Consider the following 55,642-nt stretch of genomic DNA (forward strand, 5'->3'; position numbering starts at 1 on the left):
TTCAACCCGTCGGCGACCAGCCGCGGCCTGTCGGAGTACCTGTGGCGGCTGGAGCAGCCCGCGGCGGCGGTGGCCAACGAGTACTTCGTCGGCACGATCAACCGGGTCGGCGTGGAACCGCTGGGCGACAACGACTTCTACGGACAGTCCTACTTCGCCGACCCGCGCGGCCAGCTCGTCGGCGACGCGGCGTCGGACACCGATGAGGAGGTCGTCGTGCGCGACCTGGACATGGGCCTGCTCGCCGAGGTGCGCGACCTGTGGGCGTTCTACCGCGACCGCAGGCCCGACACCTACGAATCCCTGACGAGGCCGTGACATGCGCACGCTCATCCGCGACGGGACCGTCGTCAACGCCACCGGCCGCGCGGTCGCCGACGTGCTGGTCGACGGCGAGACCATCGCCGCGGTCACCGCGCCGGGACTGTTCACCGAGGCCGAGAAAGTCATCGACGCGTCGGGAAAGTACGTGATCCCGGGCGGCATCGACGCGCACACGCACATGGAGATGCCCTTCGGCGGCACATCGTCCAGCGACACGTTCGCCACCGGCACCACGGCGGCGGCGTGGGGCGGCACGACGACGATCATCGACTTCGCCGTCCAGGCCAAGGGAACCTCGCTGCTGACCACTTTGGACAAGTGGCACGAGAAGGCGGACGGCCGCTGCGCGGTCGACTACGGCTTCCACATGATCATTTCCGAGGTGGACGACAACTCCCTCAAGGAGATGCGGCCGTGCATCGACGCGGGGGTCAACAGCTTCAAGATGTTCATGGCCTACCCCGGCGTCTTCTACTCCACCGACGGGGAAATCCTGCGCGCCATGCAGCGGGCCGCCGAGACCGGCTCGATGATCATGATGCACGCCGAGAACGGCATCGCGATCGACCAGCTTGTCGCGCAGGCGCTCGCGGCGGGCCGCACCGATCCCGTGCACCACGGTCTGACCCGCCCGCCCGAACTGGAGGGCGAGGCGACCGCGCGCGCCATCGCGCTGGCCAAGGTCACCGGCGCGCCGCTCTACATCGTGCACCTGTCCGCCCGGCACGCGCTGGCCGCGGTCGCGGAAGCGCGGAACACCGGGCAGAACGTGTTCGCCGAGACCTGCCCGCAATACCTCTATCTGTCCATTGAGGACATGGCCAAGCCGGGGTTCGAGGGCGCCAAGTACGTCGCGTCGCCCCCGTTGCGCTCAAAGGACCACCAGGCCGACCTGTGGCGCGGCCTGCGCACCAACGACCTGTCGGTGGTGTCCACCGACCACTGCCCGTTCTGCTTCAAGGACCAGAAAGAGCTGGGCCGCGACGATTTCAGCAAGATCCCCAACGGGATGCCCGGCGTGGAGCACCGGATGGACCTGCTGCACCAGGGCGTCGTCGCGGGCGAGATCAGCCTGGAACGCTGGGTGGAGATCAGCTCGACCACGCCCGCGCGGATGTTCGGCCTGCACGGTCGCAAGGGCGCCGTCACGGCGGGCGCCGACGCCGACATCGTGGTCTACGACCCGGCCGCCAAGCAGACGATCTCCGCGCTGACCCACCACATGAACGTCGACTATTCCGCTTACGAGGGAATGGAAATCACCGGCAAGGTCGACACCGTGCTCTCCCGCGGGACCGTCGTGATCGCCGACGGCGCCTTCCACGGCCGCGAGGGCCACGGGAAGTTCCTCAAGCGCGACCTGTCCAGTTACCTGATCTGAGGAGTGCACATGGACTTCGGGGTGGTGTTGCAGACCGACCCGCCCGCGAGCGAGGTCGTGCGGCTGATGGCGGACGCCGAGGAACGCGGGTTCGGCTACGGCTGGACGTTCGACTCGGTGGTGCTCTGGCAGGAGCCGTTCGTCATCTACTCGCAGATCCTGGCGAACACCCGGTCGCTGGTCGTCGGGCCGATGGTGACCAACCCGAGCACCCGGGACTGGTCGGTCACCGCGTCGCTGTTCGCCACCCTCAACGACATGTTCGGCAACCGCACCGTGTGCGGCATCGGCCGCGGCGACTCCGCGCGCCGGGTCATCGGCCAGCGACCGGCGACCCTGGCGCTGGTGCGCGAGGCCATGCACGTGATTCGCGAACTCGCCGAGGGCCGCGAGGTCGAGCACCACGGCGCGCCCGTGCGCATCCCGTGGGTGCGCGACGGGCGGCTGGAGGTGTGGATGGCCGCCTACGGCCCGAAAGCGCTGCGGATGGTCGGCGAGCACGCCGACGGGTTCATCTTGCAGACCGCCGACCCGGCCATCGCGAAGTGGACGATCGACGCGGTGCGCGCCGCCGCGAGCGCCGCGGGCCGCGACCCGGGCGGGATCACCGTGTGCGTGGCCGCGCCCGCCTACGTCGGCGACGACTTGGCCCACCAGCGCGACCGGCTCCGCTGGTTCGGCGGCATGGTCGGCAACCACGTCGCCGACCTCGTCGCCCGCTACGGCGAGTCCGGCCCGGTGCCGCGCGAGCTGACCGACTACATCAAGGGCCGCGCCGACTACGACTACGCCCACCACGGGAAGGCGGGCAACCCGTCGACGGACTTCGTGCCCGACGACATCATCGACCGCTTCTGCCTGCTCGGCCCCGCCGCCGCGCACATCGACCGGCTCACCGAACTCGCGGACCTCGGCGTCGACCAGTTCGCCCTCTACCTCATGCACGACCAGCGCGAGAAGACCCTCGCCGCGTACGGGGACGAGGTCATCCCGCGCTTCCGCTGATCAGCCCGAGGAAACGACTAGCCCAGCGGATCGGCGGTGGTGATCCGGCACAGCTCGGCCGCGACGTCGTAGTCCGGCTCGGGCCGCCGGGGGTCGAGGTCGGTCAGGGTCTCCAGGAGCAGTTGGGCGACAACCCAGTTGCGGTACCACTTGTGGTCGGCTGGCACCACGTGCCAGGGCACGGCCGCGCAGCGGTCCAGGGCGTCGGCGTAGGCGCGCTGGTAGTCGCTCCACTTGGCCCGCGCCCGCAGGTCCTCCGGGTGGTACTTCCATTGCTTCGCCGGGTTCTCCAGGCGCGCGACCAGCCGCTCGCGCTGCTTCTCGGCGGAGATGTGCAGGAAGCACTTCACGATCGCGGTGCCCTGCTCGGTCAGCTCAGCCTCGAACCGGTTGATCGCGTCGTAGCGCGCCTCCCAGGTCTCCCGGGGAACCAGCTCGTCCACCCGGGCGATCAGCACGTCCTCGTAGTGGGAGCGGTCGAACACGCCGATGTAGCCGGGACCGGGCGCCTGCTTGCGCACCCGCCACAGGAAGTCGTGGCGCGACTCGGCCCGGGTCGGCTTGCGAAACGTGGCGATCCGCAGGCCTTGCGGGTTGACCAGGCCGCAGACGTGCTTGATCGTGCCGCCCTTGCCTGAGGTGTCCATGCCCTGCAACACCAGCAGGACACTGCGCGAGCCGCCGCCGAAGACGCCTTCCCCCCACAGCGCCTCCTGGCAGGCGGCGAGCCGCTTGCCGGTCGCGGCGAGACCGGCGGCGGCGTCGGACTTCGCGGTCGGACCGACCGGGAAGTCCCCCGGGTCGAGGTGGACGCCCTGGCCGGGGGTGGCCCGCAGGGCGTCGCGCACCGACGGATTCTTCTTGCCCATTCACGGAGCGTAAGGCCATGGCTCGGATCACGCCCTTCACAACGAACCGCTGGGCAACAGGCCATCAGCGCAACGAACCGGCGCTGGAAGCAACGCTCTCCGGATGAATCGGACGCGAACGACCCCTTAGCCTGAGGCCATGACCGCGACCGTCCCACCCGCCGCCGTCCCCCACTCGGCCGCCGACTACTCAGCCGCCGATTACATCGCCCTGGACAACCGGTGGAGCACCCACAACTACCACCCGCTCCCGGTAGTGATCAGCGAGGCGGACGGCGCGTGGGTGACCGACGTGCACGGCCGCCGCTACCTGGACTTCCTCGCCGGGTACTCCGCGCTCAACTTCGGCCACCGCCACCCGGCACTGGTCGCCGCCGCCGTCGAGCAGCTGCACAAGGTGACCCTGACCAGCCGCGCCTTCCACCACGACCAGCTGGGCCTGTTCTGCCGAGAACTGGCCGAGCTGACCGGCGCCGACCTGGTGCTGCCCATGAACTCCGGCGCCGAGGCGGTCGAGTCCGCGATCAAGGTCGCCCGAAAGTGGGCCTACCAGGTCAAGGGCGTCCCGGAGAACACCGCGGAGATCATCGTCGCCGGTGACAACTTCCACGGCCGCACCACCACGATCGTGTCCTTCTCCACCGACCCGGTCGCCCGCCGCGACTTCGGCCCCTACACCCCCGGCTTCACCGTGGTCGACTACGGCGACGCCGAGGCCCTGGCCACCGCCATCACCGACCGAACCGCCGCGGTGCTGGTCGAGCCCATCCAGGGCGAGGCAGGCGTCCTGACCCCACCCCCCGGCTACCTGCGCGAAGTCCGCCGCCTCTGCGACGACCACAACGTCCTGCTCATCGCCGACGAGATCCAATCCGGCCTGGCCCGCACCGGCACCCTGTTCGCCCTGGACCACGAGGGCGTCCGCGCCGACCTCTACACCCTCGGCAAAGCCCTGGGCGGCGGCATCCTCCCAGTCTCAGCGGTAGTAGGCCGCGCGGACGTCCTAGGCGTCCTCAAACCAGGCGAACACGGCTCCACCTTCGGCGGCAACCCCCTGGCCTGCGCGGTCGGCCGAGCCGTGATCCGCCTACTGTCCACCGGCGAGTTCCAAGAACGCGCCACCACCCTAGGCGCCCACCTACACAGGAGACTGGCCGAACTAGTAGGCCACGGCGCCACCGAAATCCGCGGCCGCGGCCTCTGGGCAGGCGTGGAAATCACCCCAGGAACCCTCACCGGCCGAGCAGCCTCCGAGGCCCTCATGTCCCAAGGCGTCCTGTGCAAGGAAACTCACGACAACACCCTCCGCGTAGCCCCACCCCTGGTGATCACCGAGGAAGAAATCGACCGCGGAGTAGCCGCGATCGCCACGATCCTCGCCACCTAGCACCCACCACCGCGAGTTATCCACAGGCAAAGATCGTTCCCCGACCCTGCCAGGCGCTCGATGGGCTCAAGCAGCAAACCCCAGCACCTGCCAGGCAGAACCAGCGCCCGCCCAGTGCTCGACGGGTGCGGTGCAGCAAACCCGAGCATCTGCCAGGCAGAACCTGCGCCCGCCAAGTGCTCGATGGGGTGGAGTGGTTTCTTTGGGGGTGAAGGAAGATCCCTAAACTTGCGGTGGTCGTGGGGCCGAAGGCTCCCCACCCGTCTTTCCCACGACGGGATCTTCCTTCGTAGGGGCCCCGAAGAAACCACTCCACCCCATCGAGCAACCCCACGAGACCCAGCCCCCGCAGAAGCCCGCGAGAACCAGCCACCGCCTAAGTTGGACAGGTGCCGCCCGAACGCCGCCTGATTCCCATCCACCTGACCCGACCAGCGGCTGTCACCGCCGTGGTGTGCTTCGCCATACTCGCGGCGATGGGCGCGGCGGTCGCGGGAGACACCACAGCAGGCCCAGTGGACGAGGCCGGGTTCGCCGCCGTAGACGCGGTCTTCACCGCCCTGCCCGGGGTCGCGGACCCGCTGACGCTGGCGTCGCGCCCAGTCCCGGTGCTGTGCGTGCTGGCCGCCATCGCGGCCGTGGCGCTGCGCGCCAAGAGGCCGAGGATCGCCCTGCTGGCCGCGCTCGGCCCGGTGGTGACCGTCGCCCTCAACACCTGGGCCCTCAAGCCCCTGATCGACCGCACCCACGACGGCAAACTGGCCTTCCCCAGCGGCCACACCGCCACCCTCGTCTCGGTCCTGGCCGTGCTCACCCTGGCGATCGCCGCCCACGCCCCACCAGGCAAACGCCGCGCCCACACAGCCGTGGCAGCGGCAACCGCCCTCGCGCTAACCGCCATTGCGGTAAGCGCGATCATCCGGCTGAGATACCACTACCTGACCGACACGATCGGCGCTGTCTTCTGGGCGGTAGGCGCGGTGCTCGCGGTGGCCGCGCTCATTGACTGGTTCGCCCGACGCAGGCAGCCTGTGGGCGACGCGCGGTCAGTGGCCAAGACACCGGTAAACGCCGTAGAGTAGCCAGTTCACCCGGCTGGTTCACCTGAAGTAGCGACTAGACCACCGTGTGGCACTACTGAACCGCAGGCGTACCGTGCGAGACCTGGCAGAGCCCTCGCGAACGGAAAGGATGGCGGTGACCGACACACCCATCTACGACCAGATACGCAAGGAACTGCGCGACAAACCGGACATCGGGGACCCCAAGCCCCGAACCCGGCAGCGGAGCCAGCCGGAGTCGCGTGAGGCGTCCGCGGGCGCGGGCGTCTCGGTCTGGGCGCTGATCGATGAGCACCGCTCCCAGCGGCCGGGCGACGCGCCGAGCCGCCGCCGTCCGTGACCCTTCACCCCACCCCGGGCGTCCGCAACGGCGCGGCGTCGCGGGAGAGGGCGACGAGCCTGCTGACCGCGCGGAGGTACTTCTTGCGGTAGCCGCCGCGCAGCATCTCGTCGGTGAACAGCGCGGAAACGGGCTCGCCGGACACCACGACGGGGATCGCGCGGTCGTAGAGGCGGTCGGCGAAGGCGACCACGCGCAGGGCGACGTCCTGGCCGGAGAGGGCGTGCACGCCGCGCAGGTGCACTGCCGTCACGCCGTCGACCAGCCTGCCGTATCGCGAGGGATGCAGGGTGGCCAGGTGGCGGCACAGCGGGTCGAAGTCGTCGACGGTCGACCCGGGGATGGCCGCCGCGCTGCCCGCGATCTCGGCGTCGGCCAGGGGCGCCGGGGCGTCGGGCAGGCCGCGGTGGCGGTAGTCCGGCCCGTCTACCCGCACCACGGAGAACCGCGCGGACAGCGCCTGGATCTCGCGTAGGAAGTCGTCCGCGGCGAACCGGCCCTCGCCGAGCTTGTCCGGCAGGGTGTTCGAGGTCGCGGCGACGTGCACGCCCGCGTCGGTCAGCTCCGAGAGCAGCCGGGTGACCAGCATCGTGTCGCCCGGGTCGTCCAGCTCGAACTCGTCGATGGCCAGCAGCCGGTGGCCGCTGAGCCGCGTGACGGCCTCGCGGAACCCGAGAGCGCCGACCAGGTTCGTCAGCTCCACGAACGTGCCGTAGGCGGCGGGCCCGGGCACCGCGTGCCATATCGAGGCGAGCAGGTGCGTCTTGCCGACACCGAACCCGCCGTCGAGGTAGAGCCCCGGCTTGTCCTCGCCCCCTGCCCGCTTGCCGCCGAAGACCCGCTTGAAGAGCGACTTCTCCCCGCCGGTCGCCACCCGCTCGGCGAACCGGGAGCACGCCGCGACCGCGGCGGCCTGGCTGGGCTCGTCCGGGTTGGGCACGTAGGTGCCGAACCGGACGTCGCCGAACCGGGGCGGCGGGGCCATCGCGGCGACGAGTTCCTCGGCGCCGATCACCGGGTCGCGGTCGACCAGTCGGGCTGCGGACATGCCGGGAGCGTAACGGCGTGCTGGGATGGGACCGTGCACAGGCTGTGGCCCCTTTCCCCCCTTTCCCCAGGTCAGACTCAACCCGGTGTGGTGGACGACACCGAACTGGAACTCCTCTACGGCTATCCGGCCGATCTTGACCGGCCGTGGGTGCAGGTCAACTTCGTCAGCAGCGCCGACGGCGCGGCCGCGGTGGACGGCCGCTCGGCAGGCTTGTCCAGCCCGGCCGACAAGCGGATCTTCGCCCTCGGCCGCGATCTCGCCGACGTGGTGCTGGTCGGCAGGCGCACCGCGACCGCGGAGAAGTATCGCGGCGTCAAGCCCACCGAGGTCCGCGCGGAGCGGCGCTCCCGGCTCGGGCTGAGCCCGGTGCCGCCGATCGCCGTGGTCACCGCGCGGGGCTCGCTGGAGCCGGACTCGCTGCTGCTGACCGACACCCTGGTTCCCCCGATCGTGTTGACCACGGCGGCGGCCCCCACCGCCCGCCTGGCTGCCCTGTCCGACGCGGGCGCGGACGTGGTCGTCGCCGGTGACGGCGAGGTCGACCCGCACCTGGCGCTGGCCGCGCTGGCCGAGCGGAAACTGCTGCGGGTGTGCTGCGAGGGCGGCCCGACGCTGTTCGGCAGCATGATCGCCGCGGACGCCGTCGACCAGCTCTGCCTGACCGTCGCGCCGCTGCTGGCGGGCGCGGGCCCGGACCGGATCGCCCCAGCGGGCCTGCCCACCGGCGGCGCCGCCGGGCTCCCCGCGGTCGATCCCGCCGGGACGCCGACAATCCCGCGCGCGCTTACCCTGGCCTCAGTCCTCACCGAGGACGGATTCCTCATGCTGCGCTACCGGCGCGCCTCGTGATCAACCCGATCGAATTACCACCCGATCGGGTGGTTTTTGAAGAGTTTTCCGCGTAATTGGGCATCTGGCTGACACAGCCTCCGTACTTCAGCAGCTCTGGAAGGAGGTGCCAGCGATGGCACCCACCGGCTCGACCACCCCCGACAAGGCGAGCACCGCCCCCGCGCCCCGCAGCGGCGCGACCCCGGCCCGGCTGGCCGACGAGCAGTCGCAGGGCAAGACCACCATCGCCTCGAACGTGGTGCAGAAGATCGCGGGCATGGCCGCCCGCGAGGTCTCCGGCGTGTACGCCATGGGCGGCGGCGTGTCCCGGGCGTTCGGCGCGATCCGCGAGCGCATCCCGGGCGCGGGCACCGTGTCCACCTCCGGGGTGTCGGTCGAGGTCGGCGAGAAGCAGGCCGCGGTCGACCTCGACGTGGTGGTCGAGTACGGCGCCGGGATCGTGGAACTCGCCCGCGCCGTCCGCCGGAACGTGATCACCGCGGTCGAGCGGATGACCGGCCTGGAGGTCATCGAGGTCAACATCGCGGTCAACGACATCCACCTGCCCGACGAAAGCGAAGACACCGAGACGCCCCCCACCTCGCGGGTGGAGTGACCGTGGCGCCGCCCGCCCGCCCGACCGACCACCCGCCCGACCGCCTGTCCGCCACGGCCGATGCCGTCGGCGCGGCGGTGCTCGGCCACCCGGCCGTGGTCCGCCTCGACGGCGGCGCCTTCGGCACGGTCGCCACGCACCTGCCTGGGCGGCGGGTAGTCGGGGTCCAGCTCGGCGGCCCGGGCGACACGGTGACGGTCAGCGTGGTGCTCGCGCTCGGCGCGGCCATCCCGGAGGTGGGCGACCAGCTCCGCGAGCGCGTCCGCGCCGTGGCGGGGCCGGTCCCGGTGGACGTCCACGTCAACGACGTGGAGCCCCTGCCGGTGGAGTCACCGCCCACGGAGCCGGTGCCCGTGCGGGCGCCGCCCCGGGAGCCGCCATGACCTCGCCGGAGGAGCGGGCCGAGTTCCGGGATTTCGTCCGGCGGGCGCACCCCGACCGCGGCGGGGACCCCGCCGCCTTCGTCGCCGGACTGGCCGAGTTGCGCAACCGGCAGGCCAGATCGCGGGAGCGCCGACCCGACCCACGGTTCGACGCGCCGGTGGTCGGCGGTGATCCGCCGCGCGGGCTGCGCGCCCGCCTGGACCGCCTGCGGTACCGGAAAGAGCGCAAACGCCGCATCCAGTGATCCCGCCTCCAGTGCCCCAGCCAGCGACCACTTCAGACCGTCCACTTCAGGAGCCACCAAGATGAACGCAACCCAGACCGGCATCATCGCCGGTCTCGTGCTCGGTTTGGCCGCCACCCAGGGTTTCCTCGCCTTCGTCATCACCCTCGCCATCGGCTTCGTCGGCCTGGTCGTCGGCCGGGTGATCGACGGTGAGCTCGACCTCTCCGACGTGTTCAGCGGCGGCCGGGGCAAGGACCGGTGACCGACACCGCCGTGTCCGAAACCGCCGTGTCCGAAACCGCCGAGGCTGCCGAGGCTCCGGCGCGGGTGCTTCCCGATCCCGAGGACCGGGGGACCCTGCGCATCGACGCCGCGGTCGTGCGCAAGCTCGCCGAGCACGCAGCGGACTCCGCCGCCGGGACCGTCGTGACGCGCCGGTCGCTCGCGGGCGTCGACCTCGGCGCCCGGGGCGCGAGCGCGACCGTGACCGGCGACGGCGACCAGGTGGACCTGCGCCTCGACCTGGCGCTGCGCTACCCGGCCCCGGTTCGCGACGTCGTGGCGAGGCTGCGGACCCGGGTCGCCGAGGAGGTCGAGCGGATCACCTCCTACCGGGTCCGCGGCGTCGACGTCGTCGTCTCCGCGCTGCTGCCGGAGAGCCGCCCCCGAGTGCAGTGACCCCAAGTGCAGTGACCCCGAGTGCAGTGACCGAGTGGAGTGACCATGCGTGTGCTGGTTCGGATCCTGACCCTGCTGCTCGGCCTCGCCCTGGCCGGGGTGGGGGCGCTGCTCGCCGTCGAGGTGGCCTGGACGTGGGCGCGCCCGGTGCAGGGCCCGTTGCTGGTTCCCTGGCCGCAGTGGCGTGATCGGCTCGCCGAGCTGACCTGGCAGAGCGGGTCGGTGCGGCTGGTGGCCGCCGCCGTGGCCGTCGCCGGGCTGCTCCTGCTGCTGTTCGCCGCGACCGCGCGCCGCAAGGACGTCGCGCTGCTCGACCCCGGGCCGGGGATCACCGTGCGCACCTCGCCGCGGTCGCTGGCCCGGATCGTCGGGGCGCGGGTGCGGGCGGAGGAGAACGTGGCCGCCGCGTCGGTCACCGCCACCCCGAAACGGGTGCGGGTGCGGGCGGTCAGCGGGCTCGAAACCGAGGCGCACCTGCGCCCACGGCTGCTCGATGTCGTCGCCGCCACCCTCGCCGACCTGCCGCTGACCAGAAAGCCCAAGGTCAGCGTGGTCGTGGACTCCCCCAAGGACCGCTCATGAAGCCCCCGTCGCGCGCCGCCCTCGCCCGGTCCTACCGCGTCGAGCGGGTGTTCACCGTCCTGGTCGGCCTCGCCGCGCTGCTGCTGGGCGCCGCGGCGCTGGTGGTCGGCGCGGGCTGGCTGGGCACGTTCCGCGCGGCCCGCCCGGTGCTCGACCCGATCGCGGTGGACACGCTGCGCGCCTGGGAGCTTCCGGCCCGGATCGCCGCGGTGGTCCTGGGCCTGCTGGCGCTGGTGGCGGGCGTCCTGCTGGCCGTGCGCACGCTGCGCCGGGAACGGCACCCCGACCTCGCGCTCGACCGGACCGCTGGCAAGCGGCTGCTGGTGACCAGCGGCGCGATCGCCGAGGCCATCGCCGCGGACGCCGAGCGGGTGGCAGGCGTGAGCCGGGCCAAGGCGACCGTGGTGGGCGACGCGGCGACGCCCGCGCTGCGGCTGAGCCTGTGGCTGCGCTACGGCGCGCGGGTCAAGGACGTCTGGCAGGAGGTCGACACCGCGGTGCTGCGCCGGGCCCGGGAGTCCCTTGGCGTCGAGACGATGCCGACGGCGGTCCGGATCGAGCTGGGCGCGCAGGAGAAGCAGCGGGTGCGCTGAACCGTCACTGGCGGGCAGTATGTGCTGGTGGCCCTTCCGCTGACCCCGCCCGTCCAACCGATGCTGGCCAAGCCCGCGAAGTCCATTCCCGACGGCGAGGGCCTGGTGTTCGAGCCCAAATGGGACGGCTTCCGCTGCCTGGTGTTCCGCGACGGAGCCGAGGTGACGCTTCAGTCCCGCTCGGGCAAACCACTCAACCGGTACTTCCCCGAGGCCAAGGCCGCGCTGCGCGAGGCGCTCCCCGACCGGGTGGTCATGGACGGCGAGCTGATCGTCGCCGTGGGCGGCAGGCTCGACTTCAACGCGCTGTCCGAGCGCATCCACCCGGCCGCGAGCCGGGTGCGGCTGCTCGCCGAGCAGACCCCGGCCCGGTTCGTCGCCTTCGACCTGCTCGCCCTCGGCGACGACGACCTCATGGCGACCCCGGGCGTCGACCGGCGGCGGAAGCTGGAGGACGTGTTCGCCGACACCGTGCTCCCCCAGGTCGGCGCCCCGTTGGCGGGCACCGTGCACCTGACCCCCGCGACCACCGACACGGACCTGGCCCGACAGTGGTTCACGATCTTCGAGGGCGCGGGCCTGGACGGCGTGATCGGCAAGCCAGCGACCGGCCCGTACACGCCGAACAAGCGGACCATGCTCAAGTTCAAGCACTCCCGCACGGCCGACTGCGTGGTCGCCGGACTGCGCTGGCACAAGGACTCGGTACCAGGCGAGGCGGTCGGCTCCCTGATGCTGGGCCTCTACGACAACTCGGGCGCGCTGAACCACGTGGGCGTCGTCGGCTCCTTCACCGTCGCCCGACGCCGCGAGTTGGCGACCGAACTCGCCGACCTGATCCCCGGCGGCGCGGATGGTCACCCGTGGACAAGCGGGAGCGAGAGCGAGGGAACCCGGATGCCCGGCGCGGTCAGCCGCTGGCGCACCACCGAGCAACCGTGGGTGCCACTACGCCGGGAACGCGTCGTCGAGGTCGCCTACGAACACACCGAAGGCGCCTACCCCAGCCGCTTCCGCCACACCGCCCAGTTTCACCGCTGGCGCCCCGACCGCGACCCATCCTCCTGCACCTACGAGCAACTGGACGAACCCGCCCGCTACGACCTAGACGCCGTCCTGCGCGGCGAAGTCAAGGCGCGTTGAACCTCGTCGCCAACTCCGCAGGGACAGGTGGCCTGCCCCTGCCAGGCGCGAGATAGGAGCAGAGCAGCACACTCACCCACCTGCCAGGCCGCCCATGCCCGACCTGTCCTTCTGCCAACCGCACCTGACGCTGCCAGGCACTCCACCCCATCGAGCAAGCCCACGAGAGCCAACCCCGTCAGACATCCGGCCGCGCGTAGCGGGTGGCGCCAGCGGAGGCGGCGACCACGCAGCAAACCGCGACCCACTGGGCCGGGCGCAGAGCCTCGTGCAGAACGAGCAGGCCCGCAAGAGCCGCCACCGCAGGTTCGAGGCTCATCAAGACCCCGAACACACGCGGCGGGATGTGCCGGAGCGCTTCCAGTTCCAGCGAGTACGGGATGACCGACGACATCAGCGCCACGCCCAAGCCCACGACCAGCACCGTCGGCGACAGCAGCGCCCCACCGGCGTCAGCGACGCCGAATGGCAGCACCGCCGCGCCCGCCACGACCATGGCGAGCGCGAGGCCGGAGCCGTCCGCGGTGCGGCTGCCCAGGGCGGCGCTGAGCAGGATGTAGGCCGCCCAGCACACGCCCGCGCCGAGGGCGAACAGCAGGCCCGTGATCGACACGTCGCCGCCGCCGCGCGCCAGCAGCACGACACCGGCCGCGGCGAGCAGCGCCCACAGGCCGTCGAGCCAGCGCCGGGAGCCGAGCAGGGCCACCGCCAGCGGGCCCAGGAACTCGACGGTGACCGCGATGCCCAGTGGGATGCGGTCGATCGCCAGGTAGAAGCAGGTGTTCATGGCCGCGAGGACCACGCCGTAGCCGAGGATCACCGGCAGCGCGCGCCGGTCGACGCGCAGGGACGGGCGCCAGATCAGGGTCAGGACCGCGGCGGCGAACACCAGCCGCAGGGCGACCACCCCGGCCGAGCCCGCGGTCGAGAAGAGCTGCTTCGCCAGCGCCGCGCCGACCTGCACGCTGACGATGCCGACCAGCACCTGGATGGTGGGCGGGACAGCGCCGATCATCCTCGGCGCGCCCGCCGTCACCGCGCTCCACGCCGAGCCCAACCAGGACGGCCCCGCCCTGTCCACCTGTGCGACGACCACTGCCTCTCCTTCCGCCCCGGGAATCGTCCCATGTCTGGCCATGGGCGTTCACCGAGTTCTCACCTGCCTGCCGGCAGTCTGAGGGCTGACCAACAGACTTCCGGAGAGGGACGACACGGCGTGAGGGTGCGACGCGGGGCCTGGCTGCTGCCGGTCGCACTGCTCGCCGCGTGCACCGCGGGCCCCTCGCCGCGGCCGGGCATCGTGGTCAAGGGCGAGGGCGGGCAGGTCGCCCCGCCGTCCGCGACCGAGGGCCCGGCCCCGGTGCCGCCGCTGGGCGAGCCGGGCCGCTCCCCGATCCGCTGGACCGCCTGCGGCCCTGAGGTCCGCGACCGGCTCGACCGGCTCGCCCCGCCGGACTGGCTCAAGATCGACTGCGGCCGGGTCAACGGTGTCCTGGACAGCCCGTACGCGCCGGGCCAGGGCACGATGCGGATGCAGGTCCTGCGCGCGGGCACCGGGCCGGTGCCGATCCTGGTGGTCAACGACATCGACGGCCTCCCCGGCAGCCTCTACGCGGCCCGGCTCGCCGCGAGCCTGCCGCGGGAGTTCCTGACCCGCTTCTCCCTCGTCGGCCTCGACCGCCGGGGCACCGGCAACTCCGACGCGGTGCGGTGCGTGCCCGACGAGGTGCGGGCCGCGATGGTCGACGCCGACCCGCGCGAACTCGACGTGGAAGGCCTGGTCGACCAGGCGCGCACGGCGGGCCAGCAGTGCTCGATCGTCCTGGAGTCGCGCCTGCCCGCGCTCGACACCTGGCGCACCGCGGCCGACGCCGAGTCGGTCCGGGTCGCGCTGGGCTCCGACCGGCTGCACGCCATCGGCCACGGCGAGGGCTCCCGGGTGCTGTCGGTCTACGCGGAACGGCACCCCGACCGGGTGGGCCGGATGGTCCTCGACGGGCTGCCCGACCCGAACGAGGACGCCGTCGTCACCCTGGAGGCGGTGGCCGCTGGCGCCGACGCCACCTTCGGCGCGTTCGCGGAGGACTGCGCCAAGCGCGCCTGCGAGCTGGGTTCGGGCGCCCGCCAGGCGCTGACCGAGGTCCTGGCCCGCGCGGCGACCGAGCCGATGGTGGCCGGGAGCCCGGAGCGCGGCCCGGACCAGGACGTGGAGCTCAACGCGGGCGTCGTCCTGCGCGCGGTCCTCACCGGCCTGTCGGACCGCAGGCTGTGGCCGGAGCTGTCCAAGGCGCTGGCCGACGCGCGCGGCGGAGTGCCCGACGGCCTCGCCGCGCTGGTCGCCCCGATCGTGGTCGAGTCCGACGACCTCCCGGCGATGTTCGACGCGACCCTGGTGACCAAGTGCAACGACACCAGGTCACGGCTGTCCACCCAACAGCTCACCGGCGCGGCGAAAGACTGGAACACCCGCTTCCCGGTCTTCGGCGCGCTCGTCGCGGAGTGGCTCGCGGTGTGCAGCCCGTGGCCGGTGCCGTCGAATCCGCTGCCGCGGCCGAGCGCGCCCACCGCGCCGCCGATCGTCGTGCTCGGCACCGCGACCGACCCGGTGACCCCGCTCTCGGGCACCGAGCACGCCGCGCAGCAGTTGGCCACCGCGGCGCTGGTCACCTGGCAGGGCGCGGGCCACGGGGCGCTGGGCGCGTCGCCGTGCGCGAGCGCGGCGGCGCTGGCGTTCCTCACCGACGGCAAGGTCCCCAGGGACGGAACCGTCTGCCCGCCCTGATTCACCCGCATCACAAAACATGCCGATCACACAATATGGCTACGATCACGAATCGCCACACAGGGTGAATGTGCTACACCATTAGAGTGACCGGCTTCATGTGAGCGGAGAGGAACTGATGAGCGCTTCGGACGCCCAGATAGTGGACGCGGGTATTGACACCGTGATTGAGACCGTGGTCGACACCAACCGCTATCCCCTATCGGATCCGAGAAGCGCGGCGTGGCAAGACGTCGTTTCCCGTGCCAGAGCGGATCTGCGCGAGCACGGATGCAGTGTTCTCCCCGATTTCATCAGGCCTGCCTTGCGCGCGGCATTGCGCACGGAAGGCGCCCAGGTCGCCCCTTTCGCGCATTACGACGTGGAAATCGTCAACGCCTACAACATCGCGGTCGACACCCCGCTGCCCGAGGACCACCCGGGCCGCACCACGATGGAGCGCGGCAACGCGTTCGTGCCGAGGGACCGCATTCCCGCTGACTTCCTCATCCACCGGCTCTACACGAGCGGGCTTTTCCAGCGGTTCGTCGCCGACTGCTTCGAGCTGCCCCGCCTGCACGAGCTCGCCGACCCGCTGGCAGGCCTGGTCCTCAACGTCGTCTCCCCCGGAATGTCGCACCCGTGGCATTTCGACACCAACGAGTACACGGTGAGTATGCTCACCCAGGAATCCGAATCGGGCGGCGTCTTCGAATACTGCCCGAACATCCGGTCGGCCAAGGCGGAGAACTTCGCCGACGTCCGGGCCGTTCTCGCAGGTCAGGGCGAGCGGCTGGTCCGGAGCCTCGCACTGCACCCGGGCGACCTCCAGTTGTTCAAGGGCCGCTATTCGCTGCACCGGGTGAGCACAGTCGGCGGCGAGACCGCCCGCCATTCGGCCATTTTCGCCTACAGCGAGCGCCCCGGGGTCATGGGCAGCGTAGAGCGTACGAGACAGCTGTTCGGCCGGGTGCTCCCCGAGCACCTGGCCGCGGCAGGGCACGCCGTGCGCGGCGATCAGCTGCTCGACTAGGAGAGGAACCGCTCGTGCGTTTCGACCCCACCGGAAAAATCTCCTTCGACCACATCTACACCCAGCCCGACCCCCGGCCCTATTTCAGCGCCCTGCGCGGGCTGGACTACTGCATTCCCGAGCAGGCCAAGCCCTATTTCACGAAACTCATCGGCGAATACCGGGAAGCCAGCGGCGTCGCCGCGCCGACCGTGCTGGACATCGGCTGCTCCTACGGCATCAACGCCGCCCTGATCGCCTGCGACGCGACCATGGACGAGCTGTACGCGCACTACACCGATCCCGCCGTCGCCGACGCCGACCGCGACACGCTGGTGGCCCGCGACCGGGAACTGGTCCGCGCGCGCAAGCGCCTGGAAGGCCAGCGGTTCATCGGGTTCGACGCCTCGGCGCCCGCCCTGTCCTACGCGCACGCGGCCGGGTTCCTCGACGACGTGGTGAACGCCGACCTGGAGAGCCGCGACCCCACCGAGGACGAACGCGCCCGGCTCGGCAGCGCGGACGTGGTCATCTCGACCGGGTGCGTCGGCTACGTCACCGAGAAGACGATCGCCAGGGTGGCGGGCGCGCATGGCGAGCGCAAGCCGTGGATGGCGCACTTCGTGCTGCGGATGTTCCCGTTCGACTCCGTCGCCGACGCCCTCGCGGGCCTGGGCTACGAGACCGTGCACGTCGAGGGCGTGTTCAAGCAGCGCCGGTTCGCCTCGGCCGAGGAGCAGTCCCAGGTGCTTCAGACGCTGGCGGCGACCGGCGCGGACCCCTACGGCCTGGAGGCCGACGGCTGGCTCTACGCCCGGCTGTTCATCTCACGCCCGCGGGAACTGGCGCGCTGACGGCTCTGACCGCCACGATGTAGCACCTGATCAGCGTTGATCACTTGGCGCCGGTCAGCACCAACCGAGTCCACCGCACAGAGTTTCGAGGACGATCGTGAACACCAGCCAGGAATGGTCCACCCGCACGTTCGGGAACGAGGACCGACTGCCCCGCGTGCCGTTGCCCACCGTGGAGGAGAGCTGTCAGCGGTTCCTCGAGTGGTGCTCGCCGCTGCTGACCGCCGACCAGCTGGCCCAGACCGAGGCCGCCGTCGCCGAGTTCCTGCGCCCGGACAGCCCGGCCCGCGAGCTGCACGCCGAGCTGGAGCGGTTCAACGAGACCGAGGGCGTGCAGAGCTGGCTGGACACGTTCTGGCCGTCGCGCTACCTGGGCCGCCGCGACCGGATCGCGCTGAACGCGAACTTCTTCTTCCTCTTCAAGGACGCAGACCAGGGCCAGGTGGAGCGCGCGGCCGGGATCATCGCCTCGGCGGTGGGCTTCAAGCTGCTGCTCGACGCCGAGGAGATCCCGCCGGTCATCCAGCGCGGTCAGGCGCTGTCGATGGCGCAGAACAAGTACCTGTTCTCCACCACCCGCATCCCCGGCGCCGTGCAGGACAGCGTGCGCACCCCCTACACCCCGGAGTGGCCCGGCCCGTCCGACGCCCGCCACATCGTGGTGTTCTTCGGCGGCTCGATGTTCCGCATGGACGTGATCGGCGCCGACGGCGTGCCGCACTCGCTCGACGACCTCGCCACCGGCCTGCGCGCGATCATGAAGACCGACACCGCGGACGCCACATCGGAGACCTCGGTGGGGCACCTGACCACCAAGGCCCGCGCGGAGTGGGCCGCCACCCGCGAGACCCTGGCGAGCCTGCCCGGCAACGCCGCCGCGCTCGACACCATCGAGACCGCGCTGTTCTGCCTGTGCCTGGAGGACTTCACCCCCGCCGACACCCAGGAGACCTGCGACCACCTGCTGCACGGCGACAGCGGCAACCGCTGGTTCGACAAGGCGCTGTCGTTCATCGTCTTCGGCAACGGCCGGGCCGGGATCAACATCGAGCACTGCGGCCTCGACGGCACCACGATCCTGGCGTTCATCGACACCCTGCTCAACACCCCGGCCGAGGAGCACTCGCGCCGCTCGGGCGCCCAGCCGCAGGGCCTGCCCGCGGTCGAGCCCATCGAGTTCACCCTCGACGACGACCTGCGCGCCGAGGTGCGCGAGGCGGCCGACTCGTTCGCCGCCTACGCCGCCGCGACCGCCACCAAGGCGCTGACCTTCGAGGACGCGGGCGCGAACCGGGCCAAGCAGCTCGGCATGTCGCCGGACGCGTTCGTGCAGATGGCTTTCCAGCTCGCGCACCAGCGCACCAAGGGGATCGTGGGCGCGACGTACGAGTCGATCGCCACCCGCCAGTACCAGAACGGCCGCACCGAGGCTATGCGCGTGGTCACGCCCGAGTCGGTGGCGTTCGTCGAGGCCATGACCGACCCGGCGACGGATGCGGCGACCCGCAGGGCGGCGTTCCGCACCGCGGCCGCGAAGCACGTCGCGCGCGCCAAGGAGTGCCAGTCCGGGCAGGCGCCCGAGCAGCACCTGTGGGAGCTCCAGCTCATCCAGAAGCGCGCGGGTGGCGGCGAGCCGCTGGCCCTCTACGACTCCCCCGGCTGGACCGTCATGCGCGACGACTACCTGAGCACGAGCTCCGCGCCGTCGCTGAACATCCAGTACTTCGGGTTCGGCGCGACCAGCAGCCAGTGCATCGGCGTCGCCTACGCCCTGCTCCCGGACCGGCTCAACGTCTACCTGAGCACGCCGATGCCGGTGGCGGCCGAGATGCACGGCTTCGCCGACCACCTGCGCGACGCGCTCGGCGAGCTGCAGGAACTGCTCGCCTCGGAATAGGCGTCACCCGAGTTCCCGCAGGGCGCGTTGAGCGGCTTCCAGCTCGGCTTTGAGCTGCTCGACGCGCCTTTCCTGCCGTTCGCGGGCGGCGTCGAGCGCGCTGCCGATCGCCTCGCCGACCGCGGGCGGCAGGGACCGCGCCGCCTTGGCCACATCGCCTGCGGGGACCGGCGTCCATCGGACGGTGCGCTTCTTCCCGGCCAGGACGTCGACGGTCCACTCCCCCTCCGGCGTGGAGTGCAGGGTCACGGTGATCTCCACGGGCTGCTTGCGCCCGCGCGGCTGGGCCCGGGGAGCCGGTCGCTCCGGTTTCCCGGGCTCGATGCCCACCACCACATTCGGCTCCTCCGGCGGCTCCGGCGGGGCTGCCTGCGCCGGGACGCTCCTCGGCGCCGCCTTCGGCTTCGGCGGCGGCTTGACCACGGTCAACTCCGCTGGCGAGAACGACAGGACATCCCGCGAGCCGGTGGCCCGGACCTGGATGTAGTCGCCCTCGGCTGGCTCGTCGAAGGCCACCACCTTCGCCGACTGCCCGCTGGTCACGCCCACCGCGTCGGGCGTGAACCACACCGGGGTCGGCTTTCCCTCGGCCAGGCTCGCCCGCAGCCGCTCGATGTCCTCCGCCGACAGCCCGTTCTTGGCCGACGTCCCGTTAGCCGACACCGCTGCCACCCTTGTCTCCCCCATCCGACTGACAATCTCGCGCTGGTTGATCAAACCTGATCGTTGATCAGGCCTGCCCGCCGTAGTGTGCCGTGCCGGTACGACAAGGGACGACCCCCGTGGGCGACACCCGTTCGGCGGACACCGCGTGCCAGTTCGACCGGGACGATCTACGTTGCGGATGATGAACGTCCGGTACCTGTGGTGGCGTAGCTGTTACGACGGTGTGCTGCACGCGTTCCCGTTGGCCGCGGGGGCCCGGCTGGCCCACCGGCACTACCGCGCGTCCTGCACCCACGCCGCGCCGCCGGACCTCACCCGCGCCAGGGTCGAGGGACCGCGCTGCACGCTGTGCCTGCTGATCATCGGCGAACCGGCGGTTGCCAAATCACCGTGACCTGCGGTATCAGGTGAAGTAGGCACATCGACTCGCCGCAGCCGGGAGGCACCGCCGTGCGCGAAATCCTGCTCGCCCTGCTGCTGCTCCTGCCCGCCCCGCCGCAGCCGCCCCCGGTCCCGGTGCGGGTGGCGACGGTCAACATGCACAGCGGCGTCGGCGCCGACGGCGCCCTCGACCTGGCCCGCACCGCCGCGGCGATCCGCGACACCGGCGCGGGCATCGTGGGCCTGCAAGAGGTCGACGTGCACTGGTCCGCGCGCAGCGCGTTCGCCGACCAGGCTCGGGAACTGGCGCGGCTGACCGGGATGCGAGTGTTCTTCGCCCCCATCTACGACCTGCCCGGCGCCCCGCGGCGGCGGTTCGGGGTCGCGGTGCTGAGCGCGTACCCCATGCCGCGCACCGAGAACCACGAGATCACCCGTCTGTCCACACAGGACCCCAACGCGGTCCCCGCGCCCGCCCCGGGGTTCGCCGAGGCCGAGATCCTGGTGCGCGGCAGGCGAGTGCACGTGTACGTGACGCACCTCGACTACCGCCCCGACCCGGCCGTCCGCGCCGCCCAGGTCGCCGACACCCGGCGGGTGCTGGCCGCCGACGAGCCCGGCGCGGCCCAGATCCTGCTCGGCGACCTCAACGCGGAGCAGGACGCGCCGGAACTGGCGCCACTGTGGACCACCCTGACCCGCGCCGACACCGGCCCCACGTTCCCCGGACCGGATTTTCCGCACAGCGCCAAGACTCTCGACCACATCGCGGTCTCCGACGCCATCCATATCCGCGCCGCGACCACCCGCCCCGGCGCGGCATCAGACCACTGGCCGGTCGTGGCGGATCTGCTGGTGCCGCAAGGGTGAAAAGCTACTGTCCGCTCACGGCTCAGACCTCACGAAGCCGGTACTCGCAGCCGTACTCCACCGCGTAGTGCAAGTCGTAGTGGTGCACGATCTTCGGCCCACCGTGCAAGTGGACGTGCGTCACCGTCGACCGGGGCTCGGCGGGCAGCACGCTCAGCGTGTCCACCCGCCCGTCGAGAGGACCGCCGACGTAGCGGACGAAGTACGAGTCCGTCATGGTGATCCCCTTTCGCTCTCCTTGCAGTGTAAATCGAAACACCGACAATCCCGCAGGTCCGAACGATGTTCGTCACCCGCGATCAACCGGACGGAGCAACGCGGGAGCGCGCAGCGCCATTTCCCCGTAACGTTCGGGGGTTGCCCAGGTGGACACTCGAAGAGGAACCGGGGCTCGCGCGGGAACCAGCGCGTACCTCCTGCGTCAAGACCAACGACCACGGGGCTTCGCCTACGCCAACCTACATACCGGCCCGCTCGCTGAGACGAGGGTTGACAACCCCGAACAGCGACGCCTGCCGACGTCCACAATCCACACGTCGAGTCATGCCAAGACGCGTTCACTACCCAGAGGACACGCGAAGGCACCACACTCATCCGCTGCCCAAGAGCGCGTCAACAGACATCCGAGGGGACCGCTTGGCGGCTTGCAGGCAAGCAGCAACCCGCACCCCTGAACGCCCCACTCCAGCCAGATGATACCCGCACAGACCGGTCGCGCCGAGGGAACAGGGCTGCCCGACTGGACTCACTGGTCGCGCAGACGCGCGTCTACCCCTGAGCCGCACGCCTTCTGGCCCACACCGCCATCGCGACTCTCTCGGCAGCCTGCCGCAAGTCCTCGTGTTCCCAGACAACCTCAAGCAGCCATCCGGCTTCCGCCAGTCGACGGGCTGTGTCCTCGTCACGAGCCACATTCCGCCGGACCTTCTCCGCCCAGTAACTGTCGTTCGCTGTCGGAGCACGGTAGTGCTCTGGGCAACCGTGCCAGAAGCAGCCACGTAACTCTACCGCCACCTTGACCGGACGGAACACGACGTCTACCGTGCGGCGGACGTCTGGGAGAGGCCGAGCGCACACGCGGTAGCGCAAGCCAAGCGCGTGCAAGGCCTTCCGCAACATGAGCTCCGGCTTCGTGTCCCTGCTCTTGTTGGCCTGCATCGACTTCCGGATGACCACACTCGTCGCCCAAGAAGACTCAGCCATACGACGATGGTATCTGAATCTCGGCGAGAGGTCTCCTACAGGTTCTCTGGAATCGCAATCTGAAATGAAGGGTCCGGCTCGACCGACCGAACCCTCACATTATAACGCTCCAGCAATTCACGCAATTTCAACCGGATCTCATGCGTTTCGTAGACGGCCATTTCATCGATGTTGGTGCCCACAAAATCCTCGATGCTGTTGACCGCCACACGATCAGCGATTCCCTCGTTCTCGGCGAGTTGCAGCGCAGCACTGACCCGGTCTGCGGGCACCAGCACCACAGGGCGAAACCCGTGATGAAGGTTCGACCGGCATCGGTTTCGAAAGAGCCCGTCGCTTGGACTCATGGTCACATGGAAGGCGGTGTCTCCGACCTTGAAGTCACCCGGGCGGTCAGTCTGCTGGTCGGCGGTGGTGTATTTCTCATTACCGATGGTTAACTGCGGGAATCGCAGTGACAGCTTCGCGCCTACAAGATGCTGCGCCAAAGCCCCCGCGGCCGAGCCGCCACGCAAGCGCGCCGCGCTCAAGAGCGCGGCAACCGCAGCCTTGGTTGGCTTACTTGAATCCAGATCGGTCGCCTCGATAAACCGCTGATCAAAGTAGTCCTGCTGGACCCGCCCAACGAACCAGCCCTGTAGTCTGAATCTGACCTCAGCCCGCGCACCTTCCAACAGCTCTTCGTAATCGGCCGCTTCAGGGCACTCGTTGAGCAACCTCGCGAGACTTCTGGCGAGTTGCATGGTTCCACGGGAGGTGCGTCCGCCCTCGGTGGTGAACTTACGGTGCTCATCGTGAGCAGCGAGAATGCTCGCGATCCGACTACCGCTAATCCCCTTGACCTGCGATGAGGTCAGATAGTGATCATCTTCCAAGGGATAGTGGCTGCCCATATGATGCAGCAGGATCAGACCCACAGTCATCACATTGGTGTTGACTCGCCCGTCGGCTTTCCGCTGTTCTTCATACCATTCCGCGATTTCTCGCAAGAATCCGTTCACTACCTCATCAACGCGCGGCGGCAGTTCAGGCACCAGCATCCGCCACCTCCGACGTGCTATCCAAAACCGGCTTCTCCTGCAACTTTCCCTCGACCAGCGGCATCAAATAGTGCTCGGCCAGCCAGGCCACCGCAGGCACACACACCGCGTCGCCGAATCCGAACAATGCCTGATTCGCCCTGATTCCATCAAGCTCGTAGTCATCAGCCCCCATGAGGCGGGCATACTCGCGGGCGGTCATCCAGCGAACTCGAAGTTTTCCTCTTCCGACCTCGACTAAAGCCTGTTTGGAGGAACCACCCCGCGCGGTCCGGAGACATCCCGCGATATCGTCGGCGCGTATCTCCCACATCGGCACTCCCTTGCGGGTTCGCCGATAGGCCGTCCGGTATGCGAACCTATTCGATTTTCGCAACACAGCCAACCGTTCGGCTTGCACTGGCGACAAGGAGGATGTGAAAGCCGCTGTTCGTTCAGGGTCCCACCATTGCTTGTCGCCTGAAGGAACAGGCTCCACGATTGTCGCGAGCGTGCCGACAGCCGCCGGGCCGATGTCAGGCAGCAGGGCGCGATGGGTGACCAAAGAACGATCGGCAAATGGTGCTTGCAGCCATTCCGGCCGCAACTTCGGGTTCGCGTCTGGCTGGTCGGGAGGGGCGTTCCGCGCGCCCACGACGAACAGTCGGGGTCGCGACTGCGGCACGAACCAGCGCGCGTCCAACGTCAACACATCCACCGAGTAGCCAAGGTCGTTCAACTCAGCGATCGCCGCCGCCAAGTCCTCACCGCCATGGCTGGTCGCCAAGCCGACCACGTTCTCCAGGGTGACGACCTCGGGTCGGGCATCTTCGCCCAACTCACGCAAGACCCGCGTGAATTGGTAGAAGGTCGATGAGCGGGCACCCTGCATCCCGGCTCGCGCTCCCGCCAACGACACGTCCACGCACGGCGATGAAGCCCAGGCCAACGCGATGTCCGCTGGCATGTCACTCCCCCGCACGTGGGTGACATCTCCCAACACGAACGTGTGCGACTCCTCCGGATCTTTGAAGTTGCCTGCATACATGTCCCGCTTCGCAGGCTCGATGTCATTCGACCAGGCGACGCGGAACCCGGCCTGTTGCAGTCCCAACCGCGCCAAGCCGATCCCCGCGAAGAACTCGACAGCCATAGGCTCCAGTGGCAAGGCGGTTTGCTCGCGCACAGCGGCTAGCTTCGGCACGGTTCGCACCGTACGAAACCTACCGGGCAGAGTGTGGGACGCTGGCGGTGGGTCGCACGGCTGTTCGAGCCCTATCCCCGCTGCACTGACCGAGTCGCGCTTACTAGTCCCTGGCCTTCGACGGCTGGACGCGCTTGGGCTCGCCGGGCATCTTCGGGTAGTCGGGCGGATACGGAAGGTCACCCAGACCGCGGTCCCGTTCGTCCCGGTCGGCCAGATCGATCAAGGGCCGCAAGGAGAAGGCGTGCTCGGCGACGGGCGCGTGCAGGTCGCCCACTTCGGCGAAGCGGGCGGGCATGGTCAGGATGGAGAAGTCCTCCGGGTGGACGTCGGGCAGCTCGTCCCAGGTCAGCGGGGCCGAGACGAGGGCGCGCGGGGTGGGGCGGATGGAGTAGGCCGAGGCGATGGTGCGGTCGCGGGCCATCTGGTTGTAGTCGATGAACACCCGGGCGCCGCGTTCCTCCTTCCACCAGCTCATGGTCACCCGCTCGGGCAGCCGCCGCTCCATCTCGCGGCCAAGGGCGATCAGGGCGCGGCGGGCCTCGGTGAACGTCCAGCGCGGCTCGATCGGGACGTAGAGGTGCACGCCGCGGCCGCCGGAGGTCTTGGGGAACGCCTGGATGTCCATCGACGCGAGCAGTTCGCGCACCTGGAACGCCACGGTGACCGCGTCGGAGAAGTCGGTGCCGGGCTGCGGGTCGAGATCGATGCGCAGCTGGTCGGGGTGGTCGACGTCGGCGCGGCGGACCGGCCAGGGGTGGAAGGTGAGGGTGCCCAGGTTCGCCGCCCAGGCCACGACCGCCAACTCGGTCGGGCACACCTCGTCGGCGGGGCGGCCGCTGGGGAAGGTGATGCGGGCGGTCTCGACGTAGTCCGGCGCGCCCTTGGGGATGCGCTTCTGGTAAAATGCGTCGCCGCTGTTGTCTTGGCGGGTGGACAGCCGCGCGCCCTCGAAAACGCCGCCGGGCCAGCGTTCCAGGGTCGTCGGGCGCTCGCGCAGCGCGCCGAGGACGCCGTCGCCGACGCTGAGGAAGTACTCCACGATCTGGCGTTTCGTGACACCGATATCGGCGAAGTAGGGCTTGTCCGGATTGGACACTCGCACTGCCCGCGGGCCGTGCGGCCCCTCGACCTCGATCTCCACCGCTGGCGCCATTGGCCCAGCGTACGGCCGGTGGGGAACAGACGCGCGCGCTTTGGTGACCTCCCGGTAGCGTTGACCGCAACCGTTAACCGTCATCTGCGAGGAACCCGACCGGTGAAGATGGACAACAGCCCCGCCCGGGGCACCCGTGACCTGCTGCCCGCGACCGTGGCCGTGCGCGACCACGTGCTGGCCCGGATCACCGAGGTCTACCACCGGTACGGCTACCAGCGCATCGAGACGCCCGCGCTGGAGAACATCGAGCGCCTGCAGGGCGGCCAGGGCGGCGAGAACGAGAAGCTGATCTACCGGGTGCTGCGCCGCGGACTTGACGAGGTCGTCGCCGCCGAGACGCGGCTGGACGACCTGGTGGACCTGGGGCTGCGCTACGACCTGACCGTGCCGCTGACCCGGTTCTACGGCAACAACCAGGCGAGCCTGCCGCAGCCGTTCCGGTCGTTCCAGTTCGGGCCGGTGTGGCGGGCCGAGCGGCCGCAGAAGGGCCGCTACCGGCAGTTCTACCAGTGCGACATCGACATGCTCGGCGAGGAGAGCGTGCTGGCCGAGGTCGAGCTGATCGAGGCCACCACCGAGGCGCTGGCCGCCGCCGGGCTCGACGGCGCGACCGTTCGCGTCTCCGACCGGCGGTTCCTGTCCGCGCTGGCCCAGGCCGCGGGGCTGCCCGAGCAGGCGTGGACCGGGCTGTTCATCACCCTGGACAAGCTCGACAAGATCGGCTGGGAGGGCGTGCGCGCCGAACTGCCCGGCCGGGGGCTGGACACCGCCCAGATCGACCGGCTCCAGGAGACCATCACCGGCCTGCGCGGCGTCGACCCGGCCAAGCTGGGCGACCGGCTCGCCGAGGCCGTGCCGGACCTGCCCGACGAGGTCGTCGCCGACCTGGCGGGCACCGCGGACGCGCTGCGCGCGCTCGACGGGCTGGACTGGGAGTTCGACCCGACCCTGGTGCGCGGCATGGGCTACTACACCGGCCAGATCTTCGAGATCACCCACCCGGCGGCGGCCGGGTCGGTCGCGGGGGGCGGGCGCTACGACCGGCTCATCGGCCGCTCGCTGGGCCGCGACGTGCCCGCGTGCGGGTTCTCCATCGGCTTCGAGCGCATTGTCGACCTGATCGAGGGCGCCGGGAGCCGCGCGGCGGTCGCGGTGCTCTACGAGGCCGACGTGCCGCTCCCCACGGTCGTCGGCAGCGCCCGCGAGCTGCGCCGGGACGGCCGGACGGTCTCGCCCATCCGCAGGCGCGGGAAGCTGGGCGCGCAACTGGGCAGGCTCACCGAGTGGGGCTTCACCTCGGTGGTGCACCTGCGCGCCGACGGCCCGACCGAGGAGCGTCCGCTGGAATCTCGCTGATTCCTCTTACCCTGCCCGGCAAGCTACCGTGGAGGCATGGTCGGGACAGGTTTCCGCGGGACGTCCGACGATGACCCGCGCCCGGGTGACCACGCCAGGCGGAAGGACCGTTTTTCCGACGACCTGATCGGCCTCGACCCGGCCGACCCCGAGGTGCGGGAGTTCGCCGAGCACCTCGACCGGGTGGAACGGGTGCGGCCGAGCTACACCGTCGAGGGCTACCTGGGCCAGGTCAGCGACTTCGCCGACTCGGCGAACCGGCTCGGCGGCCACTACCGGCTCACCGCGGGCATAGTCGCTGCCCTGATCTTGTTGGGTGTGGTGGTGGCCGCGTGGGACGCCCTGGTGTTCATCGTGAGCGTCCTGCTCGGGTAAGCACCCGGCGGCACGGCGCGGAAACGAGGCACTGGGGAGAAGAGAGAGCTCGAATGAAGCCAGCCGGAATGAAGCCAGTGGTGGGCGCGACGCCGCGCGTGGTCAAGTCCGAGCAGGAGTGGCGCGCCGAACTCGACCCGCGCGAGTACGCCGTGCTCCGCGCGGCGGGCACCGAGCCCGCCTGGACCGGCGAGTACACCGAGACCAAGACCGCCGGGGTGTACCGGTGCCGCGCGTGCGGGGCCGAGCTGTTCCGCAGCGACACCAAGTTCGAGTCGCACTGCGGGTGGCCGTCGTTCTTCTCGCCGCTGGCAGGCGAGAGCGTCGTGCTGCGCGAGGACCGCACGCACGGGATGGTCCGCACGGAGGTGCTGTGCGCGAGCTGCCACAGCCACCTCGGGCACGTCTTCGAGGGCGAGGGCTACCCGACGCCGACCGACCAGCGGTACTGCATCAACAGCATCTCGCTCACCCTGGTCCCCGACGGTGACACCTCTAGCAGCGACACCCCCGGCGGAGACATCGCTGGGGCCTGACCGCCCCTACCTCAAATTCACCTCAAGCAGCCCTAAGTCCTGCCCACGGGTTCCCTAAATCTTGCTCAAGCTCTCTTGTGCGCGCGCTCACAGCGCATCGAGCATGGTGCCCTCACAAGGGGGATCGACATGAACGAACCGTGGGGAATCAGCGGGCCGGAGTTCCTCCGGCTGTACCTGGTGGCGGCGGGGTTCGCGGTGCTCATCGCGCTCGCGGTCCGGATCATGGCGCGCACGGCGTCCGCGACGGAGCGGACGCCCGGTCAGCTCACGCTTGACGAGCTGGCGTACCTGGCGGGCGGCACCCGGCGCGTGGTGGAGACGGCGGTCGCCAGACTGCTGGACGAGGGGAAGCTGCGCATCAGCCGCACGGGGGCGGTGGGGGTGGTCGACGGCGCGCGCGGGGGTGGCGCCGTCGACCAGGCCGTGCTCGCGGATGCCAAGCGGTACGGGCACCGCACGCTGCGCCTGCTTGTCGACAAGGTCGGTCAGGACGCCGCCGTCACCAGGATCGGCGCGGACCTGACCCGCAAGGGGTTGCTGGTCGACAAGGGGATGTCGCGGGCGCGGCTGTCCGCGGCGCCGCTCGCCGTGCTCTTCGCGGTGGGCGCGGCGCGGTGGGTCAACGGGCTTTCGGAGGGCCGCCCGATCGGGTGGCTGACCCTGGCCCTGCTCGGGACGGCGGTGGTCGCGGCGGTGCTGTTCCGGCGGCCGGTGCCGTCGCGGACCTACCAGGGCGCGCGGATGCTGGCCGAGGCGCGCCGCGGGCGGGCCACGGCGAGCAGCCGGACGATCGGGGCGCACGCCCCGGACTACGCGCTCGGCACCGCGGCCGGGCTGGTGGTGTTCGGCGGGCTGGCCACCTATCCGGACGCCGAGATCGCCGCGGCGCTGGAGACGCAGCGGGCGGCGACGGGGTACTCGGCGTCGTCCAGCGGCACGTCCAGCTCGTCGAGCTGCGGCGGCGGCAGCGGGTCGTCCTGTAGCAGCGGGGGCGGCGGGGGTGGCTGCGGCGGAGGCGGCGGGGGCTGCGGCGGCTGACCGAGGGGGGAAATGGACGGCATGGGTGAGCTCGGGGTGGGCATCGGCTGGCGGTCGGAGATCGATCTGACCGTCGAGCGGCTGCCGGGCGTCGACTTCGTGGAGGTCGTTGCGGAGAACCTGCACCGCGACCACCTGCCGGAGTCGCTGCGGCTCCTGCGGGGTCGAGGGGTCCCCGTTCTCCCCCATGCCGTCTCCCTCTCCCTGGGCGGGGCCGACCCGCTCGACCGGGACCGGGTCGAGCACCTGGCCGCGGTCGCCGAACTGCTGGCCGCCCCGGTGGCCAGCGACCACATCTGCTTCGTCCGGGCGGGCGGGCTGGACTCCGGGCACCTGATGCCGGTGCCGCGCACCCGCGACGCGCTCGACGTGCTCACCGCCAACGTGAAGGCGGCGCAGGCGGACCTGGGGACGCCGCTGGCGCTGGAGAACATCGCCGCGCTGCTGGAGTGGCCGGACGCGGAGCTGACCGAGGCGGCGTTCCTGACCGAGCTGGTCGAGCGCACCGGCTGCCTGCTGCTCATCGACGTGGCCAATATGTGGGCCAACGCCCGCAACCTGGGCCAGGACCCGGTCGACCTGCTCGACGGGCTGCCGTTGGAGCGGATCGCGTACGTGCACGTCGCCGGTGGCGTCGAGCGCGACGGGGTGTACCACGACACGCACGCCCACCCGGTGCCCGACGGCGTGCTCGACCTGCTGGGCGAGCTGTGCGCGCGGGTCCGCCCGCCGGGGGTGCTGCTGGAGCGCGACGACCGCTATCCCGCGGACGCCGAGCTGGCCGCCGAGCTGACCGCGATCCGCGGCGTCCTGGCGGGAACATGACCAGCGGGGACATGACCAGCGGGCACATGCCCCACGGGGACGCGGACCGGCGGGCGCGGCTGGCCGCCCGGCAGGCCGACCTGCTGCGCGCGCTGCTCGCCGACGGCCCACCGCCCGCGGGCTTCGACCCGGCGGCGGTGGCGGTGGAGGCCGCGGCCCTGCTGGCGAAACGGCGCCGGGTGGTCGCGCACCTGGCCCCGGACGTGGCGGGCGACCTGGGCGAGCGGTTCGCGCCGCTGTTCGACGAGTACGCGCGGGCGAACCCGCGCCGGACGGGATCACGGGCTCGCGAGGACGCCGCGGCGTTCGAGCGGTGGTTGACCGATCGGGGCAACCTGGCCGAGCCGAGGCGCCCTTGGTGGCGACTGGGCAGGCCAGGGGATCGGGCCCGGGTGGTGTCGCGCGCAGGCGCGACACCACCCGGATAGACCCACCCGGATAGACCCACCCGGATAGACCCACCCGGATAGACCCGCCCGGCTGGCCCCGCTCGGCAGCCGCAGCGCCCCGAGATCAGCTCGCGGGCACGCCCATGACCTTGAACTGGGCGCCCTGGTCGTCGGCGACGGTCGCCATGCGGCCGAAGGGGGTGTCGACCGCGCCATCGAGGACCGACCCGCCCAACTCCTTGACCTTCTCCAGGGTCGCGTCGGCGTCGGCGACCTGGAAGTAGACGCCCCAGTATGCGGGCGTGCCCGCGTCCAGCCCGCCGCCGATGCCGCCGACCGGCTGCTCGCCGCCGGGCACGTTCAGTGTGGCGTAGCCCCCGGGGGCGCCCTCCATGTCCTCGTAGGCGTACCCGAAGACCTTGGCGTAGAACTCCTTGCTTGCGGCGAGGTCGGCGCTCATCTGCTCGTTCCAGACCAGCGAGCCCGGCTCGTTGGCCAGGGTGACGCCGGTGTGCTTGCCCGCCTCCCAGAGCCCGAAGCCCGCGCCCGCGGTGTCGATGGCGACGACCATGCGGCCGAACTCGCTCACCTGCAGCGGCGGCAGGACGATCTGCCCGCCCGCCGCGGTGATCTTGGCCGCGTCCGCGTCGACGTCGGTGCTGGACAGGTAGGTGGTCCACGCCGAGGTCTGGCCCTCTTGCAGCGGTCCGAGGCCCGCGACGAACTCGTCGCCGAGGAAACAGTTCGCGTATCCGCCGACCTCTTCGCCGCCGATGTCCACCCGCCAGCCGAAGAGTCCTGAGTAGAACTCCGCGGCCTGGGCGACGTCCGTGCCGAGATCGACCCAGCAGGGCGTTCCCGCGGGCCAGGCGGTGTTCCGGGTGACCATTGATCGACCTCCGTCTTGTTCCTGTGGGACCCGCGGTCGCGGGTCCGGGTGCACGCTAACTCCGCCAGGAGGGTTGTGTGCGTCACGATTGAGGCGTCGATCCCAGGAAAAATGGGCGGGCGCGAGGTGTGTTCCGGAAGGATCAAGCGGGCGAATCGGCGGCAAACCGGACATAGCGGCTGGAGATTTCATGCGGCTCGGCGTCAAGGGGACAGCTCTGTTCGCGCTCTGCCTGAGCGCACTGCTCGGATGCGGGTCCTCGCCGGGCGCCGGGGATCCGCCATGCACCGCGATCGGCTCGCCTGCGGCCATCAGCCTCGACATTTCCCCAGAGACCGCCCCAGCGATCTCCGCGGCGACTCCCCCACCGACCGGGCAGCTCACCGCCTGCTGGGGCGGCGAGTGCCGCACCGCCCAGCTGGACCTGCGCGCCGCGACCAGCGCGGGCGCCACGACCTGCGTCGACGAGAACTGCTCCGCCCAGATGACCCCGACCGGCGGGCTCGCCGGGTTCGTCGAACTGCCCGACCTGCCCAAGGACACACCGGTGGCGGTGACCCTCGCCCTCGGCGGCGCGGAGCACCGGGTCGAGGTCGTCCCGCGGGCGACGTTCCCCAACGGCCCCGAGTGCGGCGAAGGCGGGCCGCAGGCACGGCTGACGCTGAACCAGGGCGGGCTGTCCGCGGGCTGAGCCCGACCGCGCCCGCCGATCGGCCATCCGGATCAACCGTTTAGCCCTTGCGCGCCGATCATCGAACCTGGATAGTTTCTGGCGAACTGGGGCTTGATTCTGGGGGATTCACCCGACACCGGACATCCCGCCTTTCGGTATGCCCATAAACAGCACACTCGGGGGGTCGAATGCGCCCGCGCGCGCGAAACACGACAACAAGGATCACCGCGGCGACAATCACACTGGGCTTGGTCTGCGCCGCGGCGGCGCCCGCCACCGCGGACAGCGCGGCCGACCGTCCGCGGACCGCATCGGCCCGCACGGTCACGCTCATCACCGGCGACCGCGTCCTGGTCCCCGCGAACGGCGCCGGACCCGCGGTCCAGCCCGCCGATGGCCGCGTGGACGTCGTCTTCCACACCCACACCGTCGCGGGCCACCTGCACGTCATCCCGGCCGACGCGCTGCCGCTGGTCTCGTCCGGCACGCTCGACCGCCGCCTGTTCGACGTCACCGGCCTGCTCGAAGCGGGCTACGACGACCGCCGCGCCGACCTGCCGCTCATCCAGTCCGGCCCGGCCCCCGCGGGCCTGTTCTCCGCGACCGGCGTGCGGGCGGTGCGCGACCTCCCGTCGGTCGGCGCCCGCGCCCTGTCGGCGGACAAGGCGGCTCTGGCGGGCTCGTGGCGCTCGCTGGTGGGCGAGGGCACGCTCTGGCTCGACGGCAAGCGGCAGGCCACCCTCGACCGCAGCACCGCGCAGATCGGCGCGCCCGAGGCGTGGCGCGCAGGCCTCGACGGCAGCGGCGTCACGGTCGCGGTCCTGGACACCGGGGTCGACCAGACCCACCCGGACCTGGCGAGCCGCGAGGTCGGGGAACGCAACTTCACCGACTCTGCCGACACCGTGGACCGCGTTGGCCACGGCACGCACGTCGCCTCGACCATCGCGGGGACCGGCGGGAAGTACAAGGGCGTCGCGCACGGCGCGAAGCTGCTCGACGGCAAGGTCCTCGACGACTTCGGGTCCGGCCAGGAGTCGTGGATCGTCGCGGGCATGGAGTGGGCGGCCGAGCAGGGCGCCGACATCGTGAACCTGAGCCTGGGCGGCAGCGACGGCCCCGAGGAAGACCCGCTGGAGGCGGCGGTGAACCGCCTGTCCGCGGAGAAGGGGACCCTGTTCGTCATCTCGGCGGGCAACGCGGGGCCGAGGGCGCGGACGGTGTCGTCGCCGGGCAGCGCGGACGCCGCGCTCACCGTGGGCTCGGTCGAGCGCGACGACTCGCTGTCGTTCTTCTCCAGCCGCGGCCCGCGGATCGGCGACGGCGCGGTCAAGCCGGACATCACCGGCCCCGGGTCCGGCATCGTGGCGGCCAAGGCGGCGCAGGGCCAGATCGGCGACCCGGTCGAGCCGGGGTACGTGAGCCTGTCCGGCACGTCCATGGCGGCCCCGCACGTGGCGGGCGCGGCGGCGATCCTGGCCCAGCGGCACCCCGAGTGGTCCGGCGCGCGGCTCAAGGCCGCGCTGACCGCGTCCGCGAAGCCGACCCAGGGCCTGAGCGCGTTCGAGCAGGGCTCCGGCCGGGTCGACGTGCCCGCGGCGCTGGCGCAGACCCTGACGACCGAGCCGTCCTCGGTGAGCCTGGGCACCCAGCTCTGGCCGCACGACGACGACAAGCCGGTCAGCAAGGAGTTCACCTACCGCAACAGCGGCGACCAGCCGGTGACCCTGGACCTGACGACCGAGGTGCTCGGGCCGGACGGCAAGCCCGCGCCGCAGGGCATGATCACGCTCTCCTCCACCCGGGTGGCCGTCCCCGCGGGCGGCACGGCGTCGGTCCAGGTCATCGGGGACACCCGGCTCGGCTCCCTCGACGGCATGTACTCCGGCGCGGTCGTCGCGACCACCGGCACGGCCGCGGTCCGCACGCCGCTGGCGGTGGAGCGCGAGGTCGAGAGCTACGACCTGCGGGCCACCTTCCTCGGCCCCGACGGGAAGCCCACCGCCGAGTTCAGCACGCTGGTCGTCGGCCTGGACAGCGACTTCTTCACCTTCGCAGGCGACCCGGAGGGCGTGGTGGACCTGCGGCTGCCCAAGGGCCGCTACATCCTGAACAACCTCTTCGCCCAAGCGGCGACGCGCGCCGTGCAGCACCTGCCGTACCCGGGTTTCGAGATGACGAAGAAGACCGATCTCGTGGTGGACGCCCGCGTCGCCAAGCCCATCAAGATCACCCCGCCCGACCCGGCCGCGGAGCCCGCGCTGAGCGCCAGCGGGTACAGCGTCTCCACGCCAGAGCGCGGCGCGAGCTTCACCGTGGCCGTCCGCGACCCAAGCACGCTCAGCATCGGGCAGATCGGCCCTGAGCTGCCCGCGGACATGCTCACCTGGTCGCTGAACGTGGGGCTGGAGTCGCCCACCGCGTACTACGGGCTGGCCTGGTTCCAGGACCGGGCCGTGCCGACCGGCTTCACCCGCGCGGTGCGGCAGCAGGACCTCGCGACAGTGCGCACCACGGTCGGCCAAGTCGTGCCCGGAACGACCGCCGCCCGGTTCCTCGGCGCGGTGCCCGCCGCGGGCGACAGCGGTGGCTTCTCCATCGGCAGGAACGTGCGGGCGGGCGTGCTGACCGAGCACCTGCTGGCCGACAACACGCGGTGGAACAGCAGCCTGATGCTCTTCGGCGACACCCCGCAGGACTCGGGGCTGGGCGGCCAGTTCATCGCCGAGCCGCTGGTCGCCCAGGCGGGCAAGACGTACCGGCAGCGGGTCAACGTCGGCGTCTTCGGCCCCGCGCTCCCGCGCGCCGAGTTCCCGTGGCTGCGCCGGTTCGACGTGCCCCCGACCGGGGGCAACCCGCACGCGGACATCCTCAGCGCCGACATCGGCCTGTTCGGCGACGGCGGCGGCAACGCGGGCTTCACGGCCACCACGGCGGCCAAGACGACCCTGTACCGCGACGGCGTCAAGATCGGTGAGACGGCCTTCCCGGCAGGCGGCTCGTTCGAGATCCCCAAGTCGGCGGGCCGGTACACGCTCGCCGCCGAGGGCTCCCGGGACGCCCGGTTCGGGGTCAGCACGCACGTCGCGGCGAAGTGGACGTTCGACTCGAAGCCCGGCAGGCAGGCGGCGCCGATCTCGGTCGTCCGCTTCCACGCCGAGCTGGACGCCGAGAACGCCGCCCCCACCGGCCGCTACCTGCTGCCGGTGACCCTCCAGCTGGAGAACGGGGCGAAGGGCCAGCCGCGCAGGCTGTCGGTGGACGTCTCCTACGACGAGGGCAAGACCTGGCACAGGGCGACGGTGATCGCGAAGTCACTGGTGGTTCTGGACCACCCGGCAGGCGCGTCGTCGGTGTCGCTGCGGGCCGCCGCCGAGGACTCGCGCGGCTCCACGGTGGAGCAGACCATCGTCCGCGCCTACCAGCTCGGCAAGCGCTGACTGAGACACCGAAGGCCGCCTTCGGCACGGACACCGTGCCGAAGGCGGCTTTCGCGTCTCACCACCAGGCGGGCGGATCGCCGCCAGGGGTTCGCGGGCCGTGGTCCCAGCGCGGCGGCGACCCGGGAAGCGTTCCAGGGAACCGAACATGCCGAACGGTTCCGAATGGACTGTCCATTTGGGACAAATAGGCGTCTACCGGCTTCCCGTGCTCAGCCGACTCGACGCGGCCGAGCCGGTCGAGCCAGTGCGCGGTGCGGGCCAGCGAGACCCGCACGTGCCAGGTCCCGCCCGCGGCGGCGCGGCGGCGCAGCGCGGTCAGCACGCCGTAGGCGGCCAGCCAGCCGGTGCCGTGGTCCAACGCCTGCGCGGGCAGCGGAACCGGCTGGTCCACACCGTCGCGGTGCGCGATCCCGGTCGCGAGCTGGACCAGGCTGTCGAAGCCGCGCCGGGTGCGCCACGGTCCACTGTGGCCGTACGCGGACAGGCTCACCAGGATCTTCCCCGGCGGCAGATCATTCGACCCGAAGCCCTTGCCCGGCAACGAGTCCGGCCGGAAAGACTGGACCATGACGTCGGCGTCGGCCAGCAGCCCGCTCAGCGCCGACCGGCCTTCCGGCGAGCGAAGGTCGAGGTGGCAGGTCCGCTTGCCGAACCCGGTGTCGATCACCGCGGCGGGCACGGCGGGCAGGTGCGCCGCGCCGACGTGCAGCACGTCCGCGCCGTGCGCGGCCAGGGTCCGGCCGCACACCGGGCCCGCGATCACATGGGTCAGCTCCAGCACTCGGACCCCGGCCAGCGGCCGGTCGGCGCGCGGCAGGGGCCGCGCGGGCCCGTCGCCGATCCGCTCGACCGACACCAGCGGCTCCGCCGCGACGGCCGCGCCCTGCGGGTGCGCCCGCCAGTCCCCCGGCGAGCGCAGCGCCGCCGCCGCGCCACCGGCGGCGAGCACGGCGGCCACGACCACCGCGGCGGGCAGCGTGGCCACCTCGCCCGCCACGTCATCGCCCAGCGCGGTCCGCACGGCCGCCTCGTGGTGCGGGTAGTTGCAGTGCAGCCGCACCCAGCCGTCGGCGGCCCGGTAGTCGCCCGACAGCGGGGCCCACATCTCGCCGGGGAACGCGCCGTCCACGCGCAGGTGCCGCTCGCTGCGGAACGCTTCCGCGGCGTGCCGGACGTCGACCGAGACCGGGCCCGGGTCCGTGCCGCGCTCGCGCAGCAGCTCCCCCGCCGCGGCGGTGACCCGCCCGACGCACCAGGCCGCGGCGTGCGCCACCCGGTACGGCCCGGCCATGACCCGCTCGTCGCCGACCAGCTCGACCCCGGCCGAGCCCGCCGTCACGGCAGGTTGGCGACCAACTCGGCCGCGGGCACCCGGGTGCCGGTGTAGAACGGGATCTCCTCGCGCACGTGCCTGCGCGCCTCGGTGCCGCGCAGGTGGCGCATCAGGTCGACGATGCGGTGCAGCTCGTCGGCCTCGAAGGCCAGCAGCCACTCGTAGTCGCCCAGGGCGAACGACGCGACGGTGTTGGCGCGCACGTCCGGGTAGTCGCGGGCCTCCTTGCCGTGGTCGGCGAGCATCTTGCGGCGCTCGTCCTCGGGCAGCAGGTACCACTCGTAGGACCGCACGAACGGGTACACGCAGACGTACTTGCGCGCCTCTTCGCCCGCGAGGAACGCCGGGATGTGGCTGCGGTTGAACTCCGCGGGCCGGTGCAGCGCGACCTGGCTCCACACCGGCGTCGACGCCCGGCCCAGCGCGGTGCGGCGGAAACCGGTGTAGGCGGCCTGCACCTGCTCGATCTCCTCGGCGTGCCACCAGATCATGTAGTCGGCGTCTGCGCGCAGCCCGGCGAGGTCGTACACCCCGCGCACCACGACCCCCTTGCCTTCCAGGGCGTCGAGGTACTCGGCGGTCTCGGTCGCGGCCGGGCCGCGGTCCTCGGGCAGCGCGCCCGGCGTGATCCGGAAGACCGACCACATCGTGTAGCGGATGGTGTCGTTGAGCTCGGCGTAGTTCAGGCGGGCCATGACGTCATCGTCCCATTCATTCTCACTGGCTTACAGAAGACAACAGGTGGGCGGCGATCCGGCGGGCGGCCGCGTCGCCGGTGCCGACACAGGCGGGAATGCCGACCCCGCGCAGGGTCGCGCCCGCGACGGCGAGGCCGGGCTCGTCCGCGACCGCGCGCTCGATCTCGGCGACCAGGCCGGTGTGGCCGACCGCGTACTGCGGCAGGCCGCCGCCCCAGCGGGTGACCACCGCGTCGATGGGCGGCGCGGTGACCCCGGTCAGCTCCACCAGGTCGGCGCGGACCAGCCGCACGAGCTCGTCGTCGTCGGCGCGCAGGGCGCCGGGCTCGCCGTGCCTGCCAACCGAGCCGCGCACCACCACAGCGTCCTGTCCGAGATGGGCCCACTTGCTCGCGGAGAACGTGAACGCCTTGACCGCGAACGGCGAGCCGTCCAGCCTGCGCTCCCGCGTGCCGAGCAGCACGCCCGAGGTGCCGGGCAGGTCCGCGCCAGCGGGCAGCGCCAGCGCCACCACGGCCATCGACGCGACCTCGACCCGGCCGTACGCGGCGGCCGCGGCCGGGACCACCCCGTCGAGCAGCTTGCGCGCGGCGGGTGCTGGGACGGCCAGCACCACCGCGTCCGCGGTCAGGGCCTCCCCCGTGCCCAGGGTGAGCCGCCAGCCGCTGCCCGCGCGTTCCAAGCCGCGCACAAGCGTGTTGAGCCGGATGTCGGCGGCGCGGGCGAGCCGATCGACCAGGGTTCCCAGCCCGGCCGCCAGCGTCCCGAACACGGGCTGGCCGGTGGGGGCCGGCACGACGGCGGCGGCGGCTTCGGTGAGGCTCTTGGCGCCCGCGTCGAGCGCCGCGGCGATGCCGGGCATGGTGGCGCGCAGGCCGAGGCCGTCGACGCCGCCCGCGTAGACGCCGCCGAGCAGCGGGTCGACCAGCCGGTCGGTCAGCTCGTCGCCGAACCGTTCGCGCAGCAGCGGGCCGAGAGCGGCGTCACCCGCCAGGTGGACCGGCGGCAGGGCGGACTCCTCGGCGACGCGGCGCGCGCCGTCGGCGGAGAGCAGGTCGGCGACCGCGGCCGGGTCGGCGGGCACGCCCATCACCGTGCGGCCGGGGATGTGCCGGGTCACCCCGCCCGCACGGACCGTGGACCGCGCCCCGGTGGGGTGGACCACGTCCCCGGCCATGCCCAGCTCATCGAGCAGCGCGGTCACCTCTGGCCTGCGGACCAGGTACGCCTCGGCGCCCACGTCGTAGCGCAGGCCCGCGAGGTCGACGGTGCGGATCTTGCCGCCGACCCGGTCGGTCTGCTCCAGGACGGTGATCCCCGCGTCGATCCCGGTGTCCCGGCCGAGCAGGACCCGCAGCCGGTGCGCCGCGACGAGGCCGGAGATCCCGCCGCCGACGACCGCAACGCGCACCGGGCTCACCGGCCCGGCGTCAGGCCGTGCACGAACTCGACGGTCCGGGTGATCACGTCGGGGTCGGTGTCGGGGAGCACCCCGTGGCCCAGGTTGAAGATGTGCCCGCGCGCCCCGCGGCCCTCCTCGACGATCCGGGCGGCCTCGCGGCGCACCACGTCGTCACCGGCGAACAGCACGGCCGGGTCGAGGTTGCCCTGCACGACCGCGTCCGGGCCGAGGCGGCGGACGGCCTCGTCCAGCGGGGTGCGCCAGTCGACGCCGACCACGTCCGCGCCCGCCTCGCGCATCGCGCCGAGCAGCGCCGCGGTGCCAACGCCGAAGTGGATGCGCGGCACACCGGCGTCGGCGAGGCCGCCGAGCACCTTGGCCGAGTGCGGCAGGACGAACTCGCGGTAGTCCTTGAGCGACAGCGCGCCCGCCCACGAGTCGAACAGCTGCACCGCGTCGACCCCGGCGGCGATCTGCGCGCGCAGGAACGTCAGGGCGGTGTCGGCGAGCCGGTCGAGCAGCGCGTGCCAGGTCTCCGGGTCGGCGTACATCAGCGCCTTGGTGCGCTCGTGGTTGCGGCTCGGGCCGCCTTCGACCAGGTAGGACGCCAGGGTGAACGGCGCGCCCGCGAACCCGATCAGCGGCGTCTCGCCGAGCGCTGCGGTGAGCAGCCGCACGGCCTCGGCGACCGGCTCGACCTGCTCGGCGTCCAGCACCGGCAGCGCGGCCACGTCAGCGGCCGAGCGGACCGGGCGCGCGACGACCGGGCCGGTGCCCGCGACGATGTCCAGGTCGACCCCGGCGGCGACCAGCGGCACCACGATGTCGCTGAACAGGATCGCGGCGTCCACGTCGTGCCTGCGCACCGGCTGCAGGGTGATCTCGCGGACCATCTCCGGGTCGAAGCAGGCCGCCAGCATTCCGGTGCCCGCCCGCAGCGCGCGGTACTCGGGCAGCGAGCGACCCGCCTGCCGCATGAACCACACGGGCACCCGGGACGGGGTGTCGCCGCGCGCGGCGGCGAGGAAGGGGGCGCTCGGCAGGCTCCGACGGGGGGCGGCCGAGGTGATGAGGTCAGTCATGGCCCCGCCATCGTCCCACGGGTCGGGAGGCGCGCGTGCGACGATGGTCTTACTCGGACGTGGGTCACACGCGACAGGTCGACGCTGGGTCGCGTATTCCACCGTGACAGCCATCGGCGCGCCGTACCGGCTCACTGACTCGGGTGGTCCTACAGTTACGAGTTGTGACCGGAACAGCGCCTGAACTCTTCACCCAGGCCGTCGAGGCGCTGAAGTCGCTGCGACCTCGACCGGAGCTGCAGCTCGCGGAGGTCCGCCCGCCGCAGCGGCTGGCCCCGTGGGCGTTCGCCCTCACCGCGGAAGCCACCGGTCCGGCCGAGGTCCTGGCCACCGGAAGACTGATCCTGCTGCACGACCCGGAAGGCCAGGAAGCCTGGGACGGCGTCCTGCGCGTCGTGGCCTACGTGCGCGCGGAACTGGACGCGGAACTCGCCGACGACCCCCTGCTGCCCAGCGTCGGCTGGTCCTGGCTCACCGACGCCCTGGAGGCGTCCGGCGCGGCCTACACCGCCCTGGGCGGCACGGTCACCGACACGTCCTCGGCCCGCTTCGGCGACATCGCGGGCCCAGCCCGCACCGACGACCTGGAACTGCGCGCGTCCTGGACCCCGCGCGGCCCCCTGGCCCCGCACGGCGAGGCGTTCTGCGACCTGATGGCCAGCGTCGTCGGCCTCCCCCCGGTCGGCGTGGCGATCTTCGGCCAGCGCAAGAGCGATTAGGCTCCGCTCCCATGCGTATCGCGTGCCTGGTAATGGCCGGGCTGAGCTTCGTCGCCACGGTGGTCCTGCTGCTCGTCCCCATCGAGACCGTCAAGAACGCGGCCAAGGGCGGCTCCGGCATGGCCGGTTTCGTCGCGGTCCTCGTCGCGGCGCTGAGCTGCGCGTTGCTGACGATCGCCTGGATGATCGGGGCCGTCGCCTTCCGACCGACCGGCCCACGCAGGCAGACCACGCCGTCCGGTCCCACCGGATACCCGCCCGCGCCCCAGCCCGGCCCCTCGGCCTACCCGGCCCAGCCGGGCTCCGCGCCCTACGCGGCCCACCCGCACACCGGCCCGCAGCCGCTCGCGGGCCAGCCGCAGCAGTGGCCCCCGCAGTCCTGATCAGCGGATTTCTGTCGGTGGCCGGGTTTAGTTTCCCGGCATGAACACCTACCTGTACGTCCTCGACACGCTCGCCGACTGGGAACCGGGCTTCGTCACCGCCGAGCTGAACTCCGGCCGCTACTTCGCCGAGCCCGGCGCCACCCGCCCAGTGCTGACGGTCGGCGCGACACGCGCCCCGGTCCGCACGATGGGCGGCCTGACACTCGTCCCCGACCTGACCGTGGACGAAGTGGACCCGGCAACCGCCGCCATCCTGATCCTGCCCGGCGCGACCACATGGTCCGCCCCCGAACACCGCCCCGTGCTCGACCTGGCGGCCCGCTTCCTCACCGAGGGCGTCCCCGTGGCCGCCATCTGCGGCGCGACCATCGCCCTGGCCGAATCGGGCCTGCTCGACACCCGCAAACACACCAGCAACGACCCACACGCCCTGGCCGCATTAGCCCCGTCCTACCAAGGCACAGAGCACTACGTCCCGGCCCCAGTGGCCACCGACGGCGACTTGATCACCGCCAGCGGCCTGGCCCCCCTGGAGTTCGCCCACGCCATCCTGCGCAAACTCGACGTCCTGACCCCCGACGCCCTCACCGCTTGGCACAACCTGAACACCACCCGCACAGCAGAGCACTACTTCGCCCTGATGGCCGCCATCCCCAACCCGCCTAACCAACACACCACCCCGACCAGTACCCAACAGAAGCCCGACAGCACACCAACCCCCGAGCGCCCGCCCGTGCTCAACGGGACGGAGGAGCGCGCCCACCCCTGCCAGACCGAACCGAGGCTCGCCCATCGCGCGATGCGGTGGCGCAAGAAGCAGGAGCAGCAAACCCCCCACCCAAAGCCGCACCCCGCCCTGCCAGGTGCTCGATGGGGTGGAGCAGCGAACCCGACCCTCTGCCAGGCCAGCAAGCGCCCGCCAAGTGCTCGATGGGGTGGAGTGGTTTCTTTGGGGGTGAAGGAAGATCCCTAAACTTGCCGTGGTCGTGGGGCCGAAGGCTCCCCACCCGTCTTTCCCCGCGACGGGATCTTCCTTCGTAGGGGCCCCGAAGAAACCACTCCACCCCATCGAGCCAACCCAACCCAGCCCCCACGAACCCCATCAAGCCCAACGCCTCACCGCACGTCAATGGCAAGCCACCGCTGGGCAGGCCACGCCACCACCCCGGCAAACCGGTGACAACCGCACACAGCCATCAGCCGCGCTGAACGCCAGGCGCGGCACAACGCAGCCCATTGCGCTGCCCGGCATCGGCCATTCGGTCGTCGTAAGTGATCAGCAAGTCGACGTCCAGCAGCATCGCCGCCGCGACATGGATGGCGTCCAACGAGCGCAGCCGGTTCGGGTTGAGCCGTTGGCTGAGACTGACGACCTCGTCCCCGACCGGCTGCTCCGCGACACCGGACATCGCGTCGTCCACGAAGTCCGCCGCGTCCGCGTACCCCAGGTCGAACCGCACCCGGATAGCCCGGCTGACCTCGATCGACGCCAGCCGCGATGACAGCAACACGGCGTTGTCCTCGATGTGGTCACGCAGCGCGGCCCGCAGCGGCCCGGACTCGGCTTCCTCGATGATCCGTTTGAGCAGGGCGCTGCTATCCAGGTAGGGCGCGCGGCACCCGGGGCGCACCTCCAGCGTGGTGGCGACGCCCCGGGGCCGGGAACGTCAGGTCAGCGGCGTTCCTTCGCGGTCCGGGCCGAGCGGAGGCAGACGTCGCCGACGTCGGTCGTCTGGCCGCGGTCCACGTACACCTCGGCCAGCCCCACCAGCTTGCCGCGCTTGTCGCTGCAGGTCAGGGTGTAGGGCTCTTTCGGACCGTAGGTGGCGGGCAGCGGCGAGGCGAACTCCACCCGCATGTTCGACCAGTCGTCAGCCGCGGCGGGGTCGGCCTGCGAGTAGTTGACCATCACCGCCGTGTAGTCCCCAGCCGGCGGGTCCAGCAGGACGGCCCGCTCGGAGTTGGCGCCGCTCCCCGCCGACGACGTGACCAGGTTGCCCGCCGCGTCGAACACATACAGGTCCCAGTCGGTCTCCGCGGAGCCCCAGCCGACCGACACGGTCAGCTTCCCGTTGTCCACGGCAGGCAAGCCGTCCACGTGGAACGGGATGCTCTCCGCGGTCGGGTCGTTCGGGAAGTCGGTGTTCACCGCCGGAATCCCGGCCGGGTTGGCCAGGGCGAACGCCTCCTGCGGCGGCCCCTGCGGGTTTCGCCCGTAGCGTCCGGCGACGTAGGGCCGGGTCGACGGATTGACCGCCCAGGCGAACCGGCCGCCGGTCGTGGCCAGCTCCGAGGTGAGCGTGTCCGCCACGTAGATCGGCTCGCCGGTCGAGCCGTCCGGGGCGATGACCGGGGAGGTCGGCGTCTGGAACGACTTGCGCAGTCGCAGCTTGTACCCCTTGGGCGCGGAGCCGATCAGAGTCGAGTGCGCGGCCGGGTCCGCCGCGTTGGCCAGCATGTCGATGAACGCCTGGCGGTTGCCGCCCTTGCCCGCGCCAGCGGCGGGCGCGAGGCCCGCGTACTCGGCGACCACACCGGTCTCGAAGGGCGGGTGGAACTCGTCGGGGCCTACCTCGAAGGTGAAGCCGTAGCCGCCGGTCGCGAAGTACGACCAGTCCTCTGTCCCCCCGGTCGTGTCGTAGAGCTGCCACGACGGCTTGCTGGCGTACCCGTTGCGGGAGGCCATCTTGTCGCCGAGTGCCTTGTACGCGGGCTCGTCGAGCGGCGGGCGGACGTCGGCGACGCCTGGCACGCGCAGCACCAGGTTCGAGTAGGTGTGCAGGGTGATCAGGTTCGTCACCTGGCGGGTGGACACGACCGAGCGGACGTTGCGCGTCTCGGGCTCGGAGAACGGCCCGGAGCCGCGGAAGGTGTCGCTGCTCCAGGTCGCAGACGCGCCCGCGCCGCCCCAGAAGCCCGCGTAGTTGCGGTTGGGGTCGGTGCCGCGCACCCGGCCGCCCGGGTTGGCCGCGCAGACCCCGGTGCGCAGCTCCTCCGGGGAGTCCGTCGGGTTGCAGTTCTTGCGCTTCATCTCGTAGTCGAACCGGGTGAAGTCGCCCTTGGGCTCGGCTTCCCGGGAGATGGAGAACCCGTCGGGGTTGACGATCGGGACGACGATGTTGCGGGTCTTGCCGACCAGCGACCGGATCTCCCCGCCCGCCTGGTAGCCCTTGACCAGCTCGTGCGCCCACTCCATGGCGTGCTCACCGGCAGGCCACTCCCGGGCGTGGTGAACGCCCATGGTGAAGTTCACGGCCTTGCCGTCGGCGGTGTTGTCGACGTTCGCGGCGATCTCCACGCCGACGACGTCGCGGCCCTCCCAGGTGAGGTTCGGCAGCGTGAACGCCTTGACCAGGCCGGGGTTGGCCCTGGCCAGCTGCTTCATCTCGTAGTCGTAGTCGTAGAGGTGCCGGTAGGAGGTGCGGCCGGAGGGCAGGGCGGACGCGGTGACCGCGGCCGCGTACTCCCGGTCGCGCTTGGCGTTGGCGACGGACTTCGCCGAGATGTCGGCCTGCACGACCGTCGAGCGCATCCCGCTGTCGGCGAGGACTTCGCGGTCGGCGTCGCCGGAGATCACGACCTCGACCCCGGTGGCGTCGGCCTTCTCGGTCACGTCGAGGCCGAGGGCGAACAGCCGGTCCTTGTGCTGCTTGGTCGGCGTCTCCACGCGCACGATGTCGGCTTGCCCGGACTGCTGCCCGGCCACGGTGTCGACGGCCAGGAAGTCCACGCCCAGCTTGACCGTGCGCGACGAGCCGGAGTACCGGCAGGCCTGGACGACGAGGCGCTGCCCCTTGGCCACGAAGCTCTCGGCCAGCTCCACACTGCGCAGCGCGGCGGACGCGGCGACCACTGCCCCGGAGTCCTGGTCGAACACCGCGACGTCCCAGTCGCCGGAGCCCGCGCCGTGCGGGGTCAGCCGGGCCTGGACGATGCCGTCCACGCTCGCGGTCACCTCGCGCCGGTCGACGCCCTTGCCGCCCGGGGGCAGCAGCGCGCCGAAGCACGGCCGGGCGACGTCCCGGTCGGCGCTCAGAATGTTGTCCGCCGCGGCGGCGGTGTTCCCGGTGGCCGTGGTGAGACCGAGGACGACCGCCCCGCTGAGTCCGATCGCGGCGGCTATCCGCCACGCCGGTAAACGTCCCCCGGACGCCTTCCCTGCCCGCTCCGCTGAACTCACGGCCGCACCCCTCCCACACCGTCGTCCCCGCACCCGTCCGCGCACCGCCGTCCGGCGGCTGACCAACAGCGCGACGCTAGCCACCGGCGCGCAAGAGCGGGCCGGTTAACCGTTACCGGTTGCCACGCGCGGCCAGGTTCACTCGAAGAGCCCACGACGGTATTCGGCCATGAACCGGGCGCGGACCCAGCCTGTCCGACAAGTGGACAGGCGGAAATTTTTACCTTTTGCCAGTTAGAGTTCCGAGGCTCCCGCTTCACCCCGGGAGCGTTGTCTCCGGAGCGGAGAGTCCCCGAAGGCGACGTCTTGCGTCGAAAAGTGACGTAGAGCACTATTCGGGGCGGCGTCGAGGCGGGGTGCCAGGCCGGAATCAGGGCCGCCGCGCGGCTGAAAGGCCGCCGCACCTGCCGACGAGCGGAATCGGCCGCGTGTCGCCGGACACATGCCGCCCCCAGGTCCAGCGCTACCCGCGACTCTGTTTCATCGCGTAGCGAGTCCAACTCGTTACGTCACCGATCGGTGACTCACCCGATCGTGTGACCGACACCCCCCTGAGTCACAACCCGATCGGATACTTACCCGATTGATCGTCCCGCTAACCCGCTTGGGCGGCTAGGCTTCCTCCGTCGACACCACTTTCGGTCCAACGGCGGCGCGGCTGTTTGGTCGAAAGTCCCAGTGCCGGTCGGGGGGCAACGACCGACTCCAGGGAGGTAGTGACGTGGCTGCCGTCGGCTTAGGTCAGGCCGTTCGAACCACGCCAGCCGGCTCTTTGCCGGCGAACATGGTCCCGCACCCGCGGGAGGAGCTGTTCTCAGTGCTGGTGGTCGACGACCACCCACTGTTGAGGGAGGCGATAGCTGCTCGGCTCACGCAGATGGGCGCGGGCACAGTGCATGAGGCCGCCACGGTGGCCGAGGCGAGGGCGCGCGCACAGGCCACCGGCCCGTGCGATCTCGCGATCCTCGATCTCGGACTGCCCGACGGCAGTGGGATCGAGCTGGTCACGGAGCTGCGCAGCCACGGTTGGCCGCGCATCGTCGTGCTGGCTTCTTCCGACGACCCGTACGCCGTTCGATCGGCCTTCCAAGCGGGCGCCCAGGCGTACCTGCTGAAGTCCGCGTCGCCGGTGGTCGTGACCGACGGGGTTCGGCGAGTGCTCGAAGGCGGCGTCTACGCCGACCCGAGCGTCGCGCCGGTCCTCGCCACGGGAACCCGGGTCCCCGGCACCGACAACACCCCGCGTGAGCTCTCGGCTCGCGAGGTGGAGGTGCTCCAACTGGTCGCGGACGGCCAGTCCAACAAGGAGATCGGCGAGGCGCTGAACCTTTCGGCGCTCACGGTGAAGTCGCACCTGTCGCGGATCGGCCGGAAGCTGGGCACCGGCGACCGGGCGCAGATGGTCGCCCTGGCCATGCGGGCAGGCGTCATCCGATGACAACAGCAGTCGTGTGGCTGGGCTGGGCATGGCCCAGCCACACGACTGCTGCTGATCTCCGACGGAGGTCACCGCTCGTGCCGTAGGGTCATCGGCCGTGACTACCCCCGGAACAGGACCCACACCGCCAGATCCGCCTGCTCCGGTGCTGCTCACCGAACCGGCGGAAGGCACCCCTGACGTCGTCACCGACCTGAGCGCCCTGGACCGGGCGTCCCGGCGCATCGCCGAAGGTCGCGGACCGATCGCCGTGGACACCGAGCGGGCCTCCGGCTACCGGTACTCCCAACGCGCTTACCTGGTTCAGGTCCGCCGAGAAGGCGCGGGAACCTTCCTCGTCGATCCCGTCGCCGTGGACGACCGGGTCGACTCCCTGATCGATGCGCTCACCGCCGACGAGTGGGTGCTGCACGCCGCGTCCCAGGACCTCCCCTGCCTGGCCGACCTCGGCCTGCGGCCTGCCCGGCTGTTCGACACCGAGCTCGCGGGCAGGCTCGCGGGCTTCGAGCGGGTCGCCCTGGGCACCCTGGTCGAGCTGCTGCTGGGCTACCGGCTGGAGAAGGGCCACGGCGCGGCGGACTGGTCGCGCAGACCGCTCCCGGTCGACTGGCTGAACTACGCGGCCCTCGATGTCGAGCTGCTGATCCAGCTCCGCGACGCGCTGGAAGACGAGCTGCGCGCCCAAGGGAAGCTGGAGTGGGCGCTGGAAGAGTTCGAGGCGCTGCGCACCGCCGACCCCGCCCCGCCGCGCAAGGAGCCGTGGCGGCGCACCTCCGGCATCCACAGCGTCCGCACCCCGCGCGGCCTCGCCGCCATCCGCGCCCTGTGGGAGACCCGCGACGCGATGGCCCGCGAGCGCGACATCGCCCCCGGCCGCGTGCTCCCCGACAGCGCCATCATCCAGGCGGCCTCGGTCAACCCCGCCGACGAGCAGGCCCTGCTGCAGCTGCCGGTCTTCAAGGGCCGCGCCCAGCGGCGGCTCGCGGGCTCCTGGATGCGCGCCCTGCGCACCGCGGCCCAACTCCCCAAGGCCGAGCTTCCCGACCCCTCCCCGCCCGCAGACGGCCCGCCGCCCGCCAACCGCTGGGCCGACAAGGACCCGGAGGCCGCCGCGCGCCTGGCCGCCGCCCGCGCCGCCCTGGCCAAGATCGCCGAGGACAACCGCCTCCCGGTGGAGAACCTGCTGCAGCCGGACCTGCTGCGCCGCACCTGCTGGCAGCCCCCGGCGGACCTCGACACGGACTCCGTCGCGCACACCCTCCGCGCGGGCGGCGCCCGAGAATGGCAAATAACCCTAACCGTCGACGCGGTAAGCACAGCCCTCAAGACAACAGCGGGCTGACCAGCCAGAACACGATCGAGCGAACCGTCTATCCCGGGATTGATTCTTGCGTCTACCCTGGGATAGATCTTCCTTCGAGAACGTTTGACAGCCGTGGGGAAATTGGGCTCACGCTGGGGAGATAGGGAGGGCGGCTGAGAACGTGAAGACTTACCACGCTGAAGTGACCCGCGACGGGAAGTTCTGGTTCATCCGCGTCCCGGAGATCGACCGCTCGACCCAGGCTCTCCGCTACAAGGACGTGCCCACCATGACGATCGCCCTGATCCAGGTTGTGACCGGGCTGTCCCAGGATGAGTACGACCTGCGCGTGGAGGTGCGCCTGCCCGACGCGGTTCGGGATCACCTGGGGCGGGCGGAGGCGCTGCGCGAGGAAGCGGCGCGCAAGCAGTCGGAGGCCGCGGCGGAGGCGCGCGCGGCGGTCCGAGAACTTCTCGCCCAGGGGTTGTCGCAGCGTGAGGCGGGAGAAGTTCTCGGACTGTCGTTCCAGCGCGTCAACCAGCTTGTGAAGACAGCGACCTAGGGCTTAGGGCTCGATCGTCAGGCGGAAGATCGGGTGGTTCGGGGCGGCCGCGCGCAGTTCCTCATCGGTGGACTTGGGGCCGACGCCGTCGAAGAAGGCGCCTACTTCCCAGGCCCAGCGCTTGAGGTAGGCGCGCAGCAGGGCGGGCTTGGCCTCGTCGGGCAGTTCGATGGCGGTGAAGCGCTGGACCTTGTCGCCGAGGCGGAGTTCGCCTTCGCCCGCGGCGCGGAGGTTGCGGACCCACTGGGTGTGCCCGCGCGGGGCCACCAGGTACTGCTCGCCGTCGAAGGTGAGCAGGTTGACCGGGGTGGTGCGCATCTCGCCGCTCTTGCGGCCGCGCACCGACAGCACGCGCGAGCCCCAGACGTTGACGCCCCGGCGGACCAGGAAGGCGACGAAGGCGTCCATGCGGATCGCGCGGACGAAGCGCCCCGGGCGCAGGTAGCGGGGCTGGGCACTGGTCATGACATCCTCCGAGAAAAGAGAGAGCAGTGCTCTCGGTCGGGATCAGTGAACCGCACGGCCAGGCCCGCGTCAAGAGCACTGCTCTCGTATTTGTGCAGCGCTCCGAACGGAGGCACACTGCCTCTATGAGCACTCCGTCTCCGAACGCGGGCCGGACCGCGCGCGACCGCGCCCGGGCCGAGCTGACCCGCGAGATCAAGGAGGAAGCCCGGCGCCAGCTCGCGACCGACGGCGCCCACCGGCTCTCCCTGCGCGCGGTCGCACGCAGCTTGGGCATGGTCTCCTCGGCCCTCTACCGGTACTTCCCCAGCCGCGACGACCTGCTGACCGCGCTGATCATCGACGCCTACGACGCGCTCGGCGCCGCCGTCGAGGAAGCGGCGCGCACCGGCTCACCGCGGGCGCGGTGGCGCGCGGCGGCCCACGCGGTCCGGAACTGGGCGCTGGCGCACCGGCACGAGTACGCGCTCATCTACGGCTCCCCGGTCCCCGGCTACCAGGCGCCCCAGGACACGGTCGTGCCCGCGGGCCGGGCACCGCTGACGCTGGTCGAGATCGCGCGCGACGCCCCGGACACCGAGGTGCCGCCCGTGGTGGGCGAACAGGTGGCGCGAATCCGCGAACTCGTCGCCTTCGACATCGCCCCGGGCGCCCTCGCCCGGGTGATGGTGGCCTGGACGCAGCTGTTCGGCATGGTCAACTTCGAGCTGTTCGGCCAGCTCGTCGGCACAGCGGACCCGGCGGACGAGTTCTTCGACTACGCCGTCGCGCGCATGGCCGAGTTCGTCGGGCTTCCCGACTGAAGGCCACGGGATGTGAGCCACACCATAGGGGCGCAAAGGTAGTTACCCGCCGGTAACAAGCGGTAGGCTAAGCCTTGTTACCGATTGGTAGCCCAAGAGTCTAAGGAGCACCCCGTGGCCGCACCCGCTGCTTCCGCAGCCGCGCGCGCCGTTCGGAACGTGGTCTTCGTCGACGGCGTGCGGACGCCGTTCGGCAAGGCAGGCCCGAAAGGCATCTACGCGGAGACGCGCGCCGACGATCTCGTCGTGAAGGTCATCCGTGAACTGCTGCGCAGGCACCCCGAGCTGCCGCCGGAGCGCGTGGACGAGGTCGCCATCGCCGCGACGACCCAGATCGGCGACCAGGGGCTGACCATCGGCCGCACCGCCGCGCTGCTCTCCGGGCTGCCGAAGTCGGTGCCCGGCTACGCCATCGACCGGATGTGCGCTGGCGCGATGACCGCGGTCACCACCAGCGCCAGCGGCATCGCGTTCGGCGCGTACGACGTGGTGATCGCGGGCGGGGTCGAGCACATGGGCCGCCACCCGATGGGCGAGGGCGTCGACCCGAACCCGCGCATCGTGGCCGACAAGCTGGTCGACCCGACCGCGCTGGTCATGGGGCAGACCGCGGAGAACGTGCACGACCGCTACCCGCAGCTGACCAAGCAGCGCTGCGACGCCTACGCCGCGCGCAGCCAGGAGAAGTACGCCGACGCGGTGAAGGCGGGCAAGATCGGCCCCGAGCTGGTCCCCGTGTCGACCCGCTCCGCCGAGCTGGGCTGGGGCCTGGCCACCGAGGACGAGCCGCCGCGCCCGGGCACCACCGTGGAGCAGCTGGCGAGCCTCAAGACCCCGTTCCGGCCGCACGGCCGGGTCACCGCGGGCAACGCGGCCGGTCTCAACGACGGCGCGACCGGCTGCATCCTGGCCGAGGAGGAGACCGCCCGCGAGCTCGGCCTGCCGGTCGGGATGCGCCTGGTCGGCTTCTCCTTCGTCGGCGTCGAGCCGGAGGTCATGGGCATCGGCCCGGTCCCGGCCACGGAGAAGGCGCTCAAGCGCGCCGGGCTGACCATCGACGACATCGGCCTGTTCGAGCTGAACGAGGCGTTCGCCGTGCAGGTGCTCGCGTTCCTCGACCACTTCGGCATCGCCGACGACGACCCGCGGGTCAACCAGTGGGGCGGCGCGATCGCCTGCGGGCACCCGCTGGCGTCCTCGGGCGTGCGGCTGATGACGCAGCTGTCCCGCCAGTTCGCCGAGCGCCCGGACGTGCGCTACGGCCTGACCTCGATGTGCATCGGCATCGGCATGGGCGGCACCGTGATCTGGGAGAACCCCAACTGGAACGGGGGCGACAACTGATGCTGACGCAGGAGCAGGCCGAGAAGGCCTTCCCGGACGAGGTCGTCACCAAGGCGGTCACTCGCCTGGTGAAGGTGCCCGGCCTGGCCAAGCCGGTCGCGCTGATCACGATCGACAACGGCCACGACCACACCCGGCCCTCGACCTTCGGGCCGCAGAGCCTGGTGAGCCTCAACGCCGCGCTGGACGAGGCGTTCGCCGCCGAGCCCGCCGCGATCGCGGTCACCGGCAAGCCGTTCATCTTCGCCGTCGGCGCCGACCTGTCCGGCGTCGAGCAGATCTCCGACCGGGCGACAGCGCTGGACATCGCCCAGACCGGGCACGACGTGTTCCGCCGGTTCACCGAGTCGGAGATCCCGACCTTCGCCTTCGTCAACGGCGCGGTCATGGGCGGCGGGGTCGAGCTCGCGCTGTCGTGCCACTACCGCACCCTGTCAGACAACACGGCCGCGATCGCGCTGCCGGAGGTCTTCCTCGGCCTGTTCCCCGGCTGGGGCGGCACGCAGCTGCTGCCGAACCTGATCGGCCCGGACGCGGCCGTGACGGTGATCTTCGAGAACGCGCTGAGCCAGAACCGGATGCTCAAGCCCAAGCAGGCGCACGAGCTGGGCATCTTCGACCGGCTGCTGGGGTCGGCGGACTTCCTGGAGCAGTCGCTGCTCTGGGCGGCCGACGTCGTCAACGGCAAGGCGACCGTCGAGCGGCGCGAGATCGACCGCGGCGCGGAATGGGACGCGGCGGTCGAGCGGGCCAAGGGCATCGTCCACGGCAAGACCAAGGGCGCCTCGCCCGGCGCGCTCAAGGCGCTGGAGCTGCTGGAGCTGGCCAGGGAGAACGACCTCGACCGCGGCTACGCCGCCGAGACCGAGGCGCTGGCCGACGTGCTGATGACCGACCCGCTGCGGGCCGGGCTGTACTCGTTCAACCTGGTGCAGAAGCGGGCCAAGCGCCCGGCAGGCGCGCCGGACAAGTCGCTGGCGCGCAAGGTCGGCAAGGTCGGCATCGTCGGCGCGGGCCTGATGGCCAGCCAGATGGCGCTGCTGTTCGTCCGCCAGCTCAAGGTGCCGGTGGTGCTCACCGACATCGACCAGGCGCGCGTGGACAAGGGCGTGTCCTACGTGCACGCCGAGGTCGACAAGCTCGCCGCCAAGGGCCGGGTCTCCGCCGACGGCGCGAACCGGCTCAAGGCGCTGGTGAGCGGCTCGCTGGACAAGGCCGCGTTCTCCGACGCGGACTTCGTCATCGAGGCCGTGTTCGAGGAGCTGGGCGTCAAGCAGGTGGTCTTCGCCGAGGTCGAGGAGCACGTCAGCGCGGAGTGCGTGCTGGCGACCAACACCTCGTCGCTGTCGATCACCGAGATGGCCGCGAAGCTCAAGCACCCCGAGCGCGTGGTCGGCTTCCACTTCTTCAACCCGGTCGCGGTCATGCCGCTGCTGGAGATCGTGCGCGCCGAGCAGACCGACGACGCCACCCTGGCGACGGCGTTCGCGGTGGGCAAGTCGCTGAAGAAGTCGTCGGTGCTGGTGAAGGACGCGCCCGCGTTCGTGGTCAACCGGCTGCTGACCCGGTTCATGGGCGAGGTCGTCAAGGCGATCGACGAGGGCACCCCGTTCGAGGTGGCCGACCGCGCGGTGGAGCCGCTTGGCCTGCCGATGAGCCCGCTGGTGCTGCTGCAGCTGGTCGGCGCCCCGGTGGCGCTGCACGTGGCCGAGACGATGCACAACGCGTTCCCCGACCGCTTCGGCGTGTCGGAGAACATGAAGCGCTTCGTCGCCGCGGGCAAGACCGCGGTGTGGACGTGGGACGACGCGGGCAACCAGACCGTCGACCCCGAGGTCCAGGCGCTCTGGGAGTTCGGCTCGGTCGAGCTGACCGGCGAGCAGGTCCGCGCCCGGGTGCTGGAGGGCGTGGCCGAGGAGATCCGGATCATGCTCGACGAGGGCGTGGTCGCCGAGGCGCAGGACATCGACCTGTGCATGATCCTCGGCGGCGGCTGGCCGTTCTGGCTGGGCGGCATCACCCCGTACCTGGACCGCGCGGGCATCTCGGAGAAGGTCAACGGCAAGCCGTTCCTGGCTCCCGGCGTGGCGTCGGTCCCGACCGCGTAAGAGCTTTGCCTCGGGAAGCCCTCGACGCGCGTGCGCGCCGGGGGCTTCCCGTTCTGCGGGACTTGATCGACTGTTGCACCATCGAGTGATGATCAAGACCGGGCGGGTGCGGATCGGGACGTCGGGGTGGGTCTATCCGGAGTGGCGGAAGGTCTATTACCCGCCGGGTCTCCCGCACCGGCAGGAGCTGCCGTACCTGTCCCGGCGGGTCGACACCATCGAGATCAACGGGACGTTTTACGGCCCCCGCAAGCCCGCGGATTTCCGGCGCTGGCGCGACCTGGCGCCGGACGGGTTCGTGTTCGCGGTCAAGGGGCCGCGGCTGGTGACGCACGTGCGGCGGCTGCGGTCGGCAGAGGAGCCGGTGGCGGAGTTCTTCGGCTCGGGCGTCCTGGAGCTGGGCGAGAAGCTGGGCCCGATCCTGTGGCAGGTCCCGGCGTCGCTGCGGTTCGACCCCGAGGTGCTGGGCGGGTTCCTGCGGGTGCTCCCCCGCGACCAGCGGCACGCGCTGGAGGTGCGGCACCCCAGCTTCGCCCGCGACGAGGTCGCCGACCTGCTCGCCGCGCATGGCGTTGCCCTGGTCGTGTCCGACAGCCCGGGCGTCTGGCCGAGCCTGCTTACCGACACCGCGGACTTCGCTTACCTGCGCCTGCACGGCGACACCGAGCTGTATAAGAGCGCCTACAGCGACACCGCCTTGGACCTCTGGGCGGACCGTGTGTGCCGGTGGCGGCACGAGCGGGACGTCTATGTGTACTTCGACAACACCATGGCCGCCGCCGCGCCCGGCGACGCCGAGAAGCTGGCGGGCCGTGTGCGGGCGGCGGCCGCGTAACCGACGATGAAGAGGTGACAGGAAGGGTCTGGATCGGAACGTCCGGGTGGCTCTATCCGCCGTGGCGCGGGACGTTCTACCCGAAGGGCCTGCCGCAGCGGCGGGAGCTGGAGTACCTGTCGCGGCAGGTGGGATCGATCGAGATCAACGGCTCGTTCTATTCGCTGCAGCGGCCGGAGAGCTACCGGCGGTGGCGGGACGAGACGCCGGAGGACTTCGTGTTCTCGGTGAAGGGCCCCCGGTTCATCACGCACATGAAGCGCCTCAAGGACTCCGACACGCCGTTGGCGAACTTCTTCGCGTCCGGTGTGCTGGCGCTGGGCGCGAAGCTGGGGCCGGTGCTGTGGCAGTTGCCGGAGAACTTCAAGTACGAACCGGACGTCCTCGCCGAGTTCTTCCACGCCCTGCCACGCACCACTGAGGAAGCCGCCGCCCTCGCCAAGCGGCACGACGAGCGCATGGACGGTCGACAGTGGACCGAGACCGACGCCGACCGGCCGCTGCGGCACGCGATGGAAGTGCGCAATCCCGCTTTCGCGAACCGCGAGTTCGTGGACCTCTTACGGGACAACAACATTGCTCTTGTCGTCGCGGACACCGCCGGGAGGTGGCCTTACCTGGACGACGTGACAGCCGACTTCGTCTATGTCCGCCTGCACGGCGACAAGGAGCTGTACGCCAGCGGTTACACCGATTCCGCCCTGGACTCTTGGGCTAAGAAGGTCAAGAAATGGCGTAGAGCCGGGGACGTGTACGTCTACTTCGACAACGACATGAAGGTGAAGGCCCCCGGCGACGCCCAGTCCCTCGCCCGGCGCGTCACGAAGTCGGGAAAGTGACCGTGACGCGCAAACCGCCGCCCGGCACCGGTTCCGCGCTTACCGTGCCGCCGTGAGCCCTGGCTACCGCGCGCACGATAGACAGGCCCAACCCGGTTCCGGTGTGCGATGTGCGGTCCACACCGCCGCGGCGGAAAGGCTCGAAAAGCTCCGCGACGCGTTCCGGCGGCACGACCGCGCCCGACGAGGCGACCTCCAGCGTCGACCACTGTGGCCCGCAGGACGTGCGGACCTCGATCCATCCGCCGTCCACGTTGTGCCGCACGGCGTTCTCCAGCAGGTTGCCCGCCACCCGTTCGAGCAGGGCGGCGTCGCCGACCACGCTGGCGTGCCCGTCGTGGAAGCGGGCCGTGATGCCCCGGCGCTCCGCCTCGGCGCGGGCCGAGCGCCACGCGCCCGCCACCACCGCGGGCAGGTCGACCGGGCCGGTGGCGCCGACGCCGAGGCCGTCGGTGCGGGCCAGCACCAGCAGGGCCTCGACCAGCTCGCCCGCGCGCAGGGTCGCTGCGCGGACCACCTCGGCCATCCGCCGCAGCTCGGCCACGTCGGCGTCCGGGTCGGCGAGGGTCACCTCCAGCTCGGTGCGAATCACCGCCAGCGGGGTGCGCAGCTCGTGGCTGGCGTTGGCGACGAACTGCCGCTGCGCGGAGAACGCCGCCTGCAGCCGGTCCAGCATCGCGTCGAAGGTGTCGGCCAGCTCGGCGACCTCGTCCCGCGCGCCCTGGTGCCCGATGCGCTCGCCCAGGGACTCCACCGACAGCCGGTGTGCGGTCGCGGTGACCTCGCGCAGCGGGCGCAGGACCCGGCCGGTGACCGCCCAGGCCAGCAGCGCGGTGGCCAGCACGACGCAGACGAAGGCCACCGAGCCCGCGAGCAGCACCCGGTCCCGCGCGTCCCGCGCCAGCGCCTCGGCCAGCTGCTCGGCGGCCACCCGCACGCCGCCCACCACGACCGTGCTGCCCTCAGGCAGCGACGGCACCGAGGCGGCCACCCCGCCCGCCAGCAGCCAGGCCAGCCACAGCAGCAGCACGCTGACCGCGGCCACGAGCCCGGTGGCCAGCAGCGTGACCTTCGCGCGCAGGCCGATGCCGCGCCTGCGGTCGGTCACCCCGCGCCGCTGT

General features: G+C 71.3%; 59 protein-coding genes (2 of these 59 cut by a window edge). 40 read left to right on the forward strand and 19 right to left on the reverse strand.

Annotated elements, in window-relative coordinates; translation table 11 throughout:
* The 3 genes in view from BLS56_RS05790 to BLS56_RS05800 are tightly spaced (at most 9 nt apart) and all read left to right on the forward strand, a layout consistent with a single transcriptional unit that may run on beyond the window.
* Positions 1-318 carry the 3' portion of a nitrilase-related carbon-nitrogen hydrolase gene (locus tag BLS56_RS05790; RefSeq protein WP_091448900.1) on the forward strand. It extends 525 nt beyond the left edge of the window, so only the last 318 of its 843 coding nucleotides appear in the window; its start codon lies beyond the left edge, outside the window; the stop codon is at positions 316-318.
* A 1-nt stretch (position 319) separates the two neighbouring features.
* Positions 320-1,705, forward strand: a complete 1,386-nt coding sequence (gene hydA / locus BLS56_RS05795) for a dihydropyrimidinase (protein ID WP_091448901.1) — start codon at positions 320-322, stop codon at positions 1,703-1,705.
* Positions 1,706-1,714: 9 nt separating this feature from the next.
* Positions 1,715-2,710: a TIGR03842 family LLM class F420-dependent oxidoreductase gene (locus tag BLS56_RS05800; protein WP_091448902.1), complete on the forward strand. Its 996-nt coding sequence runs from the start codon at positions 1,715-1,717 to the stop codon at positions 2,708-2,710.
* Between the two features lie 17 nt (positions 2,711-2,727).
* Here BLS56_RS05800 and BLS56_RS05805 read toward each other — a convergent pair whose 3' ends face one another.
* A complete protein-coding gene (locus tag BLS56_RS05805) occupies positions 2,728-3,579 on the reverse strand; it encodes a PPK2 family polyphosphate kinase (RefSeq protein WP_091448903.1) in 852 nt (283 codons plus the stop codon).
* Between the two features lie 139 nt (positions 3,580-3,718).
* On the opposite strand from BLS56_RS05805, the gene rocD reads away from it, so the two are divergent.
* The 3 genes from rocD to BLS56_RS05820 all read left to right on the forward strand — a co-directional run bounded on the left by rocD (position 3,719) and on the right by BLS56_RS05820 (position 6,367).
* A complete protein-coding gene (gene rocD / locus BLS56_RS05810; protein ID WP_091448904.1) occupies positions 3,719-4,966 on the forward strand; it encodes an ornithine--oxo-acid transaminase in 1,248 nt (415 codons plus the stop codon).
* 389 nt (positions 4,967-5,355) lie between these two features.
* Complete coding sequence (locus BLS56_RS05815) at positions 5,356-6,048, forward strand: phosphatase PAP2 family protein (RefSeq protein WP_091448905.1); 693 nt, start codon at positions 5,356-5,358, stop codon at positions 6,046-6,048.
* A 115-nt stretch (positions 6,049-6,163) separates the two neighbouring features.
* On the forward strand, positions 6,164-6,367 hold the full coding sequence (locus tag BLS56_RS05820; RefSeq protein WP_139190533.1) for a hypothetical protein: 204 nt from the start codon (positions 6,164-6,166) through the stop codon (positions 6,365-6,367).
* Between the two features lie 4 nt (positions 6,368-6,371).
* On the opposite strand, the gene zapE is transcribed toward BLS56_RS05820, so the two are convergent.
* Positions 6,372-7,415, reverse strand: coding sequence for a cell division protein ZapE (gene zapE, locus BLS56_RS05825; RefSeq protein WP_091448907.1), 1,044 nt, complete (start codon positions 7,413-7,415; stop codon positions 6,372-6,374).
* Between the two features lie 87 nt (positions 7,416-7,502).
* Between zapE and BLS56_RS05830 the strand changes: the two genes are divergently transcribed.
* From BLS56_RS05830 to BLS56_RS05870, 9 genes are all read left to right on the forward strand, one after another.
* Positions 7,503-8,267 (forward strand): pyrimidine reductase family protein, encoded by a 765-nt coding sequence (locus BLS56_RS05830; RefSeq protein WP_091448908.1) that lies wholly within the window; start codon positions 7,503-7,505, stop codon positions 8,265-8,267.
* Positions 8,268-8,382: 115 nt separating this feature from the next.
* Positions 8,383-8,865 carry an Asp23/Gls24 family envelope stress response protein gene (locus BLS56_RS05835; protein ID WP_091448909.1) on the forward strand — a complete coding sequence of 161 codons (483 nt, stop codon included), beginning with the start codon at positions 8,383-8,385 and terminating at the stop codon, positions 8,863-8,865.
* 2 nt (positions 8,866-8,867) lie between these two features.
* Positions 8,868-9,248 (forward strand): Asp23/Gls24 family envelope stress response protein, encoded by a 381-nt coding sequence (locus BLS56_RS05840; protein WP_228771413.1) that lies wholly within the window; start codon positions 8,868-8,870, stop codon positions 9,246-9,248.
* Entirely contained in the window at positions 9,245-9,493 is a 249-nt protein-coding gene (locus BLS56_RS05845; protein ID WP_091448910.1) for a hypothetical protein, read from the forward strand. Before BLS56_RS05840 ends, BLS56_RS05845 begins: the two co-directional genes overlap by 4 nt.
* 61 nt (positions 9,494-9,554) lie before the next feature.
* On the forward strand, positions 9,555-9,737 hold the full coding sequence (locus BLS56_RS05850) for a hypothetical protein (protein WP_091448911.1): 183 nt from the start codon (positions 9,555-9,557) through the stop codon (positions 9,735-9,737).
* Positions 9,734-10,153: an Asp23/Gls24 family envelope stress response protein gene (locus BLS56_RS05855; protein ID WP_456049122.1), complete on the forward strand. Its 420-nt coding sequence runs from the start codon at positions 9,734-9,736 to the stop codon at positions 10,151-10,153. Before BLS56_RS05850 ends, BLS56_RS05855 begins: the two co-directional genes overlap by 4 nt.
* Before the next feature lie 45 nt (positions 10,154-10,198).
* Positions 10,199-10,735, forward strand: a complete 537-nt coding sequence (locus BLS56_RS05860; RefSeq protein ID WP_091449258.1) for a DUF6286 domain-containing protein — start codon at positions 10,199-10,201, stop codon at positions 10,733-10,735.
* Positions 10,732-11,328 carry an alkaline shock response membrane anchor protein AmaP gene (locus BLS56_RS05865; RefSeq protein WP_091448912.1) on the forward strand — a complete coding sequence of 199 codons (597 nt, stop codon included), beginning with the start codon at positions 10,732-10,734 and terminating at the stop codon, positions 11,326-11,328. The genes BLS56_RS05860 and BLS56_RS05865 overlap by 4 nt, the downstream gene beginning before the upstream one ends.
* A 27-nt stretch (positions 11,329-11,355) precedes the next feature.
* Entirely contained in the window at positions 11,356-12,471 is a 1,116-nt protein-coding gene (locus BLS56_RS05870) for an ATP-dependent DNA ligase (protein ID WP_091449259.1), read from the forward strand.
* Positions 12,472-12,649: 178 nt separating this feature from the next.
* Here BLS56_RS05870 and BLS56_RS05875 read toward each other — a convergent pair whose 3' ends face one another.
* On the reverse strand, positions 12,650-13,567 hold the full coding sequence (locus tag BLS56_RS05875; protein ID WP_407640487.1) for an EamA family transporter: 918 nt from the start codon (positions 13,565-13,567) through the stop codon (positions 12,650-12,652).
* A 120-nt stretch (positions 13,568-13,687) separates the two neighbouring features.
* Here BLS56_RS05875 and BLS56_RS05880 point away from each other — a divergent pair, with 120 nt between their 5' ends.
* The 4 genes from BLS56_RS05880 (at position 13,688) to BLS56_RS05895 (ending at position 18,995) form a co-directional block, all read left to right on the forward strand.
* Positions 13,688-15,253, forward strand: a complete 1,566-nt coding sequence (locus BLS56_RS05880) for an alpha/beta hydrolase (protein ID WP_228771414.1) — start codon at positions 13,688-13,690, stop codon at positions 15,251-15,253.
* Positions 15,254-15,371: 118 nt separating this feature from the next.
* Positions 15,372-16,265 (forward strand): HalD/BesD family halogenase, encoded by an 894-nt coding sequence (locus BLS56_RS05885; RefSeq protein WP_091448914.1) that lies wholly within the window; start codon positions 15,372-15,374, stop codon positions 16,263-16,265.
* A 14-nt stretch (positions 16,266-16,279) separates the two neighbouring features.
* Entirely contained in the window at positions 16,280-17,098 is an 819-nt protein-coding gene (locus tag BLS56_RS05890) for a class I SAM-dependent methyltransferase (protein ID WP_091448915.1), read from the forward strand.
* A 94-nt stretch (positions 17,099-17,192) separates the two neighbouring features.
* A complete protein-coding gene (locus BLS56_RS05895) occupies positions 17,193-18,995 on the forward strand; it encodes a choline/carnitine O-acyltransferase (protein WP_228771456.1) in 1,803 nt (600 codons plus the stop codon).
* A gap of 3 nt (positions 18,996-18,998) precedes the next feature.
* Here the strand turns inward: BLS56_RS05895 and BLS56_RS05900 are convergent, their stop codons facing one another.
* Positions 18,999-19,682, reverse strand: coding sequence for a DUF6319 family protein (locus BLS56_RS05900; protein ID WP_091449261.1), 684 nt, complete (start codon positions 19,680-19,682; stop codon positions 18,999-19,001).
* Between the two features lie 160 nt (positions 19,683-19,842).
* On the opposite strand from BLS56_RS05900, the gene BLS56_RS05905 reads away from it, so the two are divergent.
* A complete protein-coding gene (locus BLS56_RS05905) occupies positions 19,843-20,055 on the forward strand; it encodes a hypothetical protein (protein WP_139190534.1) in 213 nt (70 codons plus the stop codon).
* A gap of 56 nt (positions 20,056-20,111) precedes the next feature.
* Positions 20,112-20,912, forward strand: a complete 801-nt coding sequence (locus tag BLS56_RS05910; protein ID WP_324187497.1) for an endonuclease/exonuclease/phosphatase family protein — start codon at positions 20,112-20,114, stop codon at positions 20,910-20,912.
* Between the two features lie 22 nt (positions 20,913-20,934).
* Here BLS56_RS05910 and BLS56_RS05915 read toward each other — a convergent pair whose 3' ends face one another.
* The 5 genes from BLS56_RS05915 to BLS56_RS05935 all read right to left on the reverse strand — a co-directional run bounded on the left by BLS56_RS05915 (position 20,935) and on the right by BLS56_RS05935 (position 25,494).
* Positions 20,935-21,129 carry a hypothetical protein gene (locus tag BLS56_RS05915; protein ID WP_091448918.1) on the reverse strand — a complete coding sequence of 65 codons (195 nt, stop codon included), beginning with the start codon at positions 21,127-21,129 and terminating at the stop codon, positions 20,935-20,937.
* A gap of 551 nt (positions 21,130-21,680) precedes the next feature.
* Positions 21,681-22,115, reverse strand: a complete 435-nt coding sequence (locus BLS56_RS05920) for a very short patch repair endonuclease (protein ID WP_324187498.1) — start codon at positions 22,113-22,115, stop codon at positions 21,681-21,683.
* A 35-nt stretch (positions 22,116-22,150) separates the two neighbouring features.
* Positions 22,151-23,155 carry a DUF4928 family protein gene (locus BLS56_RS05925; RefSeq protein ID WP_091448919.1) on the reverse strand — a complete coding sequence of 335 codons (1,005 nt, stop codon included), beginning with the start codon at positions 23,153-23,155 and terminating at the stop codon, positions 22,151-22,153.
* On the reverse strand, positions 23,142-24,338 hold the full coding sequence (locus BLS56_RS05930) for a DNA cytosine methyltransferase (protein WP_228771415.1): 1,197 nt from the start codon (positions 24,336-24,338) through the stop codon (positions 23,142-23,144). Before BLS56_RS05930 ends, BLS56_RS05925 begins: the two co-directional genes overlap by 14 nt.
* 103 nt (positions 24,339-24,441) lie before the next feature.
* Positions 24,442-25,494: a DNA polymerase domain-containing protein gene (locus BLS56_RS05935; protein WP_091448920.1), complete on the reverse strand. Its 1,053-nt coding sequence runs from the start codon at positions 25,492-25,494 to the stop codon at positions 24,442-24,444.
* A 108-nt stretch (positions 25,495-25,602) separates the two neighbouring features.
* Here BLS56_RS05935 and hisS point away from each other — a divergent pair, with 108 nt between their 5' ends.
* The 6 genes from hisS (at position 25,603) to BLS56_RS05965 (ending at position 30,058) form a co-directional block, all read left to right on the forward strand.
* Positions 25,603-26,853 (forward strand): histidine--tRNA ligase, encoded by a 1,251-nt coding sequence (gene hisS / locus BLS56_RS05940; RefSeq protein WP_228771458.1) that lies wholly within the window; start codon positions 25,603-25,605, stop codon positions 26,851-26,853.
* A 36-nt stretch (positions 26,854-26,889) separates the two neighbouring features.
* Positions 26,890-27,228 carry a hypothetical protein gene (locus tag BLS56_RS05945; RefSeq protein ID WP_091448922.1) on the forward strand — a complete coding sequence of 113 codons (339 nt, stop codon included), beginning with the start codon at positions 26,890-26,892 and terminating at the stop codon, positions 27,226-27,228.
* Positions 27,229-27,296: 68 nt separating this feature from the next.
* A complete protein-coding gene (gene msrB / locus BLS56_RS05950) occupies positions 27,297-27,764 on the forward strand; it encodes a peptide-methionine (R)-S-oxide reductase MsrB (RefSeq protein WP_091448923.1) in 468 nt (155 codons plus the stop codon).
* A 129-nt stretch (positions 27,765-27,893) separates the two neighbouring features.
* Positions 27,894-28,805: a TIGR04222 domain-containing membrane protein gene (locus BLS56_RS05955; protein ID WP_091448924.1), complete on the forward strand. Its 912-nt coding sequence runs from the start codon at positions 27,894-27,896 to the stop codon at positions 28,803-28,805.
* 21 nt (positions 28,806-28,826) lie between these two features.
* Entirely contained in the window at positions 28,827-29,630 is an 804-nt protein-coding gene (locus BLS56_RS05960; RefSeq protein WP_091449265.1) for a DUF692 domain-containing protein, read from the forward strand.
* On the forward strand, positions 29,627-30,058 hold the full coding sequence (locus BLS56_RS05965) for a hypothetical protein (RefSeq protein ID WP_139190535.1): 432 nt from the start codon (positions 29,627-29,629) through the stop codon (positions 30,056-30,058). The genes BLS56_RS05960 and BLS56_RS05965 overlap by 4 nt, the downstream gene beginning before the upstream one ends.
* A gap of 85 nt (positions 30,059-30,143) precedes the next feature.
* Here the strand turns inward: BLS56_RS05965 and BLS56_RS05970 are convergent, their stop codons facing one another.
* Positions 30,144-30,908: a VOC family protein gene (locus BLS56_RS05970; RefSeq protein ID WP_091448926.1), complete on the reverse strand. Its 765-nt coding sequence runs from the start codon at positions 30,906-30,908 to the stop codon at positions 30,144-30,146.
* Positions 30,909-31,098: 190 nt separating this feature from the next.
* Between BLS56_RS05970 and BLS56_RS05975 the strand changes: the two genes are divergently transcribed.
* Positions 31,099-31,599 carry a hypothetical protein gene (locus BLS56_RS05975; protein WP_091448927.1) on the forward strand — a complete coding sequence of 167 codons (501 nt, stop codon included), beginning with the start codon at positions 31,099-31,101 and terminating at the stop codon, positions 31,597-31,599.
* Positions 31,600-31,829: 230 nt separating this feature from the next.
* The gene (locus tag BLS56_RS05980; protein ID WP_175482692.1) at positions 31,830-35,021 is read left to right on the forward strand and encodes a S8 family serine peptidase; all 3,192 of its coding nucleotides are present in this window, start codon (positions 31,830-31,832) and stop codon (positions 35,019-35,021) included.
* 58 nt (positions 35,022-35,079) lie between these two features.
* Here BLS56_RS05980 and BLS56_RS05985 read toward each other — a convergent pair whose 3' ends face one another.
* Genes BLS56_RS05985 through hemE form a run of 4 tightly spaced genes read right to left on the reverse strand, consistent with a single transcriptional unit; the run spans position 35,080 to position 39,539 of the window.
* Positions 35,080-36,315 (reverse strand): CoA transferase, encoded by a 1,236-nt coding sequence (locus tag BLS56_RS05985; RefSeq protein WP_091449266.1) that lies wholly within the window; start codon positions 36,313-36,315, stop codon positions 35,080-35,082.
* A gap of 44 nt (positions 36,316-36,359) precedes the next feature.
* The gene (gene hemQ, locus BLS56_RS05990) at positions 36,360-37,052 is read right to left on the reverse strand and encodes a hydrogen peroxide-dependent heme synthase (RefSeq protein WP_091448929.1); all 693 of its coding nucleotides are present in this window, start codon (positions 37,050-37,052) and stop codon (positions 36,360-36,362) included.
* 22 nt (positions 37,053-37,074) lie between these two features.
* A complete protein-coding gene (gene hemG, locus BLS56_RS05995; RefSeq protein WP_091448930.1) occupies positions 37,075-38,475 on the reverse strand; it encodes a protoporphyrinogen oxidase in 1,401 nt (466 codons plus the stop codon).
* The gene (hemE, locus tag BLS56_RS06000) at positions 38,472-39,539 is read right to left on the reverse strand and encodes a uroporphyrinogen decarboxylase (protein ID WP_091448931.1); all 1,068 of its coding nucleotides are present in this window, start codon (positions 39,537-39,539) and stop codon (positions 38,472-38,474) included. The genes hemG and hemE overlap by 4 nt, the downstream gene beginning before the upstream one ends.
* A 164-nt stretch (positions 39,540-39,703) precedes the next feature.
* On the opposite strand from hemE, the gene BLS56_RS06005 reads away from it, so the two are divergent.
* The 3 genes from BLS56_RS06005 to BLS56_RS06015 are packed head-to-tail and all read left to right on the forward strand — an operon-like array spanning position 39,704 to position 41,617.
* A complete protein-coding gene (locus BLS56_RS06005; RefSeq protein ID WP_091448932.1) occupies positions 39,704-40,258 on the forward strand; it encodes a DUF3000 domain-containing protein in 555 nt (184 codons plus the stop codon).
* Between the two features lie 11 nt (positions 40,259-40,269).
* Complete coding sequence (locus BLS56_RS06010; protein ID WP_139190536.1) at positions 40,270-40,641, forward strand: hypothetical protein; 372 nt, start codon at positions 40,270-40,272, stop codon at positions 40,639-40,641.
* A 40-nt stretch (positions 40,642-40,681) separates the two neighbouring features.
* A complete protein-coding gene (locus tag BLS56_RS06015) occupies positions 40,682-41,617 on the forward strand; it encodes a type 1 glutamine amidotransferase family protein (protein ID WP_091448934.1) in 936 nt (311 codons plus the stop codon).
* Between the two features lie 223 nt (positions 41,618-41,840).
* Here BLS56_RS06015 and BLS56_RS06020 read toward each other — a convergent pair whose 3' ends face one another.
* Together BLS56_RS06020 and BLS56_RS06025 are read right to left on the reverse strand one after the other, a co-directional pair.
* Positions 41,841-42,275 (reverse strand): type II toxin-antitoxin system VapC family toxin, encoded by a 435-nt coding sequence (locus BLS56_RS06020; RefSeq protein ID WP_091448935.1) that lies wholly within the window; start codon positions 42,273-42,275, stop codon positions 41,841-41,843.
* Between the two features lie 41 nt (positions 42,276-42,316).
* Positions 42,317-44,767 (reverse strand): M14 family zinc carboxypeptidase, encoded by a 2,451-nt coding sequence (locus BLS56_RS06025; RefSeq protein WP_407640494.1) that lies wholly within the window; start codon positions 44,765-44,767, stop codon positions 42,317-42,319.
* A gap of 778 nt (positions 44,768-45,545) precedes the next feature.
* Here BLS56_RS06025 and BLS56_RS06030 point away from each other — a divergent pair.
* The 3 genes from BLS56_RS06030 to BLS56_RS06040 all read left to right on the forward strand — a co-directional run bounded on the left by BLS56_RS06030 (position 45,546) and on the right by BLS56_RS06040 (position 48,127).
* The gene (locus tag BLS56_RS06030; protein ID WP_035282988.1) at positions 45,546-46,262 is read left to right on the forward strand and encodes a response regulator; all 717 of its coding nucleotides are present in this window, start codon (positions 45,546-45,548) and stop codon (positions 46,260-46,262) included.
* A 97-nt stretch (positions 46,263-46,359) separates the two neighbouring features.
* Positions 46,360-47,604, forward strand: coding sequence for a ribonuclease D (locus BLS56_RS06035; RefSeq protein ID WP_228771416.1), 1,245 nt, complete (start codon positions 46,360-46,362; stop codon positions 47,602-47,604).
* Between the two features lie 163 nt (positions 47,605-47,767).
* On the forward strand, positions 47,768-48,127 hold the full coding sequence (locus tag BLS56_RS06040) for a hypothetical protein (RefSeq protein ID WP_091448937.1): 360 nt from the start codon (positions 47,768-47,770) through the stop codon (positions 48,125-48,127).
* A 3-nt stretch (positions 48,128-48,130) separates the two neighbouring features.
* Here BLS56_RS06040 and BLS56_RS06045 read toward each other — a convergent pair whose 3' ends face one another.
* Complete coding sequence (locus BLS56_RS06045; protein ID WP_091448938.1) at positions 48,131-48,592, reverse strand: nitroreductase family deazaflavin-dependent oxidoreductase; 462 nt, start codon at positions 48,590-48,592, stop codon at positions 48,131-48,133.
* A 125-nt stretch (positions 48,593-48,717) separates the two neighbouring features.
* Here BLS56_RS06045 and BLS56_RS06050 point away from each other — a divergent pair, with 125 nt between their 5' ends.
* The 5 genes from BLS56_RS06050 to BLS56_RS06070 all read left to right on the forward strand — a co-directional run bounded on the left by BLS56_RS06050 (position 48,718) and on the right by BLS56_RS06070 (position 54,521).
* Complete coding sequence (locus BLS56_RS06050; protein WP_091448939.1) at positions 48,718-49,395, forward strand: TetR/AcrR family transcriptional regulator; 678 nt, start codon at positions 48,718-48,720, stop codon at positions 49,393-49,395.
* A 114-nt stretch (positions 49,396-49,509) separates the two neighbouring features.
* Positions 49,510-50,739, forward strand: a complete 1,230-nt coding sequence (locus BLS56_RS06055) for a thiolase family protein (protein ID WP_091448940.1) — start codon at positions 49,510-49,512, stop codon at positions 50,737-50,739.
* Entirely contained in the window at positions 50,739-52,847 is a 2,109-nt protein-coding gene (locus tag BLS56_RS06060; protein ID WP_091448941.1) for a 3-hydroxyacyl-CoA dehydrogenase NAD-binding domain-containing protein, read from the forward strand. The genes BLS56_RS06055 and BLS56_RS06060 overlap by 1 nt, the downstream gene beginning before the upstream one ends.
* Before the next feature lie 88 nt (positions 52,848-52,935).
* On the forward strand, positions 52,936-53,682 hold the full coding sequence (locus BLS56_RS06065) for a DUF72 domain-containing protein (protein ID WP_091448942.1): 747 nt from the start codon (positions 52,936-52,938) through the stop codon (positions 53,680-53,682).
* Positions 53,683-53,696: 14 nt separating this feature from the next.
* Complete coding sequence (locus BLS56_RS06070; protein ID WP_228771417.1) at positions 53,697-54,521, forward strand: DUF72 domain-containing protein; 825 nt, start codon at positions 53,697-53,699, stop codon at positions 54,519-54,521.
* On the opposite strand, the gene BLS56_RS06075 is transcribed toward BLS56_RS06070, so the two are convergent.
* Positions 54,502-55,629 carry a sensor histidine kinase gene (locus BLS56_RS06075; protein ID WP_091448943.1) on the reverse strand — a complete coding sequence of 376 codons (1,128 nt, stop codon included), beginning with the start codon at positions 55,627-55,629 and terminating at the stop codon, positions 54,502-54,504. The two genes, BLS56_RS06070 and BLS56_RS06075, sit on opposite strands and share 20 nt — an antisense overlap.
* Positions 55,626-55,642, reverse strand: the end of a protein-coding gene (locus tag BLS56_RS06080) for a response regulator transcription factor (RefSeq protein WP_228771418.1). 709 nt of this gene lie beyond the right edge of the window; 17 of the gene's 726 nt are visible here — the last part of the coding sequence; its start codon lies off the right edge, out of view; it ends in the stop codon at positions 55,626-55,628. The genes BLS56_RS06075 and BLS56_RS06080 overlap by 4 nt, the downstream gene beginning before the upstream one ends.

The sequence above is a fragment of the Actinokineospora iranica genome (assembly GCF_900101685.1).
GTDB lineage: Bacteria > Actinomycetota > Actinomycetes > Mycobacteriales > Pseudonocardiaceae > Actinokineospora > Actinokineospora iranica.

What these genes read in the sequence shown, in the direction of transcription:
- hydA (WP_091448901.1), top strand. Translation starts at nt 320, where the DNA reads ATGCGCACGCTCATCCGCGACGGGACCGTCGTCAACGCCACCGGCCGC.
- BLS56_RS05800 (WP_091448902.1), top strand. Translation starts at nt 1,715, where the DNA reads ATGGACTTCGGGGTGGTGTTGCAGACCGACCCGCCCGCGAGCGAGGTC.
- BLS56_RS05805 (WP_091448903.1), bottom strand. Translation starts at nt 3,579, where the DNA reads ATGGGCAAGAAGAATCCGTCGGTGCGCGACGCCCTGCGGGCCACCCCC.
- rocD (WP_091448904.1), top strand. Translation starts at nt 3,719, where the DNA reads ATGACCGCGACCGTCCCACCCGCCGCCGTCCCCCACTCGGCCGCCGAC.
- zapE (WP_091448907.1), bottom strand. Translation starts at nt 7,415, where the DNA reads ATGTCCGCAGCCCGACTGGTCGACCGCGACCCGGTGATCGGCGCCGAG.
- BLS56_RS05835 (WP_091448909.1), top strand. Translation starts at nt 8,383, where the DNA reads ATGGCACCCACCGGCTCGACCACCCCCGACAAGGCGAGCACCGCCCCC.
- BLS56_RS05845 (WP_091448910.1), top strand. Translation starts at nt 9,245, where the DNA reads ATGACCTCGCCGGAGGAGCGGGCCGAGTTCCGGGATTTCGTCCGGCGG.
- BLS56_RS05850 (WP_091448911.1), top strand. Translation starts at nt 9,555, where the DNA reads ATGAACGCAACCCAGACCGGCATCATCGCCGGTCTCGTGCTCGGTTTG.
- BLS56_RS05860 (WP_091449258.1), top strand. Translation starts at nt 10,199, where the DNA reads ATGCGTGTGCTGGTTCGGATCCTGACCCTGCTGCTCGGCCTCGCCCTG.
- BLS56_RS05865 (WP_091448912.1), top strand. Translation starts at nt 10,732, where the DNA reads ATGAAGCCCCCGTCGCGCGCCGCCCTCGCCCGGTCCTACCGCGTCGAG.
- BLS56_RS05885 (WP_091448914.1), top strand. Translation starts at nt 15,372, where the DNA reads ATGAGCGCTTCGGACGCCCAGATAGTGGACGCGGGTATTGACACCGTG.
- BLS56_RS05900 (WP_091449261.1), bottom strand. Translation starts at nt 19,682, where the DNA reads ATGGGGGAGACAAGGGTGGCAGCGGTGTCGGCTAACGGGACGTCGGCC.
- BLS56_RS05905 (WP_139190534.1), top strand. Translation starts at nt 19,843, where the DNA reads ATGAACGTCCGGTACCTGTGGTGGCGTAGCTGTTACGACGGTGTGCTG.
- BLS56_RS05915 (WP_091448918.1), bottom strand. Translation starts at nt 21,129, where the DNA reads ATGACGGACTCGTACTTCGTCCGCTACGTCGGCGGTCCTCTCGACGGG.
- BLS56_RS05920 (WP_324187498.1), bottom strand. Translation starts at nt 22,115, where the DNA reads ATGGCTGAGTCTTCTTGGGCGACGAGTGTGGTCATCCGGAAGTCGATG.
- BLS56_RS05925 (WP_091448919.1), bottom strand. Translation starts at nt 23,155, where the DNA reads ATGCTGGTGCCTGAACTGCCGCCGCGCGTTGATGAGGTAGTGAACGGA.
- BLS56_RS05935 (WP_091448920.1), bottom strand. Translation starts at nt 25,494, where the DNA reads ATGGCGCCAGCGGTGGAGATCGAGGTCGAGGGGCCGCACGGCCCGCGG.
- hisS (WP_228771458.1), top strand. Translation starts at nt 25,603, where the DNA reads ATGGACAACAGCCCCGCCCGGGGCACCCGTGACCTGCTGCCCGCGACC.
- BLS56_RS05945 (WP_091448922.1), top strand. Translation starts at nt 26,890, where the DNA reads ATGGTCGGGACAGGTTTCCGCGGGACGTCCGACGATGACCCGCGCCCG.
- msrB (WP_091448923.1), top strand. Translation starts at nt 27,297, where the DNA reads ATGAAGCCAGTGGTGGGCGCGACGCCGCGCGTGGTCAAGTCCGAGCAG.
- BLS56_RS05955 (WP_091448924.1), top strand. Translation starts at nt 27,894, where the DNA reads ATGAACGAACCGTGGGGAATCAGCGGGCCGGAGTTCCTCCGGCTGTAC.
- BLS56_RS05960 (WP_091449265.1), top strand. Translation starts at nt 28,827, where the DNA reads ATGGGTGAGCTCGGGGTGGGCATCGGCTGGCGGTCGGAGATCGATCTG.
- BLS56_RS05965 (WP_139190535.1), top strand. Translation starts at nt 29,627, where the DNA reads ATGACCAGCGGGGACATGACCAGCGGGCACATGCCCCACGGGGACGCG.
- BLS56_RS05970 (WP_091448926.1), bottom strand. Translation starts at nt 30,908, where the DNA reads ATGGTCACCCGGAACACCGCCTGGCCCGCGGGAACGCCCTGCTGGGTC.
- BLS56_RS05975 (WP_091448927.1), top strand. Translation starts at nt 31,099, where the DNA reads ATGCGGCTCGGCGTCAAGGGGACAGCTCTGTTCGCGCTCTGCCTGAGC.
- BLS56_RS05985 (WP_091449266.1), bottom strand. Translation starts at nt 36,315, where the DNA reads ATGGCCGGGCCGTACCGGGTGGCGCACGCCGCGGCCTGGTGCGTCGGG.
- hemQ (WP_091448929.1), bottom strand. Translation starts at nt 37,052, where the DNA reads ATGGCCCGCCTGAACTACGCCGAGCTCAACGACACCATCCGCTACACG.
- hemE (WP_091448931.1), bottom strand. Translation starts at nt 39,539, where the DNA reads ATGACTGACCTCATCACCTCGGCCGCCCCCCGTCGGAGCCTGCCGAGC.
- BLS56_RS06010 (WP_139190536.1), top strand. Translation starts at nt 40,270, where the DNA reads ATGCGTATCGCGTGCCTGGTAATGGCCGGGCTGAGCTTCGTCGCCACG.
- BLS56_RS06015 (WP_091448934.1), top strand. Translation starts at nt 40,682, where the DNA reads ATGAACACCTACCTGTACGTCCTCGACACGCTCGCCGACTGGGAACCG.
- BLS56_RS06045 (WP_091448938.1), bottom strand. Translation starts at nt 48,592, where the DNA reads ATGACCAGTGCCCAGCCCCGCTACCTGCGCCCGGGGCGCTTCGTCCGC.
- BLS56_RS06050 (WP_091448939.1), top strand. Translation starts at nt 48,718, where the DNA reads ATGAGCACTCCGTCTCCGAACGCGGGCCGGACCGCGCGCGACCGCGCC.
- BLS56_RS06060 (WP_091448941.1), top strand. Translation starts at nt 50,739, where the DNA reads ATGCTGACGCAGGAGCAGGCCGAGAAGGCCTTCCCGGACGAGGTCGTC.
- BLS56_RS06065 (WP_091448942.1), top strand. Translation starts at nt 52,936, where the DNA reads ATGATCAAGACCGGGCGGGTGCGGATCGGGACGTCGGGGTGGGTCTAT.